Raw genomic sequence first — 57671 nt, 5'->3', positions numbered from 1 at the left:
GCTGCTGGCAGACATCATTGCTGCGTTGCCATAAGTTCGGCAGGCTGACCACCGGACGCACCCGTTCAAGCCTGATGGGTGGGCGACGCACGCCAGCGCAGTGGCTGGCTTTGGCGGCCGACGATTTCTGGTACCCCAGTATGAGGAGGCCGCCAAAGACTGCCGCTGCGCCGGTCAAACCCACGAAACCGAGATGCAAAGCCATTCACCAACGTATCATTAAAAGCCATCATGACAAGCCCAAACACCCCAACCACCTGGCCGCATGACCTGCAGCACAGCGCCCGCATCGCCTTGGCCTGCCTGGACCTCACCAGCCTCAATGACATTGACACCGAGGCCGACGTTGCCAAACTTTGCCACCGCGCCCAAAGCCCGTTCGGCCCAGTAGCGGCGGTGTGCGTCTGGCCGCGCCTGGCCGCCTTTGCCCGCGCGCAACTGCCCGCCCACATTGGCGTGGCAGCGGTGGCCAATTTTCCGCATGGCAATGCGGACGTGGCAGCAGCCGTGCAAGACACCCTGCAAATCGTGAAGGCCGGCGCGCAAGATGTGGACGTGGTGCTGCCCTACATGGCCTTGATGGCCGGTGACGAAGCGGCGGTAACCCAACTGCTGGTGGCGGTGCGCCAGATGTGCCTCGGCCTGACGCTCAAAGTGATTCTTGAAACTGGTGAACTCAAAACGCCAGAACTCATTGGGCGCGCCAGCCGGCTTGCCCTGGACAGCGGCGCAGACTTCCTGAAAACCAGCACCGGCAAAACTGCCGTGCACGCCACGCCCGATGCTGCCCGCGTCATGCTGGCCACCATTGCCGCCCACCCCACAGCCATAAGTTATGCAGGTTTTAAGGCTTCAGGCGGCATAAAGACTGCGCAAGAAGCTATTGTTTATGAAGCACTCATGCAGCAGTATCTGGGCGATGCCGCCTTGACACCGAAGCGTTTTCGCATTGGCGCCAGCAGCTTGCTGGGCGACATTGAAACCGTGCTGGAGGGTTGCACCGATGCCAGCCCAACGCAGCTTGGCAGTTACTGAGAAAGTACCCATGCTCGCCCAGGAAATCATCCGCATCAAACGCGACGGCCGCACGCTGGAGCGCACCCACATCGACAGCTTTGTCAAAGGCCTGGTCGACGGCTCGTGGAGCGAAGGCCAGGCTGCGGCACTGGCCATGGCCATGTTTTTGAACGGCATGAGCCGCGATGAAACCGTGGCGCTGACGCAAGCCATGACGCACTCTGGTTTGGTCATGGACTGGTCCGGTGCCAATCTGACCGGGCCGATTCTGGACAAACATTCCACCGGCGGCGTCGGCGACAAGGTGAGCCTGATGCTGACCCCTATCGTGGCGGCCTGCGGTGGCATCGTTCCCATGATTTCGGGCCGCGGCCTGGGCCACACCGGCGGCACGCTCGACAAGCTGGGCAGCATCCCCGGCTACAACGTCACGCCTGATGTGGCCATGCTGCACCGCGCCCTGCAAACGGCGGGTTGCGCCATCATTGGCCAAACCGCAGAGCTGGCCCCGGCCGACCGCCGCCTCTACGCCATTCGCGACGTCACCGCCACGGTCGAATCCGTGCCACTCATCACCGCCAGCATCCTGTCCAAAAAACTCGCTGCCGGGTTGCAAGGCCTGGTGATGGACGTGAAAGTGGGCAACGGCGCGTTTGCCGATTCACCGGACATGGCGACCACGCTGGCCGAGTCGCTGGTGCAAGTGGCCAACGGTGCTGGCCTGCCCACGCGCGCCTGGCTCACCGACATGAACCAGGTGCTGGGCAGCACCGCTGGCAACGCGCTGGAAGTGATCGAGGCGGTTGACTTTTTGAAAAACAAGCACCTCGATGTACGCCTGAAAGAAGTCACCCTGCGCCTGAGCGCCGAGCTGCTGCTGATGGGTGGCCTGGCCACAACGGAAACCGACGCACTGCAAAAAGTAGAACAAGTTTTGACCAGTGGACGAGGGCTAGCACAGTTTGCCCGCATGGTGACGGCACTGGGTGGCCCGGCGGATTTTGTCGATCGACCCGGCCACTACTTGCCACAAGCCCCGGTGCAGCTCACCGTGCCAGCGCCGCGCAGCGGCTGGGTCAGCGGCATGGCCACGCGTGACATTGGCCTGGCGGTGGTGGCGCTTGGCGGTGGCAGGCGCCAAGCCAGCGACGCGGTCGATGCACGCGTGGGCTTCACGCAATTCGTCCAAATTGGCCAGGCCGTGCAGGCGGGCGATGTGCTGGCCGTGGTGCATGCGGCTGACGCTGCCAGAGCCGAGCGCGCCCGGCTCACGCTGCTGGCGAGCATTCAGCTCAGCGAGCAGCCAGTGGCACCAGCACCTGTGCTGCTGCGGCGCATCGCGCAAAATTTATAACAAATCAGGCTGTAGCCCTTATAAATAAAGCGCAAGTAGCCATTTAATACATAGCAATTAGTGCATGAACTTGCCATCGCGTCCGATGATGGTCAAGTCGGTAAAGGTGGAACCCTGGTGGTTTTTGGCGCTGTAATTCACCACGAAACCGCCCAGGTTCACGTCGCGCATGCTCTCCAGACCGGCAATCAGCGCGTCACGCGTCAGGGCTTTGCCGGCCCGGCGCAGGCCTTCGGTGAGTACGCGCGCGGTCAAGTAACCCTCCAGACTAGAGAAATCAAAGTCTTTCTGACCCGCTGCCAGCATGTGCTGCTGGTACTCGCGCACCACTGCCACCTTGGCGGCGTATGGGAACGGCACCACCTGCGAAATCACCACCCCCTGGCCCACTTCGCCCAGCTCTTGCGCCAGCGCCGCTGAGCCGACAAAGCTCACGTTAAAAAACTGCCCGCCATAGCCTTTGCCACGCGCCAGCTTGATGAAGGCGGCACAGCTTTTGTAGGCACTGATTTGCACCACGGCTTCGGGCTCGGCCTTCAGGATGCTGGCCAAGGCCTGCGCCGTGTCCACGCTGTTGCGCTCCACCGTGCCGATGGCGACGGGCTTGAGCTGACGTTTGGTCAGCGCACGCTCCACACCCTCCAGACCGGCTTTGCCGTAGGAGTCGTTTTGGTAGAACACGGCGATTTTTTTGATGCCTAACGTGGTCAGGTGCTGCACGATGCGCTCGGTTTCATCAAAATAACTGGCTCGCACATGAAACACCTGCCGGTTAAACGGCTCACGCAGCGCCTGCGCACCGGTGAACATGCCCACCAGCGGCACCTGTTGCTCGGTCACGATCGGCAAGGCGGCCAACCCGGTGGGGGTGCCCACGGCACCGGCCAGGGCAAACACCTTGTCCTCTTGAATCAGCGCCTTGACTGCGGCCGCGGCTTTGTCGGGCTCATAACCATCGTCACGAGTGACCAGCTTGAGGCTGCGCCCGTTGATGCCGCCCAGCGCGTTCACCGCAGAAAAATAGGTCAACATGCCCACCTGCATGCGCTGCCCGAGTTGTGCGGCCGGCCCGGTCATGGCGGCAAACTGGCCGATCAGGATTTCTTTGTCGGTCACCCCGGTCTCAGCCATGGCCAGCGGGCTGCAAAAGGCCAGGGCAAGAGCCAGGAGTTTGTGAAGAATGCGCATAGTGTGGTCTGTGGGTTAGTAAAAACAGCAGGCCGCAATGCTACCGCCGCGATGTGGCTAAGGCGGCATCTTGCATCAGGGCGTAACACGATGCCGTTCCTGGCGTGCAGCCAAGGTGCGCGCCGTTTTGGCCGGTGCTGGCGCAACCCTTGGCAGCAGGCCTTGCAAGGCGCTGGGGTTGGCGCGAGCGCCACTGGTGGTGTAGTCGGCCAGCAGGGCCTGGCGCACCGCATCTGCCGGCAGGCTTTGGCTGAGGTAGTCAAACAAGGCGTCCACCAGCAGCTCAGGCGTCAGCCGGTGGGTGGCTTCGGAGCGCGCCCACAGCCAGTCTGCAAACGCCCAAAAACGCCAGAACGGTGAATCCGATGGCGCGACCAGGGTGCGCCCAACACTCTGCACAGCCTTGTCGGATGCTGTGTGCAACAGCAATGCCAGCGTTTGCGCAAATCGGCCCGAATTCGCCAGCACATCCCAGTAACGGGCAAACCTGGCAAAGCGTTGCAGGGTGGCGGCATCGACCACGCCGGTTTGCTGCACGGTGTAGGGTGGCTGCGTGTCATACACCATGCCATGCGTCTGGGTGTGGCGGGTGATTGGCGTGCCGCGCAGGCGCTTCAAAATGCCGAGCTGAATCTCATGCGGGCCAACGCCCAACAGGCGGTCAAAGCCCTCGGCAAAACTATGCAGGGTTTCGCCGGGCAGGCCAAAGATCAAATCGGCGTGGATGTGCGCGTGGGTGTGGGCCAGCAGCCAGCGCAGGTTGGCCTCGGTGGCGGCGTTGTCTTGGCGCCGCGAGATGGTGTGCTGCACCACCTCGTTAAAACTCTGCACGCCCACTTCAAGCTGCAACACACCCGGCGGAAATTGCGCCAGCAGCAGCTTCAGACGGTCTGGCAAGTGGTCTGGGATGACTTCAAAGTGCAAGAAAAGCTGCTCATTGGCGTGCGCACCGGGCGCTGGCAAGCGGTCCAGAAAAAACTGCAGGATGCGCACCGAATGCTCGACCTTCAGGTTGAAGGTGCGGTCGACAAACTTGAAGGTGCGCGCGCCACGCTGGTACAAGCCGTCCAGCGCCGTCAGCACGCGGCCCAATTCAAAGCCCCAGGCGGTTTTGTCAAGCGAGCTCAGGCAAAACTCGCACTTGAACGGGCAACCGCGCGACGCCTCCACGTAGAGCAGGCGGTGCGCCAGATCGGCATCGCTGTACTCGGCATACGGCAGCGCCAGGTGCTCAAGCGCGGGCTGCTCGCCAGGGATGATTTTCATGAGCGGCTGGGGGCCGTCCAGCAGCGCACGACACAGCTTGGCAAAACTCACATCGCCCCAACCAGTGATGACATGGTCGGCCAGCGCGGTGATGGGCTGCTGGTCGACCTCGTGGCTGACCTCCGGCCCACCCAGCACGATCTTGACCGCTGGCCGCGCCGCTTTGAGCAGGCGCAGCACCTCACAGGTTTGTGTCACGTTCCAGATGTACACACCAAAACCGACGATCTGCACGGCACCGCCCGCGTCGCCCAGCAGGTCCGCCACCACGTCAGCCGGCGCGCGGTTGATGGTGTATTCGCGCAGCACGGTCTGTGCACGCAAGCCCGCGCCACCATGCAAGTCCAGGTTGGCCAGCAGACAACGCAGGCCAAGCGAGGCGTGGATGTAACGGGCGTTCAGCGTGGCCAGGACAATGCGGGGGGCGGAACAATATTTATCAGTCATTTAGGCCTCTAGCCCTTGTAATTCATTCGCATATAGCTATAACGTTAGTAGTAATTTCGTGACAAATTCAAGTCTGGCGTGCCACTGACCGATTGTGCAACCACATCAGCGTCATGGGTCAGAGCGCCACGGTGGCAATCTCCATCCACACCACACCGGGTTGTTTCTCAAAGGTGATGCGCTGGCCGTCCAGCCGATAAATGAGTTGGCAGTGGTGGCGCGGGTTGGACAACACGGCTGCGTTCAAAACCGCATAGTTGGCGCCCGGCGCATGGCGCACCGATGCCGTCACCAGCGCGGAATCACAAGCCACCTCATGCAGCTTGCGCTCGAACACCTGGCCCCGTCACCGCCCGTCTCGCAGCCACCAACGCAACCCACTGCCTCACGTCTTGAGCAGATCAACAATCGATGAATCGCAATTTATTCATAAAAATTGCTAAATATTGTCTTAGTTGGCAATAGTCTGTCTTTAAAGACGAATTAACAGACAAAAACGCAATCATTCACCCCACCTTCAGGCCTACGATAGCCCTCACTGTCCGTTATTGCTTCTTGAGGAATTTTTGCCATGTTGTCCAACCCCGCCACCAAGTACCGCGCTTTCCCCACCATTGACTTGCCGAACCGCCAATGGCCCTCGCGCAGCATCACCCATGCGCCGATCTGGATGAGCTCTGACTTGCGTGATGGCAACCAGTCGCTGTTTGAACCGATGAACGTGGAGCGCAAGATGCGCATGTTTCGCACGTTGTGCCAGGTGGGGTTCAAAGAGATTGAGGTGGCTTTCCCCAGCGCCTCGCAAACCGACTTTGACTTTGTGCGCAACTTGATCGAAGGTGGCCACATTCCTGATGATGTGACCATTGAGGTGCTGACCCAGTCGCGCGAGCACCTGATCCGCCGCACCATCGAGTCCCTCAAGGGCGCACGCCGCGCCATCGTGCACGTCTACAACGCCACCTCACCGGCGTTTCGGGACATTGTGTTTGGCATGAGCAAGGATGAAATCAAGGAGTTGGCGGTGTCTTCGGTGCGGCTCATCAAAACACTGTGTGCGCAACACCCCGAGACCGAATGGGTCTTGCAGTACAGCCCTGAGGTGTTCACCAGCACCGAGCTGGACTTTGCCTGCGAGGTGTGCGACGCCGTCACCGCCGAGTGGGGGGCCACGCCCACCAACAAGGTCATCTTGAACCTGCCCGCCACCATTGAAGTGGCCACGCCCAATGTGTACGCCGACCAGATTGAGTGGATGCACACCCACCTGGCGCGGCGCAATAGTGTGCTCATCAGCGTGCACCCACACAACGACCGGGGCTCAGCGGTAGCTGCTGCCGAACTGGGCCTGATGGCCGGCGCGGACCGGGTCGAAGGCTGCCTGTTTGGCAACGGCGAGCGCACCGGCAATGTCGACATCGTCACGCTGGCTTTGAACATGTACACCCAGGGCGTGGCGCCGGGGCTGGATTTTTCTGACATCAACGCTGTGGCTCGCACCGTGGAGCATTGCAACCAGTTGCCGATCCACCCACGCCACCCGTATGTGGGTGATTTGGTATTCACCGCTTTCAGCGGCTCGCATCAGGATGCCATCAAAAAAGGCCTGGCGGTGCAGCAGCCCAACACGTTATGGAACGTGCCTTACATGCCGATTGACCCGGCCGACCTGGGCCGCAGCTATGACTCGGTGATCCGCGTCAACAGCCAGAGCGGCAAAGGTGGCGTAGCGTATTTGATGGAAGCCGAATTTGGCGTGGTCATGCCCCGGCGCTTGCAGGTGGAGTTCTCGGGCGAGGTGCAAACCTACACCGACACCCATGGCGGCGAGATGAGCGCGCAAGACATCTGGAACCTGTTTGAGTGCACGTATCTGGAGCCCGCCGTGGCGTCGATTCGTTATGTGGAGCACCAATTGTTTGACCACGCCACGCCGGGCAGCAAGACCCATGTGCAGGGTATTCGCATCGGTGTGGAGGTGAACGGGCAGCCCATGATGATCACAGGCGCGGGCAATGGCCCCATCGATGCGGCTGTGCATGCGTTGACAACCGTCGGCATCCAGGTGCAGGTGCGCAGTTATGAAGAGCGCTCCACCCGCGCCAGCACCAACGGGGGTGATGCCCAGGCTTGCGCCTTTTTGGAGCTGGTGTCTGCCGCAGGCAGCCCGGAGCGCTTTGGCGTGGGCATGGACACCAACATCGTCACCGCGTCGGTGAAGGCGCTCCTCAGCGGCGTGAACCGGTTGGGGCTGGCTGATGTGCTTGAGTTGGAGGGTGAAGCGGCTTGACACGGCCGCTGTCACGCCAGTTGCAGTTGAGTTAGTGGCATTTTAGGCCTCTAGCCCTTGTAAAACCTGCGCAAGCAGCTGCAATAAATATAGCGTCTAACCCTTTCACTCCGGTTCCTGCATCTCGCCATCGATGTACAACCAGCGCCCCGCTTCACGCACAAAGCGGCTGATTTCATGCAGGCGCACGCCTTTGCCGCTGTCACGGTAGCGGGCCACAAACTCCACCACACCCGCGTCGCCCGTGGCCTGGGCGTGGCGCACTTCCAGGCCCAACCATTTAACGGGTGACAGCTCCAGCTCACCCGGCGAGGTGGACGGGTGCCAGGTGGCCAGCAGGTAGTCAATCAGCCCCAACACGTAGGCGCTGTAGCGCGAGCGCATCAGTGCCTCGGGCGTGGGGGCGGGTGTGCCTTGTGCGTAGCCAGCATGCCACGGGCCGCAGCAGTCGCCATAGGGTTGACCGCTGTCGCAGGGGCAGGCGGCGTGGGCGGCAAGGGTGGTCTTTTTCATGCGCGCAATGGTAACGGCGCACAGACGCCAGCCGGCACGTAAACTGGTTGCCTCACCATGGACAATGCCACCCAGCCCACACCCAAGCCGCCGCCCGTGCCTCAGCCCGGCTCGGCATTGCTGGCGTGGCAGCGCCTCACCTGGCTGCAACGCTGGCTGCCCGGGCTGGCCACCTTGCGCAACTACCAAAGCGCATGGTTTTTGCATGACCTGGTCGCCGGCCTGGTGCTCACCGCCATTCTGGTACCGGTGGGCATGGGGTACGCCGAGGCCTCCGGGCTGCCCGCCATTCACGGGCTGTACGCCACCATCGTCCCGCTGCTGGCCTACGCGCTGTTTGGCCCCAGCCGCATCTTGGTGCTGGGGCCGGATTCAACTCTGGCGGCGGTGATTGCGGTGTTGATCTTGCCCATGGCCGCAGGCAGCGTTGAGCGTGCAGTTGTATTGGCGGGCATGCTGGCGCTGTTGTCGGGCGCCTGCTCGCTGCTGATCGGGCTGGCCCGTTTGGGCCTGGTGGCTGACTTGTTGTCCAAGCCGATCCGCATCGGGTTTTTGAACGCCATTGCCCTCACGGTGCTGATCGGCCAATTGCCCAAGGTGTTCGGCTTTTCGGTCAAGGCCGACGGCCTGCTGGAACAAACAACGCGGCTGGTGCAAGGCATTGCCGCAGGCAAGACGAACCAGATGGCACTGCTGATAGGCGGAGCCAGCCTGACGCTGATTTTGCTCATGGCCCACTGGCGGCCGCGTTGGCCCGGCATCTTGCTGGCGGTGGTGCTGGCCACCGCCGTGTCTGCCGGATTCAACCTGGCCGACACGTTTCAGGTGGTGGTGCTGGGCAACCTGCCGCAGGGCTTGCCACAGTGGCACATTCCGCTGGTGTCCTGGCGCGACATGCTGCAGCTGCTGCCGGGCGCGTTGATCATCTCCTTGCTGTCGTTTGCCGACACCAGCGTGCTGTCACGCGCACTGGCGCAGCGCGGGGGCTATCAGGTGAACCAGAATCAGGAAATGGTGGCATTGGGTATAGCCAACATGGCCGCCGGGGTGTTTCAGGGCTTTTCGGTTAGCGCCAGCGCGTCGCGCACGCCGGTGGCGGAATCGGCCGGGGCTAAAACTCAGCTCACCGGTGTGGTGGGGGCGCTGGCCATTGTGATGCTGCTGTTGCTTGCGCCGGGGCTGCTGCAAAGCCTACCCAGCGCGGTACTGGGGGCGGTGGTGATGGCAGCTTGCCTGTCATTTGCCGACGTGGCGGGCATGCGCGAGTTGTACCGCATCAGCAAGGCGGAGTTTGCGCTGTCACTGACCAGCTTTTTTGGCGTGGCGCTGATCGGCGTGATTGAGGGTATTGTCATCACCCTGGTGCTGGCCATGCTGTTGCTGCTGTGGAATGCCTGGCACCCGTATTTTGCGGTGCTGGCGCGGGTTGGCCGCACCAAGGGCTACCACGACATCACCCGCCACCCGGAGGGCCGCCAAGTGCCCGGCCTGGTGCTGTTTCGTTGGGACGCCCAGCTGTTTTTTGCCAATGGTGAACTTTTTCGTACACAAGCCAAACGCGCCATTGCCACCGCGCCCACCCCCACACACCGCCTGGTGGTGGTGGCCAATGCCATCACCCATGTCGACATCACCGCGGCTGATGCGCTGGTGAGCCTGTACCAGGAGCTCAAGCAACAAGGCATTGAGCTGTGGTTTGCCGGCCTCAAGGGCCAGGTCAAAGACCGGCTACGTGGCTACGGCACGCTCGACATCATTGGCCACGACATCTTTTCGCCCACCGTGGGCAGCGCCGTCAACCTGTACCGCGACACCCATGCGGTGAACTGGAAAGACTGGGATGAGGTGTGACGGCATCACCGCCGTGCACAGACAATGGCAGCCATTGGCCGGGCGTATGGGCCCGTTTTTAATCTGACAAAGGAACACCATGAAGGGTAATTTTGCGGCCATTGTGCTGGTGTGCGTAGGCACATTTTTTCTGCTGACCAACCTGGGGCTGATCAATGTCAGCCTGGCAGCACTGCTCAGAACCTGGTGGCCGCTGATTTTGATTGCGGTGGGTTTGTCGCTGTTTTTCACCAATAAAAAGTAGCACGCAACCCGCAGCTGCCGGCCATCCGTCCCATTTGAGACCGGCTTATCATCAGCCTACACACCTCAGGGACGAGACAAATTCAATGGCAACGCTGATACCCGCATTGAGCGCCTGCACCGCACGCATGACCAGCGGTGAGCGCCGCCTGGCCCAGCGGCTGCAAGACAAGCTCGACGACGATTACCTGCTGTGGTACGACGTGCCGGTAGGCCCCAGGCAGGCGCACCCGGACTTCATCGTGATGCACCCGCGCCGCGGCCTGCTGGTGCTGGAAGTCAAAGACTGGAAGCTCGCCACCATCGGGCAGGCTGACAAACACACCTGGACCATCCTGCCCGACGGCACGCCTAAAACCGTGATCAACCCGCTCGAACAGGCCCGCCAGTATGCGCACCAGGTAGTTGATGCCCTGAAACGCGACCCGCAGCTGACGCAGCCCGACGGCCCGCACCAAGGGCAAATTGCGTTCCCGTGGAGCTACGGCGTGGTCTTTACCAACATCACGCGCCAGCAATTCAAGGCCGCCGAGCTGCACCACGCCATCGAGCCGCACCGCGTGTTGTGCAAAGACGAGATGCTGGAAACGGTGGACGCCGAAGACCTGCAAAGTCGCCTGTGGGACATGTTCCCCTACATGATGCGCGGTGTGATGACGCTGCCCATGCTGGAGCGGGTACGCTGGATTTTGTTTCCCGAGGTGCGCGTGCCCACCCAGGAGCCGCTGTTTGATGACACCGACACCCTGGCCGACCTGCCCAGCATGATGCGCGTGATGGACCTGCAGCAGGAGCAATTGGCACGGTCTTTGGGCGACGGCCACCGCGTGATTCACGGCGTGGCGGGCTCGGGCAAAACCATGATTCTGGGTTACCGCGCGGAGTATTTGGCAAAGGCCAGCACGGCCAGCAGCAAACCCATCCTGATCCTGTGTTTTAACGAACCGCTGGGCGTGAAGCTGCACAGCGTGATGGCCGCCAAGGGCTTGGACGAGAAAGTGCATGTGCGGCACTTTCACAAATGGTGTCATGAGCAAATTCGGGCGTTTGGCCAGACCTTGCCTGCGCAAAGCGCTCACTTTTTTGATGACCTTGTCGATGCTGTGATCCGCGGTGTGGCGCGTAGCCAAATCCCCGGCGGCCAGTACCAGGCCGTGCTGATTGACGAAGGCCACGACTTTGCGCCCGAATGGCTCAAGCTGGTGGTGCAAATGGTAGACCCCGCCAGCAACAGCCTACTGGTGCTGTATGACGATGCACAAAGCATTTACAAGCGCAGCCGGCTCAAGTTCACGCTCAAGAGCGTTGGCATCAAAGCGGTGGGCAAAGGTTACTCAACCATCCTGCGCATCAACTACCGCAACACCCGGCAAATCCTGCAGGTGGCCAGCCTGGTGGCCGCCGATTTACTCAAGCCCGATGAAGCCAGCGATGACGACGACGCCATTCCAAGCCTGCACCCCATCAGCTGCGGCCGTGATGGCGAAGCACCGCTGATCATCCGCATGCCCACCTTGCGCGACGAGGCTTATGCCATTGCCGACCACTTGAGCACTGCCCACAACGAGGGTCACGCTTGGGGCGACTTGGCCGTGCTGTGTGCTGACTGGAAAACCCGCGACCTGTGCGCCCAAGTGCTACGCCAGCGTGGCCTGCCGCTGGAAAACCGCGTCAGTCCCGGCGACTTTGACCCAACCAGCGACAAGATCAAGGTGATGACCATGCACGCCAGCAAAGGCCTGGAGTTCCCTGTGGTAGCCCTGCCCGGTGTGGGGCACATGCCGGCCGCCGGTGAGGACGAGGCGGAAGCGGCTCGTGTGTTTTATGTGGCGGCGACACGGGCGACGCACCGGTTGGTGATTGGGGTGGGGGGAGACGGCGGATTTAGCCGGCGATTTGGGTGACAGCGTGTTGATGCCACCCGACCTTGCGCCTACTACGACCAAACTTTCGGCCACTTACGACCCTGTGGCTTGCCCGAAATTAACCCTGCGTCTCAGCCATTTCTGTGACCAACAGTCAATGGATTTGGAATGCCCTCAATAGGACACTCCTCCGTTCCCACCATGGGGCGCGTCATGACCTCTACCGCTTGCTGAGTTCCTTCCGGGTCGTTGACCCAGTTGCTGTAGAAGCTGAACGGGCAGGCTGCTGCGCCTTTGTCGCCTTCGCCTGAGTTGATCATTCCCGTATATCCGCGATGCAACAACTTGAAAAGATGGTTTTCGGATTGCCCGTTTTTTCGGAAATCTCGTATCAGGCTGGTGGAGAGCGCGGCGTATTGCACGCCATGGCCTTCTTCGCCGCACTCGCCCAGCGTGCGGCCATCAAACCCGATGATGGCGCTGTGTCCAAAGTAGCTGTACACCCCATCCCAGCCCGCGGCGTTTGCCACCGCAACATAAGAGTTGTTTGCCCAAGCCATGGCCTTCGCCATCATCACTTGTTGGTCCTTTGCCGGGTACATGTAGCCCTGGCAACGAACAATAAGTTCGGCACCCTTCATGGCGCAGTCACGCCAAATTTCAGGGTAGTTGCCATCATCACAAATGATCAAGCTGATTTTGATGCCTTTAGGGCCGTCGCTCACATAGGTGCAGTTGCCTGGGTACCAGCCTTCGATCGGCACCCACGGCATGATCTTGCGGTACTTTTGAACGATCTCACCCTGGTCATTCATCAGGATCAAGGTGTTGTAAGGCGCCTTGTTCGGGTGTTCTTCATGCTGTTCACCCGTCAGTGAGAAAACGCCCCAAACCTTAGCCTTGCGGCAGGCCTCCGCAAAAATTTCAGTCTCTACCCCTGGTACCGTTGACGCCGTGGCATACATCTCCTTGGCGTCATACATGATGCCGTGGGTGCTGTATTCTGGAAAGATCACCAGATCCATGCCCGGCAAACCGGATTTCATGCCGACGATCATGTCGGCAATCTTGCGCGCGTTGTCCAGAACCTCGGCTGTCGTGTGCAGACGCGGCATCGTGTAATTGACCACGGCCACACCGACCGTGTCTTTGCTGCTTGAAATGTCACCGTGCATCATGATGTAAGTACCTCAAAAATTAATGGCTGATCATCCAGGGCCGCTTGCTTGGAAACGCCTTATTTCCATTGGGCGCGGTCACTGTGGCCTTGCGACCAGCAGTCGAACAACATCCGCAACCTGGTGGATGGCGCAAGCGGGCGTATTCACTTGAGCGCTGAGGCTCATGCCGGGCGCGTTCATTGGTGGCCATGGCATGGCGTGTGCCACTGTCCATGAGTGCCAGCCGCGGTGCTGTGGCGAACACCCGTGCTGAAGCCGCTCCGCAGTCAGGACAGGCAACTGGCTCGTTTCGCTCAGCCAAGCTGCGAAAGGCATCAAAGCCTCCGCAGCTGGCACAGGCATAGTCATAAGTGGGCATGACAGAGGTCCCGAATCAGGTCAGGTCAGGTGACAGTGGCATGACCACTGAGCCGTCCAGGTACTTGATGGGTCCGGCCGCACAGGGGTTGATGTCGAAGTCAAAAATCTGCGTAGGAAGCCATAGCGTGGCACACGAATTGGGAACATCCACCACACCACTGATGTGGCCCTGTACCGGGGCAGTGCCCAGAATCGAATAAGCCTGCGCTCCTGAATAGCCGAATTTTTTCAGGTATTCAATGGCGTTCAGGCAAGCCTGACGGTAGGCCACATTGACATCAAGGTAGTACTGTTTGCCGCTTTCATCGACACTGATGCCTTCGAAAATCAGGTAATCGTTATAAGTAGGCGTGATCGGGCTCGGTTTAAAAATTGGATTCTTGATGCCGTATTTGGCCATGCCGCCTTTCAGCAGCGTGACTTTCATGTGTACCCATCCAGCCATCTCGATGGCACCGCAAAAGGTGATTTCACCGTCGCCTTGGCTGAAGTGCAGGTCGCCAACAGACAGGCCTGCGCCGTCCACATACACGGGGAAGTACACCTTGGCACCTCGCGACAAATCCTTGATGTCGCAATTGCCACCATGTTCACGAGGAGGCACTGTGCGAGCACCCTCTGCGGCCGCTTTGGCCTTGGCCTCACCTTTTAATCTGCCCATGTGGGCGGTGTCTGCAAACGGAGGGTTCGCAAGACCGGCGGTGGGGTCGGTATCAATCAGGGCCTGCTCACGGGCATTCCACATCTCAAGCATTTTGGGGTCAGGCAAGCAGCCAATCAAACCTGGATGGATCAATCCAGCGTAATTGACTCCGGGCACATGGCGTGAACTGGTGAACATGCCTTTAATGTCCCAAATCGATTTCTGTGCCTCGGGAAAGTGCTCAGTGAGAAAGCCCCCACCGTTCTTTTTCGAGAAGAAGCCGTTAAATCCCCATAAGCTGTCTTGTTTGGCGCCAATGTCCAACAAATCAACCACCAACAGGTCGCCAGGCTCTGCGCCCCTTACGCCCACGGGGCCCGACAAGTAGTGCACCGTACTCAGGTCGATGTCACGCACATCATCGGCTGAATCGTTGTTTTTGATGAACCCGCCGGTCCAGTCGAAGGTCTCTAGGATGAAATCATCACCCGGATTCACCCAAACAGCCATCGGTATATCAGGATGCCAGCGGTTGTGGATATTTTCGTTCTCAAGCGGTGACTTGCTCAGGTCAACGGAAATCAGTGTTTCGGCCATTTCGTTCTCCTTCAGGGTTGAAAATAGATAAAGATGAAAGCTAAACAGACAGGTAGGACTTGATGTGTTGCTGGTCGGTATCAACGCGTGCGGTTTCATGCACAAACCGGCCGCCCTCGATCACAAACAGCCGGTCTGCCACATCCATGGCAAACGACAGGACTTGCTCAGACACGATGATGGTGATCTGGCGCATCTTGCGTATCTCGTTGAGCGCTTTGGCGATGTCTTTGATGATGGATGGCTGGATACCTTCGGTAGGCTCATCCAGCAACAACACCTTGGGGTCAGTCGCCAGGGCGCGTGCGATGGCTAACTGTTGCTGCTGACCGCCAGACAGGTTGCCACCTTTGCGCCGCCGCATGTCCCACAACACCGGAAACAGGGCGTATATTTCCTCGGGCACGACTTTTTCTTTGGCATTTTCCAGGCCCGTCTGGATGTTTTCCTCCACGCTCAGGGTTGGAAAAATCATGCGGCCCTGTGGCACATAGGCGATGCCCTTGGCCACCCTGCGAAAGCTCTCGTCATGGGAGACATCCTGTCCCGCCACACTGATGCTGCCACCCTTGATTGGCAAGATTCCCATCAGGCTCTTGAATAGAGTTGTCTTGCCCATGCCATTGCGCCCCATGATGGCTACTGTTTCATTGACACGTCCTTCAAAAGAGACACCATGCAGGGCTTCGCTCTGCCCGTAAGCCACTGATAAATTCTGAACTTGCAGCATTGAATATTCCTTTCGCGATGAATGAACGAGGGTCAATGCCCAAGATAGACTTCAATGACCTTGGGGTCGGCTTGCACTTTGTCCATGGGGCCCTCGGCAAGAATCTTTCCCTGGTGCATAACGGTGACCTTGTGGGCAATCTTCTTGACAAACTCCATGTCGTGTTCGATCACGATCACGGCGCGGTTCTTGCAAATACGCTGAAGCAGCTCAGCCGTCAGGTCTCGCTCCCGCGAGCTCATACCGGCAATTGGTTCATCAAGCATGAGAAGTTCTGGATCTTGCATCAGCAACATGCCTATTTCCAGCCACTGCTTTTGCCCATGCGAGAGCAAACCCGCCTCGGTCTCCAACCGGTCAGCAAGTCCAATGTCAGCAGCTACGGCCTCCACACGGGAACGAATGTCATCCGTGCACTTGAAGGCCAGCGCGCCCCAGACTGAACGACCAGCGGGGTAGGAGACCTCCAGGTTCTTGAAAACCGAAAGGTTTTCGTAAATGGACGGTGTTTGAAACTTGCGGCCGATTCCCAGGCGAACCCGCATGTGTTCCGGAATTTGGAGGATCTCCTCATTCTTGAACTTGATGCTGCCGCCGCTGGCCCGCGTCTTTCCGCAAATGAGGTCAAGCAGCGTTGTTTTCCCGGCACCGTTCGGACCAATGATCACGCGTAATTCGTTTTTATCGATGTACAGGTTCAGCGCATCGATTGCCTTAAACCCGTCAAACGATACGGTCAGATCTTCGACAGCGAGGGCAAAGTCGGTGTTACTCATGGGTATCTCCTTTGGTCTTCAAACGCTCTGGCTGCGAATGCCATCAGGCATTGCCTTGCCGTCGGGCGATTTTTCAGTTGGATCTGCTGGACGCAGGGAAGGCATGGCCACGGTCACGGGCCTCACAACTGCCGCTGCGCGCAAAGCCTCCCGGCGTGCTTTCCACCATGGCACGATGTGGCTCTCCCAGAGACCAGCCAAGCCCATGGGAAATGCCATGGTCACGCCGATGAACAGGGCCGCCATCAGAAACAGCCAGGCCTCTGGGAAACTCTCTGAGAAGAAGGTCTTGCCAGCATTGACCAACAGCGTGCCGTAAACCGCACCCACCAGGCTCATGCGTCCGCCCACCGCAGCAAAGATCACCATTTCAATCGAGGGAACGATGCCAACGAAACTGGGGGACATGAAGCCCACCTGCAGGGTAAACAGTGCCCCACCAATCCCCGACAGAGCTGCTGCGAGACAGAAGGTGAAAATTCGAAAATCTGCCACGTCGTATCCAGAAAAGCGCACCCGGTCTTCTTTGTCACGCATGGCAAGCAACAGCGTGCCAAGCTTGCTGGTCTGTATCCAGCGGCACAGCACGATGGCAGCCACCAGCAAACCCACGCACACGTAGTACAAAATGTATTTGGCGCTGTCGGTTCTGGTGTCCCAACCCATAAGTGTTTTGAGGTCGGTCATGCCATTGACACCGCCGGTGTAACCCTGCTGACCGACGATGAGCACGGTGAGAATGAGCGCCACTGCCTGCGTAATGATGGCAAAATAGACACCACCGACGCGTCGCTTGAACATTGCAAAACTCACAATCCAGGCCAACAGGGTGGGCACAACGATCACAGCGGCCAGTGCGAATGGAAAGCTCTTGAAAGGCACCCACAAGGTTGGCAACTCAGTGATTTGGTTCCAATCCATAAAGTCTGGTATGCCAGGTGTGGATTGGATCTTGGTGCTCACGGGATCAGATGCCTCTAGCTTGAGAAACATCGCCATGGCATAGCCACCCAAACCAAAAAACACCCCTTGTCCCAAGCTAAGTACACCCCCGTAACCCCACACCATGACCAGGCCAATCGCAACAAAGGAATAGGTGAGGTATTTGCCAATCAGGTTGAGCCGAAAGATGTCGAGCGTGAGCGGCAACACCACCACGAGCAACACCGTCAACACCACCAGACTAGCGAGCTGGTAGCGCTGAATCCAGGCTTTTAAGAGGTTCATAACGATCTTCTCCAGAAAATTTTGGGCTTGCGGGATCGCACAATTAGCGGCGTACTTTGCTGGCGAACAAACCCTGCGGCCTCGCCATCAATATCAATACGACCAGTGACAGGGTCAGCATCTTGGCCATCGACCCGGCCATGAAGAATTCAGTGATGGATTGGGTTTGGGCGATTCCAAATGCCGAAACCACCGTGCCCAACAAACTGGCTGCGCCACCAAAGGTGACCACCAAAAAGGCGTCGACGATGTAAAGTGACCCTGAGGTGGGACCAGTTGAGCCGATGGTGGTGAATGCGGCACCAGCCACGCCTGCGATGCCGCATCCAATCGCAAAGGTCAAGCGATCAGTCTTACTGGTGTCGATGCCAATGGCATTGGCCATGACACGGTTGCTCACTGTGGCCCGAACCCGCAAGCCCCACCGGCTTTTGTGGAGGGCAATCAGCACGCCGCAGGTAACGACGGCGGTGAGTCCGAGCACAAACATACCGTTAATTGGTATATCGAGGCCTTCGGAAGGTGCCCAAGAACCCAGCAACCAGTCTGGTAGTGTTGGGCTGACCTCTTTGGGGCCGATGAATGTGCGAAAGCTCTGCTGCATGGCCAGGCTCACACCCCAAGTTGCCAGCAGTGTGTCCAACGGTCGCTTGTACAAGTGGCGTATCAGCGACCACTCAATGAGCCAGCCCGCGGCAAAGGCAAAGGCAAAAGCAGCCAGGATGGCCAGCGGAAAATAATAGGCGGTAGCGCCTGGACTGATAGAAGACGCTAGCGTAGAACCTAGATAGACCGTGTAGGCGCCGATCGTCATGAATTCACCGTGTGCCATATTGATCACACCCATTTGGCCAAAGATAATGGCCAGTCCAAGACCCATGAGCAGCAGTACGGCAAACAGGCTAAGGCCAGCAAAGCCTTGCATCAGGCCGATGTTGAGTAATTCATTGAAGCTCATTGTGCTGACTCCTGCCAGTAAAAAATGGAATTTGCACTGCAACCGGTCCTGAACTGAACCTGGAGCCGGTTGCTCGGACTAGGGCTTACTGATAACCCTTGGGGAACGGATCCGGCTTAATCAATTCAGGAGACTCTGCCACCACCTTAAAGGAGGCATCAGGCATACCCATGGCGATTCGCGACTTACTCCACAAGTGGTGGTTTGGATCAAGCTTTACATACCCTTCGGGTGCAGTCTTGAGCTCGATGCCTGGCGACGCAGCGACGACTTTGTCGACGTCAAAGCTCTTGGCTTTCTCGACTGCAGCCTTCCAGAGCCAGGGACCTAAGTAACCCGCCTGAGTCACATCGCCGATCACAGAGTCTTTGCCATACTTGGCTTTGAACGCTGCGACAAATTTCTTGTTGTTGTCGTTGTCGAGCGACTGGAAATACTTCATAGACGAGTAGAAGCCTGCAAAGTTCTCTCCGCCCACACCTGTCATTTCATCTTCAGTTACCGACAACGTCACCAGAAGCTGCTTGTCACCGGTGATGCCGGCTGCTTTAAGCGCTTTATAGAAAGCCACGTTGGAGCCACCCACCACGGCCGCATAGATGCAGTCTGGCTTTTGCAGCTTGATCTTGTTCATGAGTGAACCGAAATTGGTACTGCCCAGCGGGTAATACTCTTCGCCAACGACTTTGCCCTTCTGGAAATTCTCAATGTGCTTACGCGCAATCTTCATCGAGGTGCGTGGCCAGATGTAGTCAGAGCCAATCAAAAAGAAGGTCTTGGCCTTCTTCTCGGTCTTTGCCCATTCCAGGCTGTACAAAATCTGCTGGGTGGCTTCCTGGCCGGTATAAATGACGTTTTTGGATTGCTCCAGACCTTCATAGAAGGTAGGGTAGTACAGCAGTCCGTTTTCTTTCTCGAACACTGGCAGCACCGCTTTGCGCGAGGCTGAGGTCCAGCAGCCGAAAACGGCGGCACAGTGGTCGTTGATCAACAGTTTCTTGGACTTTTCAGCGAATGTGGGCCAGTCGGAGGCGCCATCTTCTTTGATCACCTTGATCTTGCGGCCGAGGACACCCCCCATGGCATTGATTTGATCAATCGCCAGTTGCTCGGCTTGAATCGAGCCTGTTTCGGAAATCGCCATGGTCCCGGTCGCAGAGTGCAACTGACCCACAGTGACCTCCGTGTCGGTCACCGCGAGCTTGGTGGTGTTTACGGCGGCAGTGGGCTGACCAAAACTCCACGCTGGAATCCCAGCCACAGACGCGGCACCCAACATTTGCAGCACCCGGCGGCGACTGGCATCTGGGGATTCGGGGGTAGCGGCATTCAGCTCTGAAAGTTGCTTCATGGAAAACTCCTAAGAGGGTTAAGGAAATGAAATCAGCGAAACACCGATTTGTCGCTACTTTAGGGAAATCCCTTAGTTGCGCATATACGTTAAATAACGTACGCGACTGCACCAATTTGGTTTGATCGGCGAGAACAGTTCTTGCTTGGTTCATTCACATGAGACCCGCAAATAGCTCCACGCCTGCTGCCCAAAAGATTTTTGGCTTTCGTCGCGAATACAACTCATGGGTGGCCGACGAGACCATGGAGGACTACGCGTTGCGCTATACGCCGCGCAGTTTTCGCAAGTGGAGTGAATGGCGGGTGGCCAACACCGCCTTTGGCTCACTCTCTTTTTTGGCACTGGAGGCCATCGGTGGCGCCATCGCCGTCAACTACGGTTTTTCGAATGCCATGTGGGCCATCCTGGTGGTGGGCCTGATCATCTTTTTCACCGGCCTGCCTATCGCCTACTACGCAGCTCGCTATGGGCTGGACATGGACCTGCTCACCCGCGGCGCCGGCTTTGGTTACCTCGGCTCCACGATCACGTCATTGATCTACGCGGTGTTCACCTTTATCTTTTTTGCGCTGGAAGCAACGATCATGGCGTTGGCAGTGCAACTTGCCACGGACTGGCCGTTGGCGTGGTGTTGTGTGCTTTCAGCTGTGGTGATCATTCCGCTGGTCATACACGGCATCACATTGATTTCGCGGCTGCAGGCCTGGACCCAACCGCTGTGGCTATTCCTGCTGCTGCTTCCGTTTGTCTGGATTTCGCTCTCGCAGCCGCAGCTGTACCGAGACTTTGCTGGCCTCACTGGTTTGCGCTCGGGTAGCAATGGATTTCAGCCACTGATGTTCGGTGCCGCAGCAACGGTAATTTTTTCACTGGTCGTGCAGATTGGCGAACAAGTCGATTTTTTACGATTCCTGCCCGAGCGCACGCGGCAGAACCGCGTGCGTTGGTGGTTAGCCGTACTGGTGACTGGACCGGGCTGGATCGTCATGGGCATGCTGAAGATGGCAGGCGGTGCATTTTTAGCCTTTGCCGCCATGCAGTTCGAGGTCGCACCCGAACGCACCACGGAGCCGACCCAAATGTATTTGGCCGGGTTTACTCAAGCCGTTGGACATCCGGGGTTGGCACTGGCGATGACCGTGGTGTTTGTCATCATTTCCCAGATAAAAATCAATGTCACCAACGCATATGCTGGCTCCCTGGCCTGGTCGAACTTCTTTGCCCGTATTACACGCAGCCATCCGGGCCGTGTAGTCTGGCTCGTATTCAATGTGGCGATTGCTACGCTGCTGATGCTGCTTGGGGTGTTTGCCGGCATTGAGAAAGTGCTGGCTGTGTACAGCAACGTGGCCATCGCTTGGGTCGGCGCCTTGGTGGCCGACTTGGTCATCAACAAGCCACTAGGCCTTAGCCCCAAGGGTATCGAGTTCAGGCGGGCACACCTCTATGATTTCAACCCGGTTGGCATGGGATCCATGTTGGTGGCTGCCCTAGTAGCAAGCCTGGCATACGCAGGGTTAATGGGTGAAACTGCCGCCGCATTTTCCCCCTTTATCGCGCTTGGTCTGGCGATGGCGCTGGCACCGCTACTGGCTTGGGCCACCCATGGCCGCTACTACCTTGCACGCACGCCGGTCGGCAACTGGCTACCGGGTCAGTTGGTGCGGTGCGCAGTCTGCGAAAACCAGTTCGAGTCAGAAGACATGGCGAGTTGCCCGGCCTACCGCGCACCCATCTGCTCGCTGTGCTGTTCCCTCGAATCACGCTGTCACGACCGTTGTAAAACCAACTCCCGGGCCTCCGCCCAGTTAAGAGACTGGCTTGCTACTTTGCTACCGCCACAAGTAGCCGTGCGAGTCAACTTCCGTGTTGGGCAGTACCTGACTGTCTTGTTGTCCATCAGCGCCGTCATGGCGTTCTTCTTCGGCGTGGTTTATGTCCAGGAAAGCCTAAAGACTCCTGGGGAGTTGCTGTACACGCCCTTCCTCAAGATCTATGCTTTGCTGGTGCTGCTGGCTGCAGTGTGCTCTTGGTGGGTCGTACTGACCACCGACAGCCGACGTATGGCACAAGACGAATCAGAACGTCAGACCCAGTTATTGATGCTGGAAATAGATGCGCACCGTCGTACAGACGTTGAGCTGCAGGCAGCCCGCGACCGCGCCGAAGCAGCCAGCCTGGCCAAGACTCGCTATGTGGCAGGTATGTCACATGAACTGCGCACGCCACTCACAAGCATCCTGGGCTATGCACATATTCTGCTGAAAAGCCCGGATATTTCCATCTGGATCCGCGAAAAAATCGCCACCATGCAACGAAGCGGCCAGCACATGCATGCACTGATCGACGGCTCATTGGACTTGGCACGCATCGAAGCAGGCCGATTGAAACTCGACCCAGTTCCCCTACCGCTAGGTCAATTGCTGGAGGATGTGGACCGCATGGTGCGGCCGCAGGCTGAGGCCAAGGGTCTGCGTTTCACCGTGCAGGAAGAAGGAAATGTGCCGGCCTGGATACGCGCCGATGCCAAGCGACTGCGCCAGATATTGATCAACCTACTGAGCAATGCCGTTCGATTCACCAGCGAGGGTGAGGTGCTGTTAAAGCTCGATTTTCGCAAACTGGTTGCGCGCATTGATGTGGTGGACACCGGCATTGGCATTGCGTCACAAGACCAAAAGCGGATTTTTCTTCCATTTGAGCGCGGAAGCGCTGGGCGCCGGGCCGCTGAAACCGGTACCGGACTGGGTCTGACCATCACCCACCTCTTGACAGACATGATGGGAGGCGAACTCACCTTAAAAAGTCGTACAGGACACGGCAGCACATTTTCTCTGCGCTTGTATCTGCCAGGAATTGCGCCTGACCCCCGCTACCCGTTGCCCGCGGCCTTGCAGATGAGGTCAGTCACTGGCTACCTCGGAGAACGCAAGACACTGCTGGTGGTGGACGACCAACCGCTGCACCGGCAGTTGCTAGCCGGAATACTGATGCCATTGGGTTTTGTCGTGCGGGAAGCTGCGAGCGGTCAAGAATGTATGGAAATATTGGCACACAAACCACCTGACCTACTGCTTCTTGACATCACCATGGACGACCTGGACGGTTGGGAAACAGCGCGCTTGGTGCGCCAGAAATTTACTTCATCCAATCTGCCCGTGGTGTTTGTCTCAGCCAATCTTTTCGACAATCAACCCGAGCGGCTGGCCGAACTGAATTGTCAGGCCTTTGTCGGCAAGCCAGTGATGGAGTCCGAGCTGTTAGACGCTCTGCAAAAGTCACTTTCGATTGAATGGGTTCGTGACCTTGCTCCCATCGCCCCACCAGTTAGCATTGTTCGCGATCGGGTATCTGGCCCGCCTCTGCCCGCCGACTTGCGTGAAGAATTGCAGCGGCTGGCACGCCAAGGACAGGTGGCTGCTTTGCGCCAGCGACTTTGGCAGGCCCAGAACAATGAACCAGCCCACGCGGCCACATTGGCATTGCTGCTAGCGTGTGCTGATCGGTTCGATTTCCAAACCCTGATTGAATACATCAGAGATACCGCAGAGTTAAGTGATGACAACGCCGACCAATAAAACCACGCAGGGCACAAATGCGCCTGCTCAGCCCGTGATACTGGTCGTTGACGATGCGCTCGACACGTTGCGCATGATTTGCGATGCGTTGGTTAACGAAGGTTATGTGGTGCTTGCGGCACGCGACACACTGGAGGCACTTGATCGCTTTGAAGTCACCGTGCCAGATGGTGTCCTGCTCGATGCGGTCATGCCTGGCAGAGATGGCTTTTCGCTGTGCGAACAAATAAAGGCCACGCCGGCTTGGTCCCACGTGCCTGTGTTGTTCATGACCGGACTCTCTGAAACTGACCAAATACTGCGCGGCTTCGCCTGTGGTGGCGTTGACTACGTGGTGAAGCCACTGCGCATTCCAGAAGTCATGGCGCGCTTAGCCACACATGTGCGCAATGCCCGCGTTGCGCGATTGGTCCGCGAAGCCGTTGATGTCGCAGGTATGGGCATTGTTTTGCTTGATTCTCAAGGCCGCATGGCGTGGCGATCGCCTCAGGCGACCACCTGGTTGGAAGATGCCTTCGGTTCCGACAACTTGATGCTGGCGCAAACTTCCCAGTGGCTTGGTGTCGCCCTGTCTGAGGGTGTTTGCTCCACCACATTGAACAATGGCGGGCGCCTGCTGGCTCGTCACATGGGCCCAAGTAGCCTAGGGGAATCCATGTTGTTACTGACCATGACCACGCAAGACCAAAACACAACGCAGCGTCTGAGGGACATCGCCCTGACCCCGCGCGAGACGGAAGTGTTGTCATGGCTTGCCAAAGGCAAGACGAACCGGGACATTGCCGACATTCTTGGAATGAGCCACAGGACAGTAAACAAACACCTTGAACACGTTTTTGAGAAGTTGGGCGTCGAAACCCGGTCTGCCGCTGCAGCCATTGCAGGCCGACTTCTGCCACAGCCGTAAGTGGTCAACCAGAGCGGGGGTAGCCTGATCCAAATCCCCAGACGCGCCGCCCGCCATCTACACCACCAGCCGCGAGTGCCCAATGCCGCCACCCTTCTCGACCCTGATCTGCGCCGAAATGCGTTCTTTCAGCGCCTCTACGTGGCTGATGATGCCGATCATCTTGCCGCTGGCGTTGAGGGAATCCAGTGCGGTGAGTGCGATCTCCAGCGTGTCGCCGTCGAGCGAGCCAAAACCTTCGTCCAGAAACAGCGAGTCAATCGACGTCTTGTTGCTCACCAGGTCTGACAGCGCCAAAGCCAGCGCCAGGCTGACCAGAAAACCTTCGCCGCCTGAGAGGGTGCGTGTATCACGCGTGGCGTCGCCCTGCCACGCGTCCACGATGTCCAGCTCCAGCTCGCCCGTGGGTTTGCGGCGCAGCAGGTAGCGGCCGTGCAGGCGCGCCAAGTGACGGTTGGCCAGCTGCAGCAAATGGTCCAGCGTGAGGCCTTGGGCAAATTTGCGGAACTTGTCGCCTTTGGCCGAGCCGATCAAGCCGTCCAAGCGTTGCCAAAAGTCAGACTCTGCGGCATGCACGCCGATTTTTTCAAACAGCGCTTGCTGGTTGAGCCGGTGCTGCGTGTCGCTTTCCAGCAGCGCGCGCTGGGCACCGATTTGTTCACTGAGCGCGCTGCGCTGTGCTTCAAGCGCCGCCAGTTGCACCTCTATTTCTTCGGGCGTTTGCAGCGTGAGCGCCTGTGCCTGTAACTGCGCTTGTTTGTCGCTTGCCGCCTGCAGCAAAGCATTGGCCCGCTGTACGGCAGCGTGCAGGGACTCTTTCAGCAAGGTCAGGCGCTGGCGTTCGGGCTCGGGCAAGAGCGCGATTGCGAATGCGGATGCATCGGCAAAAGGGCTCGTCTGCAGGGCGGCGTACCAGGCGTTGCCGGCGGTTGCCAAGGCCATACTTTGCTGCGCTAGCGCCGCCTGGGCTTGGGCGTGGCGGCCGTTCAGTGCGGCAATGGCCTGGGTCAGGCGGTCTATTTCATCGGTGCAAGTGGTGAGCGCTGCGGGTAGGTCTGCTGCGGCAAGTGTTAGTGGCGCGGGCCATGCCACGGCTGGTGTCGCGACTTGCAAATTGAGGCGTGCATCAGCTTGCACATCGGCACTGGCTTGTATGTCGGCCCAGCGTTGTGCCCACAAGTTTGCTGCGGTTTGCGTCGTGTCGCGCTGGGTCTGCTGGCGGGTGATGGTTTGGGCCAGATCTTGCAATTGGGTTTGGGTGTGTTGCCAGTGTTGCCATTCACCGTCTCGCTCCTTTAACCACGGCTTGGGGTCAGCCGGCAGGGCATAACCCGCTGCAGCCAGCGTGGTTTGCAGGCTAGCCTCCAGGGTGTCCAGGTCTTGTTGGCGCGTTTGAAGGGTTTGCAGCACATCGGTCTGGCGCGCTGCAGCGTCTTGGGCGGCCTGCTGCAACAGCGCCAACTGGCCCAGCGCAGCTTGCAGCGCTTGGGCGCTTTGGTGGGCGCTGGCCTGGGCCCGTTGAAGTGCTTTTTCACCTGCCTCTGCCGCTTGCAGGGCACCGCCAAGTTGAGCCAACACCTGCTCAGCGGCGTGATGCCCTGCCGCCAGGGTTTCGTCAGTTTGCCAGTCGTCAGCGCTCAAAGCTGGATTGGCACGTACTTGGGCTGTAGCCGCGGCCCACTCGGTTTGCCATTGGCTGATTTGCCGGGCGACTTTGTCTTGGCTGTTCAGCCGCTCGGTTTGCTGGGTTTGGCTGGCCGTCAATGCGGCAGCGGCGGTCTGGCCCTGCGCCACGAGTGCATCGAGCGCATCTTGCTTCTGCTTCAGTGCTGCGGCAGTGGCCGACACGTCAAGCGCCTGGTAGGCCGCAATGGCCGGGTGCTCCACCGCGCCGCACAGCGGGCAGGCCTCGCTCGGCTTCAGGGCCAGGCGGTGCGCGTCCAGGCTTTGGATGCGGCGCTCCTGGTCGAGCAGCTTTTGCTTGTCTGCCACTTGCTCTTTCAACTTGCTGTGCTGGTCGCGCAGCGCCGCCACCGTGGCTGTTTGATCAGTAACAGTGACCGCGTTTTGCCGCAGCGCAGCTGTCAATGTGGCTTGCTGGGCAGCCATGTCGTGGCGTTGTTGCGTCAATAACCCCAGTTGCTGCCAGCGGTTGACGTGGCCTTGCTCGGCCTGCCACTGCGTGCGCAAGTCTGCAGGTGTATGCCCCGCAAGCCGTTGGTCTTGTTCAGCCTGCGCCGACTGCAGCGCCGCCTCTGATGCGACTTTTTCCTGCACTGCAGCATCCACCACCGCGCTCTGGGCCAAAAGTTGGCGGCTGCCCTCGGCTTGTTCGTTTTGCAACACCTGCAAAGCCAATTGCTGGCTGGCAAGGGTTTGCTGCAATTTGTCGCGTTGCTCAAACTGTTGGCGCCAGCCACCCAGGCGTTCGCCCAAGGTGGCGTGTTGCGGGTGTGCAGCGCAAAAGTCAGCGTGCTGTTGCTGCTCTTGCTCGGTCAGCGTGAGCTGAGCCTGCACGTTCTCCGCAATCTGGCGGGCCAGGGTTTGGGCCAGGTGGTGGTGCTGGTGGTGCGCAGTGGTCTCGCGTTGGCGCTCACGGTGCAGCGTTTCCAGCACGGCTTCGCTGTCTTTACAAGCGGTTTTTGCCTGTTGCCAAGTGTGGTTCAGCGGCTGGAGCATTTGCGCGGGCTCGCTGTCGGCCAAGCGTTGCAGCGCGGGCGCGGCGACTTCCAGCGCAGCCGTTGCATCGCTGCATGCGGCCTCGGTGGCGTGCAGTTCTTGCGCGCTTTGCGCCAGGTTGCGCTGCCACTGGCCTTGCGCGGAAGTGGTTTGATGGGCCGTTTGCACAGCCGTCAATTCAGCCCCCCAGCGCGTCACGTCGCCTTGCATGGCGTCGCGCTTTTCATCGGTCAGCAGATCCACGCCGTCGGCACGGGCTTTGAGTTGGTCCAGTTGCTGCTTAACGTCGCGCGCCTGCTCAAACACACGGCGGGAAATGTCGCCGTAGATTTCGGTGCCGGTCAGCTCCTCCAGCAACTCGGCGCGGTCGTTGGCACTGGCATTCAGAAAGGCCGCAAAGCCGCCTTGGGCCAGCAGCATCGACTTGGTGAAGCGGGGAAAGTCCAGGCCGGTGATTTCGGCAATGCGTTTGAGTTTGTCATTGCTTTGGCTGCTCAGAATCGTGCCGTCTCCTGCGGCCAGCTCCACCTTGGGGGCCTGCAGCGCGCCGTCCACCTTGTCGCGGGCGCGTCGCTGGCTCCAGAAAGCGCGGTACACCGCCCCTTTCACCTCAAATGCCACCTCGGCCAGGCATTCGGTGGTGTGGCGCGTCATGATGTCGTTGACTGAAGCGCTGATGCTTTTGAGTCGCGGGGTCTCGTGGTACAGCGCCAGGCAAATGGCATCAAGCAGGGTGGATTTGCCAGCACCGGTGGGGCCGGTAATGGCAAACAAGCAGTTGTCGGAAAAGGGGGCTTGGGTGAAGTCAATCTTCCACTCACCTTTGAGCGAGTTGAGGTTTTTCAGGCGCAGGCTCAGGATTTTCATGCGGAGGTCTCGGTCAGGCTGGCCACCACGGCGCGGTAGCGCTGGCCCAGCGCCAGTTGCACATCAGACGTTAAGTCTTCTTGCGCCAATCTGCGCTCAAACACGTCATCAGGGCTGAGTTCGTCCAGGGTTTCACTCAGTTCGCCGGTCAGGCTGGCCGCTGCTGTGCCACGCTGGCGGCGCACGCGCAATACCTCTACGGGAAAGCCTTGCGTCAGCGTTTCGATGCGCGCAGGCAGGTCGGACAAATAATCGTCCTCAGCCACGGTCACTTCAAGCCACACCGATTGTTCAGCGGAGCCTTCTGTAGCCGCCGCGCGGATGGCATCGGCCAGTTCCAGCAAGTTGCCGCTGACGGAAATCAGTGGCTGAAAACGCGGCACAGCCAAGGGCGTGATGGCGCAGAGCCCGCCCGCGCCCAGGTCCACCAACAACACTTCTTTTTGCTGCCGCGCTTCATCAAACCCCAGCGCAATGGGCGAGCCACAGTAACGAATGTGGTCCAGCCCACCCACTTTTTGCGGCTTGTGGATGTGCCCCAGCGCGATGTAGTCCACCACTGGAAAGGCAGCCGTGGGAAAGGCATCGAGCGAGCCCACATAAATCTCGCGCACCGACTCGTTGCTGCTGGCGCCCACGGTGGTCAGGTGCCCGGTGGCGATCAGCGGCACGCTGCGGCCCAGCGTGTTCAGTAGTTCAGCCTGGCGTGCGCGGCCGGCATCAGACACCGATTGGTAATGGGCAGCAATGGCGGTTTGCATGGCCAGCTGTTTGTCTTGCGCGCTTTGCCCGGCCTGGCTTTGCAGCACGTCACGCGGGCGAATGAAAGGCACCGCGCACACAATGCAACCCGCCTCACCCTGGCCGCCGCGCACAGGCAGCACAACGATCTGGTCAGCAGCCCCCTCGGCCGCAGCCACCACGGTAGTGCTCAGGCAGGCCAGCAGGGCGCGGCTCTCGCCCAGCGTGGCAACCGAATCGTGGTTACCGCCGAGCAGCAGCAGCGCCACCCCCGCGCCGTGCAGCCGCACCACCAGTTGGCTGTACAACTCACGCGCATAACTGGGCGGCGCGCCGGTGTCAAAAATGTCGCCAGCAATCAGCACCGCGTCCACCGCGTGGGCGTCCACCTGAATCAGCAGCCAGTCGATCAAGGCCTGGTGCTCGGCCTGACGGCTCTTGCCCATGAAATGCTGGCCCAGATGCCAGTCGGAGGTGTGGAGGATGCGCATGGTGGGTGGGTCAGGTGTGGGAGCGTCGGGAGGCGACTATTTTGATGCGGAAAACACCAAGCAAAGTTGACTTGCGTTTGGCGCCCATAATGAATCACAAACAATCTCAGGGACGGGATGACAACCATGACAAGCTTGATACTGGCGCCGAGCGCCTTTGTGGCGCGCAAGACGCCGTTCAACGTGTGCAAACGCACATGCGAATACAACCCCAACCAAGAAGGCGTAGACATGAGTGAATTAGCACCCAACGCATTGCACGCCGAACTGCGCGCGCTGATTGCCAGCAGCCGCCAGCGCCTGGCCGGTGCGGTGAATGCCGAGCTGACGCGCCTGTATTGCGCGGTCGGGCAGCGACTGCGTTCCGAGGTGTTGGGTGATATGCGTGCCGAATACGGTGTCAAGCTGCTGGATCAATTGGGCCAACAGTTGTCCAAGGAGTTTGGTCGGGGTTTTGAGTCCCGCAACCTGCGCCGCATGGTCAAGTTTGCTGAAGCTTTCCCTGACGCCGCAATTGTGTCGACACTGTCGGCAAAATTGAGCTGGAGCCACATGGTGGCCATCGTGGCACTCAAAAACTCGCAGGCCCGCCAGTTTTATGCCCAGCACGCCGCGCAAGACGCATGGAGCGTGCGCGAGTTAAATCACCAAATCGAACGCAAAGCCTTTGAGCGCACTGAGCTTGCAGCGCTGCAGGCTCCCACACCCCAAACCACACCCGCCCTGGTCTTCAAAGACCCGTACTTCTTGGACTTTTTGGGCCTGCACCAAGGCCATGACGAAGCCGATTTGGAGGCCGCCATCCTGCGCCAGCTTGAAGCCTTCATTCTGGAGCTGGGCCGTGGCTTTGCGTTTGTGGAACGCCAAAAGCGCATGGTCATCGATGGCGACGACTTTTATCTGGATTTGCTTTTCTACCACCGCCGCCTGCGCCGTCTGGTAGCCATTGAACTCAAGCTGGGCCGTTTCAAAGCCGCACATAAAGGCCAGATGGAGCTGTACCTGAAATGGCTGGACAAGTACGAGCGCCAGCCGGGTGAGGAAGCGCCCATCGGCCTCATCCTGTGCGCCGAATCCAGCCGCGAACAAGTGGAGCTGCTGCAAATGCACAAAGACGGCATCACCGTGGCCGAATACTGGACCGAACTGCCACCCAAAGCGGAGCTGGAGCAAAAGCTGCATGCCGCTTTGCTTGAGGCGCGCGAACGGTTGGCAAGGCGTGGGGTGTTGTTCGGGCGCTTGGGTGATGAGTGATGACATGAGGGTTAGCAAAGGCCAGCCGTTCCCCGTGGTGGCGCTGCCCGGAGTGGTACACATGCCCGCCAAGGGCGAAGACGAGCAGGAGGCCGCGCGGGTGTTTTATGTGGCGGCGACGCGGGCTACGCAGGGGTTGGTGGGCATGGGACACCTCCGCAACTTAAGACAAGCAGGGGAATGCGGTCCGAGCAACTGCTCGTAAATTTAAACATCAAATTGGAAAAGTAAATGGCAAAGCCAGACTTTAGAGGTGCACGTGGCTCCTCTGCAGGCGACGATTTTCACGAATGGTGGGCGCTACGGCACGCCCTGCCGCTTCTAACTGGTATGAATGACCTCGTGGCATTGACCGTCGAGGGTTTACTTGCAATCGACGAAACGGGTGCACCTGCAGATGCTTGGTTGGGGGTAGATTGCGCGCAGTACTTCGGCGGGTCCCAGCTCTCTAAAGCGACAAAGGTAGTGGTCGAACAGCTGAAGTATTCATCCGCGAATCCCGACTCGCCGTGGACCCTAGCCCGCTTACAGGCCACTACTAACGCCAAAAAGAGCAACTCCGTTATTGCTCGTTTGGCTAGCGCTTATGTGGAATTGGCAGACAAGCGACCAGATTTAGTCGCATCCAACAGCATTTCAATTCGGTTGGTCAGCAATCAGCCCATTGCTTCAGAGGTTGCCGACGCTATGGCTGATTCAAAGGGACAAAAATACAGCGCGCTAAAAAGGGCAGCCAAACTTAACCCAGCACAGTTTTCGTCGTTTCTTCTGGCAGTTGATTTCTCAATGTGTGGAGCCGAATCGAGATTCGCACATGAAGAAGCCTGTGTTGCCGGGATTGCCAACGTTGTTGCAAACGGCGCGCTAAGTTTGGCTTCAGAGCTCAAGGCACGGGTACACAAACTCATGCTTCCAGAAGGCCGCGGCAGCGTAATTTCTAAAGAGACCATACTGAGTTGGTTGGGTGTCGCTCATCCAGATGCTCTTTTTCCATGCCCTCCGCAGATTCGACACATTGAAGCGGCAGTACCACGCCAAGCAGCCGTCGACGTGTTGGATGAGATGATCTCGGGTAGTCAGAAGCTGTGCCTGCACGGGCCGGGGGGAAGTGGAAAAACCACCACTATTCAGCAGATTCAACAGGGGTTGCCGAAAGGATCAACCATGGTGATCTTTGATTGCTATGGCGCAGGACGATATCAGGAGCCTGATGCATACAGACATAGAGCAAAAGATGCATACCTTCAAATAATCAACGAACTTGCAAGCAAGCTTCAAACTCCACTTTTTATCAATCGAACTGGTACTGATGATTTCATTCGTGAATTCAAACAGCGTTTAGAACTTGCTGCCGCGACGGTCGCTTCCCAAGACACCAATGCCTTTCTTGTCATTGCAATTGACGCTGCAGATAACTCGGTTGAAGGTGCCCGCCAATGCACTCCATCAGAGGTTTCGTTTGTACACGAGTTCATAAAAATTGGTAACTTACCAGCAAACGTTCGGATACTGGTAACAGCGCGCTCTAGCCGACTAATCGACCTTGCACTGCCAGAAAGCTTCATCCAGAAAGACATTTCGGCCTTCATGTTAGATGAGACTACGCAGTTTTCGTTGGCTAGGTTTAGCGCCGCCACCGACCAGTGGATTCAAGATTTTCATCACTTCTCGCATGGCATACCGCGTGTGCAGGATTACGCATTCCAATATGCCGAAACGCAGCCAGAGAACGCACTTAGCTTCCTTCTGCCCAACGGAAAAGGTTTGGATGATATTTTCAGAGACCGTCTCCGTGAGGCGTTACTTCGTGATGGGAGCCCGAAGTTATTAGGCAATCTGTGCGCAGCTTTAATTGGGCTACCCAGACCAATTCCGGTCCATGATTTGGCATGTGTAATCAATATTAAAAAGGAGCGGCTCATTGACATTTGTGGGGAAATGTCACCGGGGATGCGGGTAGCAGATGATGCCGTAGCCTTTGCAGATGAAGACTTTGAAAGCTTTGTTCGGGACGAAGGACGCGAACAACTGCATTCGACTATCTTAAAGATAGCAAAGCATTTCAAAGCAGAGCATGAAGTGAATCCATACGCGGCTACCCATCTGGCAGGTGCACTATTCGCTGCGGATCGCGGTACCGAGATAGTGGAAATAATTGGAAGTGGGGTTGAGCCAGTAGCAATTGCCGATATGGTTCTTCGTCGTGAGGCTCATCATTCGCGTCTACGGATCGCAATGAAGGTCTGCCGTGCGTCGGGTGATGCAGCGAATGCTCTGCTGATACTGCTAATTGGCGCTGAAGCATTGAAAATTGACAAGGCCGTTCAGGAAACGTTGACAGATCACCCAGATCTTGCCGCAACTTTCGCGCGTCAGACTGTGGATCGAACCATCTTGTATGAATCATCACAACAAGTGCACCATGGCCCTGCGCTCATGCATCTTTTGGCTGTCGACTCGCGCAAGGGCGACGGTATATCGGTCCGCGAAAAGCGAAGGCAGTTGCGCGAATGGCACCTGCGTCGAACAGAAGATTCTCGTGAGCAATCAAATCAAGGGTTGCATCCACACGCCTGGGATATTGAAGGTCGCGATATAGCCGCAGTTGCTGAAGGCATTTTGCGCACAGCCGGGCCAACTGCGGCAATTCAATTTACTCTCAGTTGGACCCCGCGCTCAGTTGGCTTCGAGGTCGCATTTGTTCTTAGTCGCCAACTCATAGCTCGTGGAGACACTTCGTTGCTCGAGCGATGCGTAGCTGATTCTGCAATGCCCAAGTCTTGGCAGTGCTTGCTATTGGTACCACTGGTATTGTCAGGGCGGGTAGTCGACATCGACGCGCTTGCTCTTTCACTCTCGAGTCGAGCTGTCACGGTTGCCATTGGATCTGAAAGTACAGTCTACTCAGCGTTCGATAAGCCTGGTCGGTCACTTGCTGAACTGGTTTTGACCGGCTGCGAGATCGTCGTCGCCCGGTCAAAGAACGTTGCCCCAATTGTCCGGATCCTGGAGCGGTTTCTGAAGGATGAGCTTCGGGATCCGAGCCGTTCATACCACTTGGAGAGGCCTCAGGGTGACTTAGCCCTTCGTGCTTTCGCGCTCTGCGAATGTCTAAATGGGCGTATCGCAACAGTTGATTCGTATTTGATAGTGACCGAGGTGGATACCAGCCTCACAGGAAAGGAGAAGAATAAAGCTGCAAATTTGGTACGCGAAAACCACGATAAATCAACTGCATTGATCAAAGATCGTCTTGCCATTTACAACGCAAGAGCGCGGGCCTTGCTTGGATTGTTTCCTGCCACTGAGCTGACATCTAACCTAGTACCTCTCATCTCTAGATTTGTGGGAGAGAGCTGGCGCAGCCGGTCTTATGAACATTCGGGTATGGCTATCCAGGTTGCATATTCCATGTCTGCACTCAGGTGCCTTACTGAGGCCGCACCAGTGGACGCAATGCTGCTTGTGAAGACGGTCTTTAAAAATTGGGATGCGCCGTTTAGTCGGAACTTTGAGGCTCTAATGACAGAGCTCGCTCTTAGTCACGCGCTGCATGACCCAATCATTGAAAAAATCAATTCCTGGGCATCTGCCGCTGCGGTTGCCAAAACCGCTTCAAGTGAAAAGATCAGCTTTTTGATGGGACTTGCGCGTGTTCTAGGATCTATCAGCTCAGATGACGGGCAGGCAATATTCAATATCGCATTAAAAGTCGCAGATGAGGTCGATGGCGATGCCATGCACGAAATCGCTGTACTAGAACCACTTGCTAAGAGGGGCTTATCAGCGATGGACGAAGTGCTCCGGCGCAAGCTGGCGACACGGGTTCACTTTGTTGTTGATGAGGTTCATCAGCGGCTTCTCGGTTACGACCACTTTCCGTGGGCGTCGGTCGCACGAACCCTGTCAGCATTGAGCACGCCACTTGCACTGGCCGCTGTAGGTTGTTGGGATGATGAGGCCGTGGTGGATCAGAACACTCTTCTACCCGTGGTTATTAAAGCGGCACTTCTGTCGGGCGACATCACTGCAGCGCAAGCCATGGCGCTTACCTATCTTGACGATACGTGCGAGGCCTTAACACTGGAGCTAATATCTTCCCACGCACAGGCAGTCATTCGCACATCCTTATCTGAGGAGATCGCTAGAAGCGAACTGTTGCGGTTTGCGTTGGATGGGAGACCATCCTCTGTTGCAGCGGTTGAATCATTGCTTAATGGCGGTAACAAAGGACCGTGGGCATCGCGATTGGTTGAAGTCAGCGATTTCACTTCTGCCTTTGGCAAAGAACCAGCGGTACCGGATTCATCATCATGGAAAGAGGCCGCCGCGCAACGTGCAATTGCATTCGAAGGCCTTCTCGCTTTTACAGAGTGCGCCTCACTCGCAGATTCAGCAGCGATAGACGCATTCATCGGCGCCACAAAGCGGAAGGCAGATTCCCTTGGAGTCCAATTCAGCACATCAACTCTACTTAGTGCAATGGCACGCCAAGTGATGCGTGCAGACCGACTGGCATTTCTCAAGGCATTGTGTAATCTCAAATCTGAAGAAGTATCAACATATGACTGGCGTGCCGCAGTATTAGGCAATTTGAAGTCATGGTTGCCCACCTCACTTGCGATACAGGAATGGTTCCGTACGGACTTCAAGATGCTAGTAGTCTCAGAGTTCCACGTGTTTGGTCGGTACTTGTCCGAAGATGGATCAGATTTAGAGTGGATTTTGCAGACCTTGGCGCTTTCGGATGCTGAGGTTACCGAGCTACTTCTCGCTGGCATTGAAAATAACTCTGATTCCCTTAGCCCCCAAGGAATCTACTCCTTCATTGGCTATGCTGCCAAATTTGTGAAGCCTACAGAAGCTGCACAGGTTCTTGACCGTTTCACGTCGCGGTTACAAGGGCGCTTTCTGGATACGACAGAAGTGCGCTCAGAGCGCGTCGACGATGAACCAGTAGACACGCCTGAGGCTGTCGCACGATTGCTATACGGTTTTCTTGGTGATATCGATCTCCGAATGCGTTGGCGCGCGGCGCATAGCATTCGCTGCTTGGCACGACTTCAGGATTCAGACACCCTTGGCCACGTCGTCAATCGGTACGACAAGCATACAGAGCCGCATTTCAAAGACCCGGAAGCCCCGTTCTATTGGTGTGCCGCTCGAATGTGGTTGATCCTGACGTTGGAACGAATCAGTTCGGAAACACCCGATCAAGTTGTGCCACACGCAAAGTGGTTGCTTGGTGTTGCGACCGACGATGCATTTCCTCACTTGCTTCTGCGAATGTCTGCGAAGAACGCACTAAACAATATTGCATGTATTGAGCCTGGTCGGTTGACTAAGGCTGAGCTAGAGCAGGTGCAAGACATTGGCCAGTCCATATTTGCCAGAGTTGCCGAGCCAAATCAGAAAGTGGCGCGGGCTAGAGATCAACACGAGGGAAAACACAAGTTCCGCTTTGATCCCATGGACACTATTCCCAATTGGTTCACACGCGGAGTGGAGGTTTTCTCGGGCCTCTCAATGAAAACGTTTCAGCATGAAGCGGCGCGTTGGATAGTTGACATGTGGCATGTCCAAACCGACGCCGAAGGATCGGTTGGTGAGCCACGACAGGATCGGTTTCGTAATAGCAACTACAGCCTTTCGGACAATCGACACGGGTCGCTGCCGACGGTTGAGCGATATCGTAGTCACTTGGAGTGGCATGCAATGTGGTGCGCTGCTGGTTCTTTGATGAAGCAATACCCACTGATCGCATGTAACGATGACACTTGGGGAACCCTAGAGGGTTGGTTGGACCGAAATAGTATTGAAAAGCCTGAGCAGTGGCTTTCAGATATTCGCCAATGCAAACCTCTGAAGAGGCAATTGTGGGCTCCGCCCCTTGATTGGCTGAATGAGCCATCAGAGGGTTTTGACGACAAAGATTTTTTAGAAGTCCTCAACTTTTCTTCAGATGCTTCAATTGCAGTCGATGTGCGTTTCAGCATTCACACCCAAAAGACTAATTTCACGGCCAGACTGTCATCTGCGCTCGTTTCCCCAGTAACTGCCAGCGCGCTAGCACGAGCGCTTCAGACAGCGGATGATTCATGGGATTACCACATTCCAAATGCTGGTCATGATTTGGAGATACACGCGACCCAATTCCGTTTGAAGGGCTGGCTTGATGCATTGGAGGGCGACCTACGTTTGGACGAATGCGACACCTCTAGAAACGATATCCGCCGAATTGAATGTGCGCCGGCCAAGTCCGTTTTTCCGGGGCTGAGACAAATTGTTTCCAGCCTATCGCAGCCAATTTGGCTGAACGATGAGAAGCGAGAGCTTTTCTCCTATCAGACGTGGGGCGACACTCCTAGCGATAAGCGGGAAAGGCATCAGTACTATTCTTCGGATTTACGGTCTGACGGATGGCAGTTATCCATGGATCGGGTATCCATGGCTAGCTTTCTCGTTCAATCCGATATGGACTTGATTGTGCAAATAGAGATAGAGCATGAAAAATCAAAAGACGACACCTATAGATATGACGAGAACACCGAAGAGAAAACGCGGTTCACGAAAATCCTTGTCCTCCGACAATGCGGACGTATTGAATCAGCCGATCAACATCTTGGCTCTTGGATCACATCTGACAGATGAGCTGGGTTTTTCCGAGCTAAACGACACATTGGGGCGCTGGATGGCGCACTATCTGGCAGAGCTAATCGACAAGGCATCCAATGCGCCGGAAGGCCCTATCAGGGACGCAGCTCAAGCCAAGGTTGCTACTGAAATTTTGGCGATCTGGGCGCATCGTTCTGCTTTGCCAGGTAACTCTTATCCTTTGGCGCGATACAAAGACATCATCGCGGGCATGCAGCTCTTGGCTCCTGGGGGATCGCCTTGGGAACGGCCTGCCAGCGGGTCTCGAACAGCCCAGGCTGGCGAGGCTTACGAGCAGCTTCGACAATTGTCAATTGCATGTCTTTTTGCGGATCATTTTGCCGAAATTCCGAATGTTGATCCGGTGGTGGTTGAACATCTGGATCCAGAGGAAGGAAAACTCTTCGAGTTTTTCAATAGTTGGGCTACGTCGGTCAATTCGCAACGCCACACCCTCTACGACCAAGGTGTGGTTTTAAGCGAATCGTCGTCTTCTACTAAAGCGCCCACGCCAAACGAATTGCTAGAAGCGACTGTTGATCTCGCTATAGCCTGCTTGCAGAAGTTAAAAATGGATTTGGGCCGAGCAGGTGTGGGCCAATGACACTGGCACTACCGCGCCGTGGAATCGTTTGTGGATTCCGGCATGGCGACGCAGCGGATTGGCAGCGCAGAAAACCACGAACTGAACCAATTGGCCTACATCAAGGCGCTGCGCACGCAGTTGCAACTGACCGATGTGTATGGCGTGAGCGACACCGTGACCACTAAGGCGGGCGACACCGTGCCGCTGTTTCAGGCGCTGTTGTCGCTGGAGCTGATGAACGTGTTCTTTCAGCGGGATTTTCTGGAAACCTACGTCAACCATTTGCGCAGCACGGGCAACTGGGCGATGGCGCTGGGCATGCTGGCCTTCAACGGCTTGCGGGATGGCAGCCAAAATCGGTTCCCTCTCACCTGGTCCAGCCGTGATGACAAGATCGCCAACATGGTGGGCTGGACGGTGGCGCCAGAGCACCCGCAAGGCAACCCACGCCATGCGGCGGCGATTGTTGACTTCTGGACCAGTGACTGGAGCAAGCTGGCCACCCAATTGCGGGCTGGCGCCACGGGCTTGAAGCCTGACCTGTTTGAGCGGCCAATTCTGAAAATGGGCCAAACGCTGCTGCAGTTGCCCTGGGTGGTGGGCTTGCAAAACAACAGCACGGCAGCCATCAACAACCTGCGGCGTTTGGGTCAGCGGCGCGGCGAGTTTCGCGCCGAGACCCAGCGCATAGAAACCCAGCTGGGTGCCATGCTGGAGCAGCGGGGTTTCAGAGTGGCGTTGAACTGGCACCCGCCGGTGGGGCTAGACGGCAACGCCGGTGAGGTGGACGTGATCTGCGCGCGTGATGGCACGGTGCTGGTGCTGGAGGTGAAGTCCACCTACCTGCGCCGCAGCCAGCAAGACGCCTGGCAGCACGAGACCACCACGCTGCGCAAGGCGGGCCAGCAAATTCGCCGCAAGGTGGCTGCCGTGCAACTGGCGTTAACCAATGAAGCCGAGTTGGCGCAACGCCTTGGGCTGGAGGTGGGTGCGCCAGCCCCCGCTATTTACGGCTGGATTGTGGACACCAGCATCGAGTGCGACCACCAGCGGTTTGGCGGTTTCCTGAAAATTTCGGTCGAAGAGTTGCTGATTGCGCTTCGCGATGACCGGCATTTGCTGCATGACCCGAGCGGCATGTTTACGCAGGCTGTGCCTGCTGCCCATGCAGAACCACAGGGCCTTTACCCGCAGGGGTTTAGCGCTGGGCGTTTGATTGAGGTGGTGGAGACGCGGGCGGTGTGGGACGGTGTTTGAGGCTTGATTTAATACGTTTTTAATAGCTGCATGCGCATATTCCACAAAGTCTACAACCCGTTTTATGCATAAATATATTCACCCGCTGCGCCAGCACCGCCAGCATAAACACCGTGTCAATCGCCGCCACATAACGGGACAGCGCCACGTCCGCCTGTAGACAACTTCCTTAATCGCTCCTTCCAGCGTACGATGAAAAGCATTATTCACCATACTTTATGGCACTCAACATGACCCACATCAGCGCAAACGACCTAAAGACCAAGGGCATCTCTGCCATTGAGTTCGCGCTCAGCACTGCGCCCGAAGCCATTGTTTCAGTGCGGGGAAAAGACAGGTTTGTGGTGATGGACATGGCGCATTACCACTATCTGCGCGAATGCGAGTTAGATGCTGCATTGGCGCAGAGCCGTGCCGACTTGGCCGCAGGCCGTATGGTGCAAGAGTCGCCCGAAGCCCACTTGGCGCGACTGGATGCGATGAACGCAGCGTGAGCGCAGCACCCGTGCCTTTTAGCCTGCTCTTTACGGAGCAATACAACCGCCGGGCCGCCAGGTTTTTGAAGCAGCATCCGCAATTGCGCGGCACCTACCTCAAGACACTGCAATTGCTGGAGGCCAACCCCGCTCACCCGTCACTTCGCCTGCGCGCCTTGCACGGCAAGTTGGAGGGGCTGCACTCGTTGTCCATCAACCTGTCGTATCGCATCACGCTGGAATTGCTCATTCAAGACCAGCAGATCATCCCGGTGAATGTGGGTGACCATGACGCGGTTTATTGAATGCTGGTTCTGCAACGTTTTTATAGCTGTTTACGCATATTCCACGAGGGCTACCGGCCCTTTTTGCATTCAAATGTTGACAGAATCCGCCTCTGCCTCAGGCCACAGCTGCGGGAACAGAAAGCGTAGCGCATGCTGCGGCAACCCAAAGCGCACTTTGCCTTGCGGCGAATCCGACTTGAGCAGGCCGCGTTTGACCAGCGCCCCCAGCGCGTCGGTGGCACCCCGGTCACTCATGCCCAGCATCGACTTGAAATCGCCACGCGTCATGTCTTCACCACTCAAAAACAGGTAGTGCAGCACGCGCAGCGACTCCTGGCGCACGCCCTGCTTGACCACGCTGGACTCAAACACCAGGCAGGCCTCGATGCGCGCTTTCATGGTTGCAAAGTCCAGCATGCTGCCCATGAAACTGACTTGGTCCAGGCAGGTGTCCAGCACGTAGTCCACCCAGGCGATCAAGGCCTGTTCACTCAGGTTGCCACGCCCATCCAGATCGCCCCGGCGCAGGCTGTCGGCATTGGCCAGCAGGGCGTAGTAGCGTTCGGTGCTGCGGGCAAAACCACGCAACGGCGACCATAGGCCACCGGTGTAGCCCAGGGCACTGAGCAGGGTGTGGGTGTGCAGGCGCATGACGCGACCGTTGCCGTCCACAAACGGATGCACCCAACCCAGGCGCTGGTGCGCGCAGGCCATGGCCACCAGCGCCGCCTCGCCACGCCGCACGCCACCATAAAAGCTGGCCCAACGTTGCAAAAAGTCAGGCACGCTGGCATGGGCTGGCGCCACATGTTGGCCCACCTGCACATCCTGCTGTCGCAAGGCGCCGGGCACGATGGGCGCTTGTTCGGGGGTCAACAGGTCTGCTGCGGGGAGGCGGCCAAACAGTTCACGGTGCAAGTCCTGCACCGCTTCAGGCGAATACAGCGCAGCGGCACCATCTGGCCCTTTGTGGCGTTGCTCCAGCGCTTGCTCGGCCTCGATATGGGCCACCGCCAGGCGCTGTTTGGCTGCCAGCACGGCATCCTGGGAAAAATCCTGGCGCAAGGCCTGATCGATCTCATGCGGGCGGGTGTGCTGGCCTTCGATTCGGTTGGTGTAATACGAATTCATGTTGCGCAGCAGACCACGCAACTCCGGCGGCACGCGGGTGCCAGCAAGCAGGGTGGCCACGCGGGACAGGTCATGCGCTTTGGCCAGCAGCGGCTCCAAACGCGCATCGGACGGGATCAGGGGCTCAAACTGGTGGGGTTCGGTGTACATGCTTGCATTTTTGCCAAGTTTTGCAGCTTTGTAAACTGTTGTTTTATTTGGCTTTAGTTTTATTTTTGCCAACCTATTTGCCAAGTTTAATGTTTAACTTTTAGAGTTGGTGCACTCACATCCGGGCGCGACCTGGGCAACAGCAAAATCTGTGCGTTGCACATGTTTAGCAAATAGGATTCACTCGCTTTTTGATAGCTTCTTACGCAAGTATCACCTGGGCTAGACGGCTATTTGACACACAACTCATACCCCGTACTGCGCCCGCCGCCCTCCAGCCTGCGCAGCACGCCACGCGCCAGCAGGTCATTGATGTCGCGCAGTGCGGTGTCCGCAGAGCATTTGCCCAGCGCGGCCCATTTGGCATTGGTGAGCTTGCCTTCAAAGCCGTCCAGCACGCGTTTCAACACCTTGGTTTGCCGCTCGGTCATGGGCGTGCCGGCCCAGCGTTGCCAGAACTGCGCCTTGTCCAGCACGCCCGCCAATGTGGCGTCGGCGCCTTGCACGGAGCGCAGCAGGCAGCCCAAAAACCAATTGAGCCAGGGTGTCACATCCAGTGATCCTTTTTGGGTGGCCTCCAGTTGGTCGTAATAGTCCTTGCGTTCGCGCTGTATCTGGGCGCTGAAGCTGTAAAAGCGTTGACTGGTGCCTTCGGCGCGGGCCAGCGCCATGTCGCCCACGGCGCGGCTGATGCGGCCATTGCCGTCGTCAAACGGGTGCAACGTCACCAGCCACAGGTGGGCCAGCCCGGCCTTGATCAAGGCATCGCCCACCGGGGCGGCATTGAACCACTGCAGAAAGGCATCGGTTTGTGCTGGCAAGGTGTCGGCAGGCGGTGCGGTGAAGTGCACCTTCTCTCTGCCAACCGCACCTGACACCACTTCCATGGGGCCACCGGCATCCGTGCGCCATGCCGCCACGGTGATGCGCATGCGGCCGCTGTAGCCGGTGGGGAAAAGCGCGGCGTGCCAGCCGAACAGGCGCGCGGCACTCAGGGCCTGGTCGAAGTTGCGGGTGGCATCCAGCACCACGTCCACCACGCCATCCACATGCCGGTCGCTTGGTGCCAGGGCACCTATGTCCAGCCCCAACTTGCGCGCAATGGACGAGCGCACGGCGTCCAGACTGAGCCGCTCGCCTTCGATCTCGCTGGTGGTGATGACTTCTTGCGTCAGCACCTGCAAGGTGGCTTGCTCGCGCTGGCCCATGCCCAGCGCGGCCATGCGCCCCATGAGTTGACCTTGCGCGCGGTGCACTTGGGCCAGAGGTGCGGCCAGCGCAGTTGCGTCAAAGGTGAAGTGCGGCCAGTCTGGCAGTTGCCAGACGTAGCGCGGGTTGCGAGGTGGGCGGGATGGCTGCATGCGGTGATTATGCGACTTATTCACCGCACAATTTAAGGCGAATAATGGCGGCATTCACTGCAAACGCTTTGGGCTGTGGCGGTTGCTCTACCTGTGCCAGCGGCCAATTTAATACCTATTTTTTGCGCACACACCGAAACGTCAAGTTCACCCTGCGCCGCCCCAGCAGCGCATGCGCGCCCTCAGCCAATGCGCTCACGCCATGAAAAGCCAAGCGTGACGGGCCGCCCCAAACCACCACGTCGCCATGCACCAGCCGCCAGCGCTGGGGCCGGTCTTTGCGGCTGGGGCTGCCGAACAGAAACACGGCAGGCAAGCCCAACGACAGCGACACGATGGGCGCGCGCAGGTCGAGTTCGTCTTTGTCCTGGTGCAGCGAAAGTTTGGCGCCGGGCACGTATTGGTTGATCAGGCAGGCGTCGGGCTCAAAGTGGGGGTAACCGGCTTGCGCAGCGGCACGCTGGGCCAGGTCCAAAAAGCAGGCGGGCATGGCGGGCCAGGGCTGGCCTGTGAGCGGGTCAAGTGCGGCGTAGCGGTAGCCGCTGGCGCTTGACACCCAGCCCAGTGGGCCGCAGTTGCTCATGGCCACCGACATGGTGTAGCCGCCGGGGGTTTGCATGTGGCGCAAGGGAGCTTGTTGCAGAACGGACTCAACCGCTTGCAGCAGCGCGGCGTCACCATCGCGCGCAAAGCCGTGCAGCAGCATCGCGCCAGGGGCGATGGGCGTTTGCGCAGCGTCAGGGGGCAGGTCATCAAAGAGGTCCATAGGGTTTGCTTGTGCTATGTTTTAAATAGCTTCTTACGCTTATTTTATAAGGGCTACAGGCCTATTTGTCATATAAATTTGCCACAGGCCAACCGCCTCGAATTGCTCTTGTATTTATAGCTCAATACGCTTTATTTTCGTGGGTCACAAGCCATAATGACCATTACAAAAAATGCCCATGTCCATGACCCACGCCGTCTCACTGTTGCGCGCCGCCCGCCTGGCGCGCGCCGTCAAACCCTTTCGCGCCCGAGGTGGGCCGGCCGAGCGCTGCCCCGGTTGCCGGGTGATGTTCAGCCACTGCATGTGCGCCTTGCGTCCAAATGTGCCCACCCAGGCCGGCATGTGCCTGCTGATGGCCGACATCGAGCCACTCAAACCCAGCAACACTGGCTGGCTGATTGCCGACGTGGTGGCCGACACCTTTGCCTTTGGCTGGGCCCGCACCGCGGTCGACCCGGCCTTGCTGACCCTGCTGGCCGACCCGCAGTGGCAGCCCTACGTGGTGTTTCCGGGCGAGTTTGTCACGCCTGAGCGGGTGGTGACCCAGCTGCTGCCCGACGTGGCGGTTGAAGGACAGGCGCCCAAGCGCCCGTTGTTTGTGCTGCTGGACGCCACTTGGGCCGAGGCGGGCAAGATGTTTCGCAAAAGTCCCTACCTGAACCACTTGCCGGTGCTGAGCCTGCACCCGGAGCAGATTTCCAATTACCGCCTGCGGCGCTCCAGCCGTGGGGACCATTTTTGCACCTCTGAGGTGGGCGCTTTGTGCCTGGCGCTGGCCGGTGAGCCGCACGCGGCCGAGGTGCTGACCACGTACCTGGACGTGTTTACCCACCATTACCTGCAGGCCAAGAACCAGCAACCGCTGAATCTGGACGACGCCGCGCACATGCGCTTGCAGGATCTGCTGACTTGAAGTGTGCCGGGCGCGACAATCACCCCCTGACACATCAGGCGCAGATGCCTTTCACACCCCACACCAAGATCTCAATATGACCCAAGACCTCACCCCACAAGACGACACAAACAAGTCAACCCTGTGCGAGCCATGCTCTGGCATTCAGCGCAACTGGCGCCGTGCTCCCGGCCACGCCGAGCTGGTGCAAGGCGTGAACCGCAAGGTGGAGCGTCGCCACGGGGAGGTCACCATCACCCGGTACGTGTGTGACCATTGCGGCACCGTTTGGGATTACGAGAACGACAAGACCAACCTGCACGCGGGTTGGTCGGTGGTCACGCGATAAACCCCCACCACATTGCGTTAATGAGCACCCGCCAAGCCCTCGACACCCGCGCCATCACCCTGATGCTGGTGCTGTGCGCCGTTTGGGGCATGCAGCAAGTGGTGCTGAAGGCCACCGCCGCCGACATTTCGCCGATCATGCAAATTGCGCTGCGCTCAGGTGTGGCGGCCTTGCTGGTGGGGCTAGTGATGTGGTGGCGCAATGAGCCCATGAGCTTGGGTGACGGCACGCTGCGCCCCGGCATGCTGGTGGGCCTGCTGTTCGGGCTGGAGTTTTTGCTGGTGGCAGAGGGCCTGCGCCACACCACGGCCTCCCACATGGTGGTGTTTTTGTACACCGCACCCATTTTTGCCGCACTCGGTCTGCACTGGAGGCTGCCCGCTGAGCGGCTGGGCGCGCTGCAGTGGCTGGGCATTGCGCTGGCGTTTGGTGGCATCGCGCTGACATTTTTAGGGCGCAGCACGCCGGCCAACACGCTGACCGGCAACGTGTTGTGGGGCGATTTTTTGGGGCTGTTGGGTGGCGTGGCCTGGGCTGCCACCACGGTGGTGGTGCGCAGCTCAAGCCTGTCAAACGCACCAGCCACACAAACGCTGCTGTACCAGTTGATTGGCGCTTTTGTGCTGATGCTGGCCGGCGCGTTTGCCACGGGCCAGGCCCGTTTTAACCCCACGCCAGCGGTCTGGGCCAGCCTGGCGTTTCACTCGTTGGTGGTGTCGTTTGCCAGCTTTTTGGTGTGGTTCTGGCTGTTGCGCAAGTACCTGGCATCGCGATTGGGGGTGTTTTCTTTTCTAACACCGCTGTTTGGCATGGTGTTTGGCGCCTGGCTGCTGAGTGAACCCATTGAGACAAGCTTTTTGCTGGGCGCCGTGCCGGTGATGATCGGCATCGTACTGGTGAGCGGTGGCGCCTGGGTGCAGCAATGGGCAGGCCGCTTCAGAACCGCCAAGACATAACCTAAATGTAGATCGCCTCTATTTTTGTTGTCCGCCTGACAAAAGCCCATTTCCAGTCAACAAAGTGCAAAATGCCTGGCTCATGGCCGTCTTTGACGAGCCCGTCATGGGTCAACGATCTCGCCCGGCGAATCTTCTAAGACATCAGGGCGCACCGACGCGCCTGGTCTTTAACCACAAAGAATTCCATGCTCTCGAATCTTGTTCAATGGCGCTCGCTCAAGTCCAGGGTGCTCGTTTTTACTCTGGGCATCTTTCTGGTCAGCCTCTGGTCGCTCTCCTTTTACGCCAGTCGCATGTTGCAGGGAGACCTGCAAACCATGCTGAGTCAACAGCAGTTTTCAAATGTTACTCAATTGGCGACCCTGATTGACCACGAGCTTGAAGACCGGTTGCAGTCGTTGGAAATCATTGCCGCAAGCTTCAGTCCGACGGTGCTGCAAAACACAGCGCTGTTGCAGACCACACTGAATAAGCAAGTCATTGCTTTGCGCCTTTTTAACGGCGGTATTTTCGTCACAGATGCCCAAGGCACGGCGATCGCCGATGCACCGCAAGCGGCGGGACGCATCGGCAGCAATTACATGGACCGAAGCTCCATCGCCTTGCCGCTCAAGGACGGACACTCGATGATCGGCAAACCGGCATGGGGCAAGAAGCTGCTGGCACCAATTTTCAGCATCTCAACGCCCATTCGCGACCACCAAGGCAAGGTCACCGGCGTGCTGGTGGGCACCGTCAACCTGGAGTTGCCCAACTTTTTGACGCCCATTCTGAACCGACCCTACGGCAAGACGGGCGGTTACCTATTGGTGGCACCGCAACACCAGTTGATCGTGTCCGCCACCGATGAAAGCCGCACCATGCAGCCGACACCGGCGACCGGCCTCAATCCGATGCTTGACCAGTACATGCAGGGCGTTGAGGGTTATGGCGCCTCGCTCGACGCGGCTGGCATAGCTGAGTTGACCGCGGCCAAAGGCATCCCTGCTGCAGGCTGGTTTCTGGCCGTGAAGTTTCCCCTGACTGAAGCGTTTGCACCGATTCACGCCATGCAGCTGCGCATGCTTTTCGCCACCCTGTTGCTGACTTTTCTGACGGGTGTGCTGACCTGGTGGGTGCTCAAGCGCCAACTGGCACCGATGCAACAAGCGGCCAAAACCATTGCCCTGCAGTCGCACACCAACCAGCCTTTGCAACCCTTGCCGGTTCAACACCGCGATGAAATCGGTGACCTTATCCAGGGATTTAACTGTCTGTTGGCCATTGTGGGCTTGCGGGAAACCGCCTTGTTTGAAAGCGAGCAGCGTTTTCGCATGCTCATCGAGCACAACAACGCGGTCATTCTCCAGATCGACCCGGCCAGTGGCCAGATTCTGGATGCCAACGACTCGGCAAGTGTTTTTTATGGCTGGACCCGGGCGCAGTTATGTGACATGAACATCCAGGACTTCAACACCCTGAACCCGAATCAGGTTGCCCACCAATTGGCAGAGGCTGCGCACGGCAAGCGCAACTGTTTCGTATCAATGCATCGCCTTGCGACTGGCGAATCCCGGTCCGTCGAAGTGCATTTCACCTCCATCGCCTCAGGCCCCAAAACCGTTCTGATCGCAATCATTCACAACATCACGGAGAGAGAGCGGGCTAACGAAAAACTGCGCGTGAGCGACCTGGCCCTCAAGGCTGTGTCGCAAGGCGTACTGATCTCTGACGCTGATGGTCTCATCGTCTCTGTGAATGACGCTTTCATGGCCATCACGGGCTTTGATGAAGCAGAAATCATGGGTCACACGTGTCTTTTTGTTCAGGGACCATTGACCGATCCAGAGACCGTCGCCGCCATTCGCTCGGCTCGGGACACCCTCACGAACTTCGCTGGCGAGGTGCTCAACTACCGCAAGGACGGCAGCATGTTCTGGAACGAGTTGACGATCTCGCCCTTGCTGGATGCGCAAGGGAAATTGACACATTGCATCGGTGTCACGCGCGACATCACCGCGCGCAAGTTGATTGAAGATGAGAAAAAGAGACTCAACCAGCGCCTGCGCGACCAGCAGTTTTACACCCGCTCCCTGATCGAATCCAACATTGACGCGATCATCACCACCGACCCGGCGGGCATCATCACCGACGTCAACAGGCAGATGGAGTTACTGACGGATTGCACGCGCGACGAGTTAATTGGTGCACCGTTCAAGAAGCACTTTACTGACCCGGAGCGTGCTGAGGCTGCCATCAACTTGGTGCTGGGTGAAAGAACGGTGACCAACCATGAACTCACCGCACGCACACGGAATGGACTGGAAACCGTGGTGTCCTTTAATGCAAGCACCTTCTACGACCGGGACAGGACCCTGCAAGGGGTATTTGCCGCGGCGCGTGATGTGACCGAGCGCAAGCGCCTGGACCGGGTGCTACAGGAGAAGAATATTGAGCTTGAAACTGCACGACTAGTGGCGGACAAAGCCAACTTTGCCAAGTCGGATTTCCTCTCTAGCATGAGCCATGAACTGCGCAGTCCGCTCCACGCCATCCTTGGATTTGCCCAGCTGATGGATTCGGAAACGCCGCCGCCCACCAAAAGACAACAAGAAAACATTGCCCAGATTTTGCGGGCTGGCTGGCACTTACTCAAGCTGATCAACGAGATTCTGGACTTGACCAAAATTGAGTCGCGCCAGATTGCGTTGTCAAAAGAGCCAGTAGCCTTGGCCGCCGTCCTGAGCGAATGCCAAAGCATGTTTGAGCTCCAGGCGCGCCAGCGGGCCATCACGCTGCGCTTTCCCCCGGCTGATCTTGCGTATTTTGTGATGGCCGATCAAACCCGGCTCAAGCAGGTGTTCATCAACTTGCTGACCAACGCCATCAAATACAACTCCTTGCAGGGCACGGTCGAAGTGACATGCAAACCGGGTGCCGTGGGTCGCATCCGCGTGAGCATCCGCGATACCGGCATGGGACTGAACCCGGCGCAACTGTCACAGTTGTTTCAGCCTTTCAACCGACTCGGCCAGGATGCCAGTAGCGTCGAGGGAACAGGCATCGGCCTCGTGGTGGCCAAGCAGTTGGTGGAGTTGATGGAGTTGATGGACGGCACCATTGGCGCGGAAAGCCAAGCGGGGGAAGGCAGTGTGTTCTGGTTTGAATTGCTGTCAGTGGCGGCGCCTGCCGCGTCACTCGACGCAGCGTCCTGACCCTGGCCCTCTCCGACGCAACCCTTCATACCGACCGAAAACTGAGCCTCGTGCTGCTGGTCGCGTGGTTCAACTGATAATCCCAGACTGGAACCGCAACACGAACGCTTAATGCCCACACCACCAGCCTCACTTCCGCCGCAGCCTCAGGGCCTGACCAAAGAGACTGATGTGGCACAGGCTGGACGCTGGGGCTCGTCAACCGAGATATCGCGGCGCATTGCAGTTGTGATCGCCGTCTTGCTCGCCACCGGGCTGCTGGCCTTGTCTGACCCCGTTCATAACCAGATCGTCGCCGGTATTGCGCTTGCCGAACCGGTCATTGCCCAGCACCCTGTTCTGGGTGCCCTGGTTTTCATGGGACTGGCGGCGCTCTCAGCCATGCTGGTGTTCTTCTCCGGTTTGCTTCTCGTCCCCATTGGCGTGCAAACTTGGGGCGAGACGGGTTGCTTCCTTCTGTTGTGGAGCGGTTGGTGTCTGGGTGGGCTCGTCACCTACGCCGTTGGGCGGCGCCTGAAACGTCCCGCCGTGCAGCGCATGTTGTCCAGTGGACGGATCGATCGCTACGAAAACCGAATTCCCGGAGGTGGCTCCTTCGTCACTGCCGTCCTGGTGCAGTTGGCGGTTCCCTCGGACGTTTCGGGCTATTTCTTCGGACTTCTTGGCTATCCGCTGCGTGTCTATTTGGGCGCGTTGATGCTCACCGAAATCCCGTACGCGCTGGGTACGGTTTATCTCGGAACTGCCTTTATGCAAAAACAATATGTGCTGCTGCTCTCGGCTGCCGGTGTGGCGCTTGTCGCACTGGGCCTGGCCTGGCTTCGAAGGCGGCACGAACGGGCATCCGCTTCATAGCTGAAGGCAGACTTATTTGGCAGACATTTTCATAAACCCATTGCCGGCAACGTGCAAATCTGCCTCAGCCTCTATCGGAAGTGAACAGTAGGCTATTGCACAGTTTTTATCTGCCGTTTTGCAGCTCAAAAGACCCCAACGGCTGGACTTGTCCGTTCAGCATCACCGCCACCTGGTGAACGCCCGGGTAGTGTTTTCGGGTCGTCATCTCGGCGAGTGACAGTTTCTTGGCAAGCTGAGCGGTCTGTCCGGGCTTCAGTTCCAGGGTTTTGAGCTTGAACACCTTGGCGTTGGACTGGCCATTGGCTTTAACGTAATACACGGCCAGGTCCACCAGCAGGTTTTGCGTGTGCGCCTGGGTGTTGGTCAGCTCAAACGCAATATGCACCGCGCCTCCCATTTCCGGCGTGGCGGGGCTGATCTGGACACCACCGACAGCCACCTGCGCCGTTTTGCCAAAACCCAGCACCTGGAGCGCGCTGCGGTTACCCCGCTTGACGGCGAACCGCAGGGCGTGCCCGACGATCCAGGCGCGGTCGGCGCTGGCGTCTTTCAGCCAGGCTTGGGCCGTACTGGCCAGCACCTCGGGATGGTCCTTGCCGATGTCGTTCAGGTTGTTGGCCACGGAGCGGCGCACGTACAGCTCGGGGTCGTCCTTGAGCAATTCCAGCAGCGCCAGCACCGGGGCCGGGTCGGCCTGAAACTGGCGCAGGCGCGGTGCCCAGGGCAGCCGGGGGCGTGTGCCCTCAGACACCAGCCGCCGCACATGCGGGCTCGGGTCAGTGGCCCAGACCTTGAGTTGACGCAGGGTGGCCTCGGTGTGCTGCTCTAGAAAGGGGCGAATGCTGAACTCGGCGGTGAAGCGTTGCGTCAAGGCATGTTGCGCCCGCATCGACACCTCAAAATGCGCCAGACCGTACTGCGCCACATACATGGTGTGCGGCATGTACAAAAACGCGCCCAGGCTCAGGCGGGGGTCACGGCCATGCGGCTGGTCCAGCGAATCCAGCAGAATAGCCACGGCCTGCGCGTAATCGTCTGGCAAATGTTGACGCAAGGCCTGGGCAATTTTTTTGCCACGCGGCATCAGTTCCAGCACGTCATAACCGTCCAGCGCCTCGCTCACAAAGCGCGCGCTGTTAAACGCCGGATGCACCGCCGTGATCATGGCGGCAATGGCGTGCGGCACGTCGGCGCCGTATTGGTTTTTCAGGGGTTCTGCCATAGGTGTTTGATTAACTATTTTTTTGATAGCTGCTTGCGCCCGTTCCACAAGCTGTCCAGGCTATAAACCACCAAAGCCAGCCAGATCAGGTAAAAGCCGATGGCACGCGCGGGGTCAAAGGCTTCGCCATACAGCCACACGCCCAAAGCCATCTGCAGGCTGGGCGAGATGTATTGCAGAATGCCCAGCGTAGCCATGGGAATGCGGCGTGCGCCAGCGGCAAACAGCAGCAAAGGAATGGCCGTCAGCGGCCCGGCCAGCAACAACCAGCCCATAGTAGGCGCATTGCCCGACCCAAACCCCTGCACCAGCGCACCTTGCCCATGCCAGGCCCACCACACCAGCAGCCCCAAGGCAAAAGGGGCAAGTAGCAGGGTTTCCAGCGTCAGGCCTTCCAATGCGCCCAGCGCAGCCACCTTGCGCAGCAGGCCATAAACGCCAAACGTGGCTGCCAGCACCAGCGCCACCCAAGGCAGCCGCCCAGCCTGCAGCGTGAGCCACACCACGCCAGATGCGGCCACTGCCACCGCCAGCCACTGGACCGGGCGCGGGCGCTCATGCAAAAAGGCAAAACCAAACGCCACATTCACCAGCGGCAAGATGAAGTAGCCCAGACTGGCATCCACCACATGGGCGTTTTGCACCGCCCACACATACACCGACCAGTTGACTGAGAGCAGCAGGGCTGACAAGGCAAACGCCGCCAGCACCTTGGGCTGGCGCGCCACGTCGCGCAGCCAGGCCCAGCGCCTGAGCACGGCCAGCACCCCTATCAAAAACACCAGCGACCACACCATGCGGTGCATCACCACCTCAAACGCATTGACATGGCTGAGCTGTTTGAAAAATGCCGGGAACAAGCCCCAGGCGGTGTAAGCCAGCGCGGCGTAAAGCACACCTGGGTTCATGGTTTGAAAAAGCTCATGGGATGGTTCCTGCACGCGGGCAGCTTAAGGATGAAAGGTAAAAGGCTGTGGGCAGCGAACAAGTAAGGTGCAGAGTCTAGAGGCAAGGCCTTGCCTGCAGCGTGGAATGCCCGGGGCGCGACAATCCGGCTTCAACATCACCGAAACAAAGCCCGAATGAAAGCACCTCCCAGACTGCAATCCCTCATTGAAGAGGGTCTGATTGACACCGTGGTGCGCCAGCTGATGAGCGGCAAAGAGGCCATGGTGTTTGTGGTGCGCTGTGGCGACGACACCCGCTGCGCAAAGATTTACAAAGAGGCCACGCACCGCAGCTTTCGCCAGGCTGTGGACTACACCGAAAACCGCAAGGTCAAGAATTCACGCTCGGCCCGCGCCATGGCCAAAGGCAGTAAGTTTGGCCGGCAAGAGCAAGAGGCCGCTTGGCAAAGCGCCGAGGTCGACGCGCTCTACCGCCTGGCTGCCGCCGGTGTGCGGGTACCCAAACCGTACAACTTTTGCGACGGTGTGCTGCTGATGGAACTGGTGACCGATGCCAACGGCGATGCCGCCCCACGCCTGAACGACGTGGCCTTCACCCCTGAGCAGGCGCTACAACACCACGCCACGCTGATCAAAGAGGTGGTGCGCATGCTTTGCGCCGGGGTGGTGCATGGCGACTTGTCCGAGTTCAACATCCTGCTGGCGCACACGGCCTTGGCAGATGGCGGTGATGGTGTGGACGAACCCGTGATCATTGACCTGCCGCAGGCGGTGGATGCGGCGGGCAACAACCACGCCCAGCGCATGTTGCTGCGTGACGTGGCCAACCTGTGTGACTTCTTTGGACAGTTTGCCCCCGCGCTGCTGGCCACCCAGTTTGGGCCGGAGATGTGGAGCCTTTACCAAGCTGGTTTATTAAGCAATGAGTCGGTGCTGACCGGCCACTTTGAGCGCTCCCAGGCCAGTGTCGACATGCAGGCCGTGCTGCGCGAAATTGACGATGCAAGGGAAGAGGACGCGGCGCGCCGGCTGCGCATGGCAACGGCTGCTACGGGTTAAGTTCGCCGCTGCGGTCGGGCTTGCCTGGGATTCGGATAGCACCAGAATATCCTGCACCGGGCAGCGGGCACGGCCACCCGAGTTGCGGTGAAACCTCGGCATCAAATCGGCTCAGCGTCAACCGGGCTCAGCATCTGGTGGTGCAGGCTCCAGTGCGCCACTGCGGCGATCAGCACAATGGATTCGCCCTCGGCCACATGGTCGTCAACCTCGGCCAGCTTGACACACAGGTCCAGCACTTTGCGGCGCAGCGCGGGGTCGTCAATTTCGCCCATCAATTCCTCCATCACATACTCATCGACCGGGCCGGCATCAGCAAGCGCAACGGGCTTGCTGGTTAAGACGTCCTCGCAAAATGTGTCAATCACCGCGTGCAAGGCATCACGCGTCAGGCCAAGCTGCTGGTGCACCGCAAGTTCATCCAGCAAGGCCAACTCGGCCTGGCCCACGTCGCCATCGGCGACCAGGGTCAAGGCGATGATTCGGGCGGCGGCCTGCGGGCTGTTTTTAGGGTATTTGCGCATGATGCTGGTCCTTGTGTCTAGGGGTATTGCGAAAAAAAGAGGCCTCAAATGCAGTGGTATGGCATGCAGGCCAGAGGCGCGTTGGGGGCGCGGTTTCAATCAAAAATCTCACTCAACCACGACTTTTTGCGACCCTGTGGGTAGCGTCGCCCGTCGTGGTAGTCAGAGTCTTCAAAATCAGGTTGTGACCGATTGCGTGCCACTGGCACGCTAGCCGGTGCTGCCGGGGCAATTGCCACAGCGGCACGGTCTAGCAGCTTGTCAAGTTCACCCCGATCCAGCCAGATGCCTCGGCAGGTGGGGCAATAGTCAATCTCAACGCCTTGGCGGTCAGACATCACCAGGGTCGCATCAGGGCAGGCTGGGCATTTCATGTGTTTCTCCGGTAAGTGAAAGAAAGCCTGACGATAGGATGAAAATCAATTCTAAAAAAGCAGATAATTTCTTATTTAAACTCTCTAAAAACCTGACCATGAGCACGCCTTTCAATTACAAACACCTGTATTACTTTTGGGTTGTGGCCAAAGAAGGCGGCATCTCTCGGGCGGCAGAAAAGCTCGACATGGCGGTGCAAACCGTGAGCGCGCAAGTGCGGGAACTGGAGCGCTCGCTGGGCTTTGCGCTGCTGAAACCTGCCGGGCGTGGGCTGGTGCTCACCGATGCGGGACAAGCCGCCATGCAGCAGGCAGAGCAGATTTTTCAGTTAGGTGAAAACTTGCCAGCACGGGTGCGTGATGCGGCGAGCACACCCGCCATTCGCCTGGCTGTGGGCATTTGTGACGGCTTGCCCAAGCTGGTGGTGCGCCGCCTGTTGCAACCGGTGATCCCTGAGCCGAATTTGCGCTTGTTGTGCCAAGAGGGTGAGTTTGACGATTTGCTGGGCGACCTGGCCTTGCACCGGCTCGACGTGGTGCTGTCAGACCGCCCTGCGCCGCTCAACCCCAACATCAAGCTCTACAGCCATGCACTGGGGTCGTCCGCCATTGCCTGGTATGGCACAGCCGCTGTGGTGGAGGCCGCCCGCAAAAATTTTCCAGAAAGCCTGGCCGATGTGCCCCTGCTGTTGCCCACCGCACACACCGCCGTGCGGGCCCGACTGGACCACTGGTTTGAACAACGCGCGATCCGCCCGCGGGTGGTGGGCGAATTTGAGGACAACGCCTTGCTCATGACCTTTGGCGCCAGCGGTATGGGCGTGTTTCCAGCGGCTGAGTGGGCGCATGAAGACCTGCTTGCCCATTACGCAGTGCAGCGCATTGGCCCATGCGAGGGTGTCACCGAACACTTTTTTGCCATCGGCGCTGAAAAGAAAGTGAGCCACCCTTTGGTGCAGCGCTTGCTACAGCCCGCGCTGTAGTTGCTACTTTATCAATAGCTGCTCACGATTTATACAAAAGGTCTATAGCCATATTTGATTGTTTTTTATGTCGCCACGCTGCCTTTTGGTTTACCCCTTCGGTTCGACCTGGGCGGTGCGCAGGTCCAGCAGCGTGGTCAGGGCCAAGATGCCCACCACAGCCCCCAGCGAAAACAGCAGCGGGATTTTGTACACATCAATCAACACCATCTTGCCGCCAATGAACACCAGAATCATCGCCAACCCGTCGTTGAGCAAATGAAACTTGTTGGCCACGGCAGCCAGCAAAAATGGTGGGAATGGAGTCCACTGCAAAAATCACATCGGTGAGCGCAATCAGGCAGATCACCATGAGCGATGGCGTGGCGGTTCTTTTGCCGTTTTCTACGGTCCAGAATTTCTCGCCATCGCAGTATTTGTTCACCGGCAGCACACGGCGCAGTAGTTTCAGGGCGGGGTTGTCGTTCAGGTCAGGCTCTTTGCCAGCAGCCAGCCACCCACCACAATCATGACGGTGCGCAAGCGTTGAAATTCCTCGTAACCTTCTTGTTTTTACGAAGTTTCTGTCTGTTAAATGCTGCTTTTTTATTGGTGTTTGGTGCGCTAATCTTTGCCCCGTTCTTTCATTTCTACAGGAGATTCACATGAAACGATTACTTGCAATGCTGGCCGTGGTGTTCACACTGGGCCTTTCCACCGTGGCCATGGATGCGGAGGCAGCCAAGCGCATGGGCTCGGGCAAGTCCATGGGCACTCAACGCCAGGCCACTGACAAAGCTCCCGGCGCGCCCACCCAGTCGGCTGCAGCTGCCGGTACACCTGCAGCAGGCGCGGCAGCTGCACCTTCTCGTTCATGGATGGGGCCGGTGGCCGGGCTTGCGGCAGGTCTTGGCTTGGCGGCACTTGCATCCCACCTGGGCTTTGGTGAAGAACTGGCCAGCATGCTGATGTTTGGTTTGATGGCCGCTGCGGTCATGGTGGCCGTTGGCTTCTTCATGCGCAAACGCGCGGCAGCCAAGCTGTCCAACGCGTCAGGGCCAGGGGGCTTGCAATATGCGCATGCAAGCGCCGGCGCGGCGGGCCACACAGGCCAGTCTGAGCAGCAGAGCGCCGCGTACAAAGTAGCCATGCCTGCAGCAGGTCACAGTGCCGTTGGGTCAGGTATTGGTTCAAGCATTGGCGCCGGGGTAGGCAACATCAGCCGCATTCCCGCTGACTTCGACACCGCAGGTTTTGAGCGCAACGCCAAGGTCAACTTCATTCGTCTGCAAGCCGCCAACGATGCGGGCAACCTGGACGACATTCGCCAGTTCACCACGCCTGAGATGTTTGCCGAGTTGAAGCTGGAAATGGCCGAGCGCGGCACCACCACACAAAAGAACGACGTGGTCAGCCTCAACACTCAGGTGATAGAAGTGGACGAAGATGCCGACCGCTACCTGGTCAGCGTGCGCTTCACCGGCGCCATTCGGGATGACAGCGGTGCACCAGACGAGGCGTTTGATGAAATCTGGCACCTGATGAAGTCACGCCAAGGCAACAGCGGCTGGGTGTTGGCCGGTATCCAACAAACGTCGTAAGCCTGCGGGGGCCTGTGTGTGGGTTATTGAGCACACACAGGCATCAAATTAAATAGCACTTGGCGCTTGCTCAACAAGGGCTACAGCCTGATTTTGTATAAATTCTCAGCCGCAATGGCGCGAAACCCGTCAGACACCCGCGCATCGTCTGCCGCCGCCTGCCAGAACGCTGCGGCCAGGGTTTTGGCCTGCTCCCACTCGGGCAGAGTGGCGGCGCTGGGCTGCGGTGGCCGCGCCCAAAAGTCGCGCGCCACCAGCTCAGCCCCGACTGGCGCGTAGAGCATGGGCAACATGTCGTAGGTGGGCGACAACACCCAGTCGTCGTCCTGGATCAGCAGCGAAATGTTGCCGTAATGCCGGTCGGTGTTGGCAATGAGCTGGCCATAGGCCTCCAGCAGACGCAGGGTGCGGGCGTCGGCAGGCTTTAGCAGTTTGCGCGCCGCCATGCGGTTGGCGGTGGCGGCCCAGTTGTCCATTTCACCCACGTATTCGGCGTCATACACCTGCAAAGACACCATGCCAATGCGGCCATTTTGAACGACTGGCCCGCTGGCCGCCGGGGTGCGGTCAAAGCGTTCCGCCTCCAGAAACACCCGGCCTGCGCCAGTAAACATCTGGGTGCGCGCGGCGGAAATGCCTGCCAAATTAAGCGTGTGCAGCGCCAGGTGTTCACACACCAGCAGGTCGCGGCTGCGCTGGTCTACGGCACTGTCGCCCGCAGGCGAAAACTTCACCAGCACTGGCCGCCCGGCGGTGATCGTGCAAAACTTGGGCTGCTCACCGCCCGCCGACGAGCCCGGGTGGGTGCCCTGCATGGCCTGGTCGGCCAAGCGCGGGTAGTCCAGCGCAGAGTCCACCCGCGAGGCACGTTCGGGCAGGGTGTGAAAACGCGCAAACGCGGCCTCGCCCATGATCAGGTTGCCCGGCAAGTCGTCACCAAACAGGGTCAGGGCGCGCAACACGTCGTCGTCGCTCCAGTGGCGCGGGTCGCTGCCCAATTGCAGTTCAGGGTGGGCGTGGGCAAACGTGCGGCCCATGAACCCTTGCGGGCGCATGTCGTCCAGAAACCAAGGCAGGCCGCCGTGTAGCGCACTCACGCCGTCGGCCTCGTCCACCCAAAACGCGCCGCCCTCCAACGGCACCATGCGGGCAAAAGGTGTGGGCTGGCCCAGCGCGTTGACGCGCATCACCAACACCTCGCGGCCCACACCCGGCACGGTACGCGCCAGCACATAACGCTGCGAGCGCGCCGCGCCCACTTTTTGCACTTGCCCCGACTGGATCAGCGGTGACAATGCCCGTGACACCGTGGGCTGGCTCACGCCCAGGCTGGCCTGAAACTCGGCGCTGGACAGCACGCTGCCCTGCCTGCGCAAGGCTTGCAGGGCTTTTTGGGTGAGGTCATTCTGGTTAGACATGAATCATTATATGAATAGATAAAAATCTTGATTATTTGTTTTTATTCAATTACTTATGATATTTTGTGAATAGATAAATACAGACAACTTTTCAGCCATATCCACCCCACGGCGCTGCCCTTTGTTCACCCCACACCAAGGAACCACCATGCCTGACATCGCCCGCTTTTCTGTCACCCGGAAATGGCCCGCCCAGTACCCGGAGCGCCTGCAGCTGTATTCGCTGCCCACGCCAAATGGCGTGAAGGTGTCGATCATGCTGGAGGAATGCGGTCTGCCCTATGAGGCGCATTTGGTCAGTTT

The 57671-nt window shown here is 58.4% G+C and carries 48 protein-coding genes (2 of these 48 running past the window's edge); 25 read left to right on the top strand and 23 right to left on the bottom strand.

Annotated features, from left to right (window positions below):
* The 3 genes from PHQ58_RS08925 to deoA all read left to right on the top strand — a co-directional run.
* Positions 1-34, top strand: partial view of a purine-nucleoside phosphorylase gene (locus tag PHQ58_RS08925; RefSeq protein WP_300110002.1) — the final stretch only. The gene continues 761 nt to the left of window position 1, outside the view; 34 of the gene's 795 nt are visible here — the last part of the coding sequence; its start codon lies off the left edge, out of view; its stop codon occupies positions 32-34.
* Between the two features lie 197 nt (positions 35-231).
* Complete coding sequence (gene deoC / locus PHQ58_RS08920) at positions 232-1035, top strand: deoxyribose-phosphate aldolase (RefSeq protein WP_300109999.1); 804 nt, start codon at positions 232-234, stop codon at positions 1033-1035.
* Positions 1004-2371: a thymidine phosphorylase gene (gene deoA, locus PHQ58_RS08915; RefSeq protein ID WP_300109996.1), complete on the top strand. Its 1368-nt coding sequence runs from the start codon at positions 1004-1006 to the stop codon at positions 2369-2371. The genes deoC and deoA overlap by 32 nt, the downstream gene beginning before the upstream one ends.
* A gap of 57 nt (positions 2372-2428) precedes the next feature.
* Here the strand turns inward: deoA and PHQ58_RS08910 are convergent, their stop codons facing one another.
* The 3 genes from PHQ58_RS08910 to PHQ58_RS08900 all read right to left on the bottom strand — a co-directional run bounded on the left by PHQ58_RS08910 (position 2429) and on the right by PHQ58_RS08900 (position 5609).
* Positions 2429-3559, bottom strand: coding sequence for an ABC transporter substrate-binding protein (locus tag PHQ58_RS08910; protein WP_300109994.1), 1131 nt, complete (start codon positions 3557-3559; stop codon positions 2429-2431).
* A gap of 75 nt (positions 3560-3634) precedes the next feature.
* Positions 3635-5272 (bottom strand): B12-binding domain-containing radical SAM protein, encoded by a 1638-nt coding sequence (locus PHQ58_RS08905; RefSeq protein ID WP_300109992.1) that lies wholly within the window; start codon positions 5270-5272, stop codon positions 3635-3637.
* A gap of 118 nt (positions 5273-5390) precedes the next feature.
* Positions 5391-5609, bottom strand: coding sequence for a hypothetical protein (locus PHQ58_RS08900; RefSeq protein ID WP_300109990.1), 219 nt, complete (start codon positions 5607-5609; stop codon positions 5391-5393).
* A gap of 234 nt (positions 5610-5843) precedes the next feature.
* Between PHQ58_RS08900 and leuA the strand changes: the two genes are divergently transcribed.
* Positions 5844-7562 (top strand): 2-isopropylmalate synthase, encoded by a 1719-nt coding sequence (leuA, locus tag PHQ58_RS08895; RefSeq protein WP_300109988.1) that lies wholly within the window; start codon positions 5844-5846, stop codon positions 7560-7562.
* A 105-nt stretch (positions 7563-7667) separates the two neighbouring features.
* Here leuA and PHQ58_RS08890 read toward each other — a convergent pair whose 3' ends face one another.
* Positions 7668-8075: a YchJ family metal-binding protein gene (locus tag PHQ58_RS08890; RefSeq protein WP_300109986.1), complete on the bottom strand. Its 408-nt coding sequence runs from the start codon at positions 8073-8075 to the stop codon at positions 7668-7670.
* A 57-nt stretch (positions 8076-8132) separates the two neighbouring features.
* On the opposite strand from PHQ58_RS08890, the gene PHQ58_RS08885 reads away from it, so the two are divergent.
* The 3 genes from PHQ58_RS08885 to PHQ58_RS08875 all read left to right on the top strand — a co-directional run bounded on the left by PHQ58_RS08885 (position 8133) and on the right by PHQ58_RS08875 (position 12073).
* A complete protein-coding gene (locus PHQ58_RS08885; protein ID WP_300109984.1) occupies positions 8133-9926 on the top strand; it encodes a SulP family inorganic anion transporter in 1794 nt (597 codons plus the stop codon).
* A 79-nt stretch (positions 9927-10005) separates the two neighbouring features.
* The gene (locus PHQ58_RS08880) at positions 10006-10170 is read left to right on the top strand and encodes a DUF5668 domain-containing protein (RefSeq protein WP_300109982.1); all 165 of its coding nucleotides are present in this window, start codon (positions 10006-10008) and stop codon (positions 10168-10170) included.
* Between the two features lie 85 nt (positions 10171-10255).
* A complete protein-coding gene (locus PHQ58_RS08875) occupies positions 10256-12073 on the top strand; it encodes a 3'-5' exonuclease (RefSeq protein ID WP_300109980.1) in 1818 nt (605 codons plus the stop codon).
* A 92-nt stretch (positions 12074-12165) separates the two neighbouring features.
* On the opposite strand, the gene PHQ58_RS08870 is transcribed toward PHQ58_RS08875, so the two are convergent.
* The 8 genes from PHQ58_RS08870 to urtA all read right to left on the bottom strand — a co-directional run bounded on the left by PHQ58_RS08870 (position 12166) and on the right by urtA (position 19857).
* Complete coding sequence (locus PHQ58_RS08870) at positions 12166-13212, bottom strand: aliphatic amidase (RefSeq protein ID WP_300109978.1); 1047 nt, start codon at positions 13210-13212, stop codon at positions 12166-12168.
* Positions 13213-13231: 19 nt separating this feature from the next.
* The gene (locus PHQ58_RS08865; RefSeq protein WP_300109976.1) at positions 13232-13573 is read right to left on the bottom strand and encodes a zinc ribbon domain-containing protein; all 342 of its coding nucleotides are present in this window, start codon (positions 13571-13573) and stop codon (positions 13232-13234) included.
* 15 nt (positions 13574-13588) lie between these two features.
* Positions 13589-14815 (bottom strand): formamidase, encoded by a 1227-nt coding sequence (fmdA, locus tag PHQ58_RS08860; RefSeq protein ID WP_300109975.1) that lies wholly within the window; start codon positions 14813-14815, stop codon positions 13589-13591.
* Between the two features lie 40 nt (positions 14816-14855).
* Complete coding sequence (gene urtE / locus PHQ58_RS08855) at positions 14856-15545, bottom strand: urea ABC transporter ATP-binding subunit UrtE (RefSeq protein WP_300109974.1); 690 nt, start codon at positions 15543-15545, stop codon at positions 14856-14858.
* A 32-nt stretch (positions 15546-15577) separates the two neighbouring features.
* Entirely contained in the window at positions 15578-16321 is a 744-nt protein-coding gene (gene urtD / locus PHQ58_RS08850) for an urea ABC transporter ATP-binding protein UrtD (protein WP_300109972.1), read from the bottom strand.
* A gap of 18 nt (positions 16322-16339) precedes the next feature.
* The gene (gene urtC / locus PHQ58_RS08845; RefSeq protein WP_300109970.1) at positions 16340-17548 is read right to left on the bottom strand and encodes an urea ABC transporter permease subunit UrtC; all 1209 of its coding nucleotides are present in this window, start codon (positions 17546-17548) and stop codon (positions 16340-16342) included.
* A gap of 43 nt (positions 17549-17591) precedes the next feature.
* Positions 17592-18506 (bottom strand): urea ABC transporter permease subunit UrtB, encoded by a 915-nt coding sequence (gene urtB / locus PHQ58_RS08840; protein WP_300109968.1) that lies wholly within the window; start codon positions 18504-18506, stop codon positions 17592-17594.
* An 85-nt stretch (positions 18507-18591) separates the two neighbouring features.
* Positions 18592-19857, bottom strand: a complete 1266-nt coding sequence (urtA, locus tag PHQ58_RS08835; RefSeq protein WP_300109966.1) for an urea ABC transporter substrate-binding protein — start codon at positions 19855-19857, stop codon at positions 18592-18594.
* Positions 19858-20015: 158 nt separating this feature from the next.
* On the opposite strand from urtA, the gene PHQ58_RS08830 reads away from it, so the two are divergent.
* Positions 20016-23438 (top strand): ATP-binding protein, encoded by a 3423-nt coding sequence (locus PHQ58_RS08830; RefSeq protein ID WP_300109964.1) that lies wholly within the window; start codon positions 20016-20018, stop codon positions 23436-23438.
* A complete protein-coding gene (locus PHQ58_RS08825; RefSeq protein WP_300109962.1) occupies positions 23419-24345 on the top strand; it encodes a DNA-binding response regulator in 927 nt (308 codons plus the stop codon). Before PHQ58_RS08830 ends, PHQ58_RS08825 begins: the two co-directional genes overlap by 20 nt.
* Before the next feature lie 57 nt (positions 24346-24402).
* Here the strand turns inward: PHQ58_RS08825 and PHQ58_RS08820 are convergent, their stop codons facing one another.
* Positions 24403-27891, bottom strand: coding sequence for an AAA family ATPase (locus PHQ58_RS08820; protein WP_300109961.1), 3489 nt, complete (start codon positions 27889-27891; stop codon positions 24403-24405).
* The gene (gene sbcD, locus PHQ58_RS08815; RefSeq protein WP_300109959.1) at positions 27888-29123 is read right to left on the bottom strand and encodes an exonuclease subunit SbcD; all 1236 of its coding nucleotides are present in this window, start codon (positions 29121-29123) and stop codon (positions 27888-27890) included. The genes PHQ58_RS08820 and sbcD overlap by 4 nt, the downstream gene beginning before the upstream one ends.
* Positions 29124-29354: 231 nt before the next feature.
* On the opposite strand from sbcD, the gene PHQ58_RS08810 reads away from it, so the two are divergent.
* The 7 genes from PHQ58_RS08810 (at position 29355) to PHQ58_RS08780 (ending at position 39655) form a co-directional block, all read left to right on the top strand.
* Positions 29355-30377 carry a PDDEXK nuclease domain-containing protein gene (locus PHQ58_RS08810; RefSeq protein ID WP_300110093.1) on the top strand — a complete coding sequence of 341 codons (1023 nt, stop codon included), beginning with the start codon at positions 29355-29357 and terminating at the stop codon, positions 30375-30377.
* Between the two features lie 4 nt (positions 30378-30381).
* Complete coding sequence (locus tag PHQ58_RS08805; RefSeq protein ID WP_300109957.1) at positions 30382-30582, top strand: hypothetical protein; 201 nt, start codon at positions 30382-30384, stop codon at positions 30580-30582.
* 26 nt (positions 30583-30608) lie between these two features.
* Positions 30609-37028: a hypothetical protein gene (locus tag PHQ58_RS08800; RefSeq protein WP_300109955.1), complete on the top strand. Its 6420-nt coding sequence runs from the start codon at positions 30609-30611 to the stop codon at positions 37026-37028.
* Complete coding sequence (locus PHQ58_RS08795; RefSeq protein WP_300109953.1) at positions 36979-37635, top strand: hypothetical protein; 657 nt, start codon at positions 36979-36981, stop codon at positions 37633-37635. The genes PHQ58_RS08800 and PHQ58_RS08795 overlap by 50 nt, the downstream gene beginning before the upstream one ends.
* 18 nt (positions 37636-37653) lie before the next feature.
* A complete protein-coding gene (locus PHQ58_RS08790; RefSeq protein WP_300109951.1) occupies positions 37654-38874 on the top strand; it encodes a hypothetical protein in 1221 nt (406 codons plus the stop codon).
* A 230-nt stretch (positions 38875-39104) separates the two neighbouring features.
* The gene (locus PHQ58_RS08785) at positions 39105-39368 is read left to right on the top strand and encodes a hypothetical protein (protein ID WP_300109949.1); all 264 of its coding nucleotides are present in this window, start codon (positions 39105-39107) and stop codon (positions 39366-39368) included.
* Positions 39365-39655: a hypothetical protein gene (locus tag PHQ58_RS08780; RefSeq protein ID WP_300109947.1), complete on the top strand. Its 291-nt coding sequence runs from the start codon at positions 39365-39367 to the stop codon at positions 39653-39655. The genes PHQ58_RS08785 and PHQ58_RS08780 overlap by 4 nt, the downstream gene beginning before the upstream one ends.
* A gap of 69 nt (positions 39656-39724) precedes the next feature.
* On the opposite strand, the gene PHQ58_RS08775 is transcribed toward PHQ58_RS08780, so the two are convergent.
* From PHQ58_RS08775 to alkB, 3 genes are all read right to left on the bottom strand, one after another.
* Positions 39725-40918: a Fic family protein gene (locus PHQ58_RS08775; protein ID WP_300109945.1), complete on the bottom strand. Its 1194-nt coding sequence runs from the start codon at positions 40916-40918 to the stop codon at positions 39725-39727.
* Between the two features lie 230 nt (positions 40919-41148).
* Positions 41149-42279: a Fic family protein gene (locus PHQ58_RS08770; protein WP_300109944.1), complete on the bottom strand. Its 1131-nt coding sequence runs from the start codon at positions 42277-42279 to the stop codon at positions 41149-41151.
* Positions 42280-42394: 115 nt separating this feature from the next.
* Entirely contained in the window at positions 42395-43045 is a 651-nt protein-coding gene (alkB, locus tag PHQ58_RS08765) for a DNA oxidative demethylase AlkB (protein ID WP_300109941.1), read from the bottom strand.
* 184 nt (positions 43046-43229) lie between these two features.
* Between alkB and PHQ58_RS08760 the strand changes: the two genes are divergently transcribed.
* From PHQ58_RS08760 to PHQ58_RS08740, 5 genes are all read left to right on the top strand, one after another.
* Positions 43230-43961 carry a tRNA-uridine aminocarboxypropyltransferase gene (locus PHQ58_RS08760; RefSeq protein WP_300110091.1) on the top strand — a complete coding sequence of 244 codons (732 nt, stop codon included), beginning with the start codon at positions 43230-43232 and terminating at the stop codon, positions 43959-43961.
* 76 nt (positions 43962-44037) lie between these two features.
* Positions 44038-44289: a hypothetical protein gene (locus tag PHQ58_RS08755; protein ID WP_300109938.1), complete on the top strand. Its 252-nt coding sequence runs from the start codon at positions 44038-44040 to the stop codon at positions 44287-44289.
* Between the two features lie 20 nt (positions 44290-44309).
* Complete coding sequence (locus tag PHQ58_RS08750; RefSeq protein WP_300109936.1) at positions 44310-45245, top strand: DMT family transporter; 936 nt, start codon at positions 44310-44312, stop codon at positions 45243-45245.
* A gap of 188 nt (positions 45246-45433) precedes the next feature.
* Positions 45434-48442 carry a PAS domain S-box protein gene (locus PHQ58_RS08745; protein ID WP_300109934.1) on the top strand — a complete coding sequence of 1003 codons (3009 nt, stop codon included), beginning with the start codon at positions 45434-45436 and terminating at the stop codon, positions 48440-48442.
* Positions 48443-48613: 171 nt separating this feature from the next.
* Entirely contained in the window at positions 48614-49297 is a 684-nt protein-coding gene (locus PHQ58_RS08740) for a VTT domain-containing protein (protein ID WP_300109931.1), read from the top strand.
* A 106-nt stretch (positions 49298-49403) separates the two neighbouring features.
* Here the strand turns inward: PHQ58_RS08740 and PHQ58_RS08735 are convergent, their stop codons facing one another.
* Positions 49404-50522, bottom strand: coding sequence for a DNA alkylation repair protein (locus PHQ58_RS08735; protein WP_300109928.1), 1119 nt, complete (start codon positions 50520-50522; stop codon positions 49404-49406).
* A gap of 14 nt (positions 50523-50536) precedes the next feature.
* Positions 50537-51430 carry an EamA family transporter RarD gene (gene rarD / locus PHQ58_RS08730; RefSeq protein WP_300109925.1) on the bottom strand — a complete coding sequence of 298 codons (894 nt, stop codon included), beginning with the start codon at positions 51428-51430 and terminating at the stop codon, positions 50537-50539.
* 174 nt (positions 51431-51604) lie between these two features.
* Between rarD and PHQ58_RS08725 the strand changes: the two genes are divergently transcribed.
* Positions 51605-52489: a PA4780 family RIO1-like protein kinase gene (locus tag PHQ58_RS08725; RefSeq protein ID WP_300109922.1), complete on the top strand. Its 885-nt coding sequence runs from the start codon at positions 51605-51607 to the stop codon at positions 52487-52489.
* A 101-nt stretch (positions 52490-52590) separates the two neighbouring features.
* Here PHQ58_RS08725 and PHQ58_RS08720 read toward each other — a convergent pair whose 3' ends face one another.
* Positions 52591-53013 carry a TerB family tellurite resistance protein gene (locus PHQ58_RS08720; RefSeq protein ID WP_300109919.1) on the bottom strand — a complete coding sequence of 141 codons (423 nt, stop codon included), beginning with the start codon at positions 53011-53013 and terminating at the stop codon, positions 52591-52593.
* A 95-nt stretch (positions 53014-53108) separates the two neighbouring features.
* Positions 53109-53387 carry a zf-TFIIB domain-containing protein gene (locus PHQ58_RS08715; protein WP_300109916.1) on the bottom strand — a complete coding sequence of 93 codons (279 nt, stop codon included), beginning with the start codon at positions 53385-53387 and terminating at the stop codon, positions 53109-53111.
* A 98-nt stretch (positions 53388-53485) separates the two neighbouring features.
* On the opposite strand from PHQ58_RS08715, the gene PHQ58_RS08710 reads away from it, so the two are divergent.
* The gene (locus tag PHQ58_RS08710) at positions 53486-54370 is read left to right on the top strand and encodes a LysR family transcriptional regulator (RefSeq protein WP_300109913.1); all 885 of its coding nucleotides are present in this window, start codon (positions 53486-53488) and stop codon (positions 54368-54370) included.
* 90 nt (positions 54371-54460) lie between these two features.
* On the opposite strand, the gene PHQ58_RS08705 is transcribed toward PHQ58_RS08710, so the two are convergent.
* Complete coding sequence (locus tag PHQ58_RS08705; RefSeq protein ID WP_300109910.1) at positions 54461-54658, bottom strand: hypothetical protein; 198 nt, start codon at positions 54656-54658, stop codon at positions 54461-54463.
* A gap of 356 nt (positions 54659-55014) precedes the next feature.
* Here PHQ58_RS08705 and PHQ58_RS08700 point away from each other — a divergent pair, with 356 nt between their 5' ends.
* Entirely contained in the window at positions 55015-55950 is a 936-nt protein-coding gene (locus PHQ58_RS08700; protein ID WP_300109907.1) for a TIM44-like domain-containing protein, read from the top strand.
* A gap of 80 nt (positions 55951-56030) precedes the next feature.
* On the opposite strand, the gene yjjJ is transcribed toward PHQ58_RS08700, so the two are convergent.
* On the bottom strand, positions 56031-57368 hold the full coding sequence (yjjJ, locus tag PHQ58_RS08695; protein ID WP_300109905.1) for a type II toxin-antitoxin system HipA family toxin YjjJ: 1338 nt from the start codon (positions 57366-57368) through the stop codon (positions 56031-56033).
* A 148-nt stretch (positions 57369-57516) separates the two neighbouring features.
* Between yjjJ and PHQ58_RS08690 the strand changes: the two genes are divergently transcribed.
* A protein-coding gene (locus tag PHQ58_RS08690; protein WP_300109902.1) for a glutathione S-transferase N-terminal domain-containing protein crosses the window boundary here: on the top strand, positions 57517-57671 show its 5' portion. Its footprint extends 550 nt past the window's final position; only the first 155 of its 705 coding nucleotides appear in the window; the start codon lies at positions 57517-57519; the stop codon falls past the right edge of the window.

The sequence above is a fragment of the Rhodoferax sp. genome (assembly GCF_028688795.1).
In the GTDB taxonomy this organism is placed as follows: Bacteria; Pseudomonadota; Gammaproteobacteria; order Burkholderiales; family Burkholderiaceae_C; genus Rhodoferax.
Note: the sequence above shows the minus strand (reverse complement) of the source record. Positions and strands in the feature narration are given on the sequence as shown.

What these genes read in the sequence shown, in the direction of transcription:
- deoC (WP_300109999.1), top strand. Translation starts at nt 232, where the DNA reads ATGACAAGCCCAAACACCCCAACCACCTGGCCGCATGACCTGCAGCAC.
- deoA (WP_300109996.1), top strand. Translation starts at nt 1,004, where the DNA reads ATGCCAGCCCAACGCAGCTTGGCAGTTACTGAGAAAGTACCCATGCTC.
- PHQ58_RS08910 (WP_300109994.1), bottom strand. Translation starts at nt 3,559, where the DNA reads ATGCGCATTCTTCACAAACTCCTGGCTCTTGCCCTGGCCTTTTGCAGC.
- PHQ58_RS08905 (WP_300109992.1), bottom strand. Translation starts at nt 5,272, where the DNA reads ATGACTGATAAATATTGTTCCGCCCCCCGCATTGTCCTGGCCACGCTG.
- leuA (WP_300109988.1), top strand. Translation starts at nt 5,844, where the DNA reads ATGTTGTCCAACCCCGCCACCAAGTACCGCGCTTTCCCCACCATTGAC.
- PHQ58_RS08890 (WP_300109986.1), bottom strand. Translation starts at nt 8,075, where the DNA reads ATGAAAAAGACCACCCTTGCCGCCCACGCCGCCTGCCCCTGCGACAGC.
- PHQ58_RS08885 (WP_300109984.1), top strand. Translation starts at nt 8,133, where the DNA reads ATGGACAATGCCACCCAGCCCACACCCAAGCCGCCGCCCGTGCCTCAG.
- PHQ58_RS08880 (WP_300109982.1), top strand. Translation starts at nt 10,006, where the DNA reads ATGAAGGGTAATTTTGCGGCCATTGTGCTGGTGTGCGTAGGCACATTT.
- PHQ58_RS08875 (WP_300109980.1), top strand. Translation starts at nt 10,256, where the DNA reads ATGGCAACGCTGATACCCGCATTGAGCGCCTGCACCGCACGCATGACC.
- PHQ58_RS08870 (WP_300109978.1), bottom strand. Translation starts at nt 13,212, where the DNA reads ATGATGCACGGTGACATTTCAAGCAGCAAAGACACGGTCGGTGTGGCC.
- PHQ58_RS08865 (WP_300109976.1), bottom strand. Translation starts at nt 13,573, where the DNA reads ATGCCCACTTATGACTATGCCTGTGCCAGCTGCGGAGGCTTTGATGCC.
- fmdA (WP_300109975.1), bottom strand. Translation starts at nt 14,815, where the DNA reads ATGGCCGAAACACTGATTTCCGTTGACCTGAGCAAGTCACCGCTTGAG.
- urtE (WP_300109974.1), bottom strand. Translation starts at nt 15,545, where the DNA reads ATGCTGCAAGTTCAGAATTTATCAGTGGCTTACGGGCAGAGCGAAGCC.
- urtD (WP_300109972.1), bottom strand. Translation starts at nt 16,321, where the DNA reads ATGAGTAACACCGACTTTGCCCTCGCTGTCGAAGATCTGACCGTATCG.
- urtC (WP_300109970.1), bottom strand. Translation starts at nt 17,548, where the DNA reads ATGAACCTCTTAAAAGCCTGGATTCAGCGCTACCAGCTCGCTAGTCTG.
- urtB (WP_300109968.1), bottom strand. Translation starts at nt 18,506, where the DNA reads ATGAGCTTCAATGAATTACTCAACATCGGCCTGATGCAAGGCTTTGCT.
- urtA (WP_300109966.1), bottom strand. Translation starts at nt 19,857, where the DNA reads ATGAAGCAACTTTCAGAGCTGAATGCCGCTACCCCCGAATCCCCAGAT.
- PHQ58_RS08830 (WP_300109964.1), top strand. Translation starts at nt 20,016, where the DNA reads ATGAGACCCGCAAATAGCTCCACGCCTGCTGCCCAAAAGATTTTTGGC.
- PHQ58_RS08825 (WP_300109962.1), top strand. Translation starts at nt 23,419, where the DNA reads ATGACAACGCCGACCAATAAAACCACGCAGGGCACAAATGCGCCTGCT.
- PHQ58_RS08820 (WP_300109961.1), bottom strand. Translation starts at nt 27,891, where the DNA reads ATGAAAATCCTGAGCCTGCGCCTGAAAAACCTCAACTCGCTCAAAGGT.
- sbcD (WP_300109959.1), bottom strand. Translation starts at nt 29,123, where the DNA reads ATGCGCATCCTCCACACCTCCGACTGGCATCTGGGCCAGCATTTCATG.
- PHQ58_RS08810 (WP_300110093.1), top strand. Translation starts at nt 29,355, where the DNA reads ATGAGTGAATTAGCACCCAACGCATTGCACGCCGAACTGCGCGCGCTG.
- PHQ58_RS08805 (WP_300109957.1), top strand. Translation starts at nt 30,382, where the DNA reads ATGAGGGTTAGCAAAGGCCAGCCGTTCCCCGTGGTGGCGCTGCCCGGA.
- PHQ58_RS08800 (WP_300109955.1), top strand. Translation starts at nt 30,609, where the DNA reads ATGGCAAAGCCAGACTTTAGAGGTGCACGTGGCTCCTCTGCAGGCGAC.
- PHQ58_RS08785 (WP_300109949.1), top strand. Translation starts at nt 39,105, where the DNA reads ATGACCCACATCAGCGCAAACGACCTAAAGACCAAGGGCATCTCTGCC.
- PHQ58_RS08775 (WP_300109945.1), bottom strand. Translation starts at nt 40,918, where the DNA reads ATGTACACCGAACCCCACCAGTTTGAGCCCCTGATCCCGTCCGATGCG.
- PHQ58_RS08770 (WP_300109944.1), bottom strand. Translation starts at nt 42,279, where the DNA reads ATGCAGCCATCCCGCCCACCTCGCAACCCGCGCTACGTCTGGCAACTG.
- alkB (WP_300109941.1), bottom strand. Translation starts at nt 43,045, where the DNA reads ATGGACCTCTTTGATGACCTGCCCCCTGACGCTGCGCAAACGCCCATC.
- PHQ58_RS08760 (WP_300110091.1), top strand. Translation starts at nt 43,230, where the DNA reads ATGACCCACGCCGTCTCACTGTTGCGCGCCGCCCGCCTGGCGCGCGCC.
- PHQ58_RS08755 (WP_300109938.1), top strand. Translation starts at nt 44,038, where the DNA reads ATGACCCAAGACCTCACCCCACAAGACGACACAAACAAGTCAACCCTG.
- PHQ58_RS08750 (WP_300109936.1), top strand. Translation starts at nt 44,310, where the DNA reads ATGAGCACCCGCCAAGCCCTCGACACCCGCGCCATCACCCTGATGCTG.
- PHQ58_RS08745 (WP_300109934.1), top strand. Translation starts at nt 45,434, where the DNA reads ATGCTCTCGAATCTTGTTCAATGGCGCTCGCTCAAGTCCAGGGTGCTC.
- PHQ58_RS08735 (WP_300109928.1), bottom strand. Translation starts at nt 50,522, where the DNA reads ATGGCAGAACCCCTGAAAAACCAATACGGCGCCGACGTGCCGCACGCC.
- rarD (WP_300109925.1), bottom strand. Translation starts at nt 51,430, where the DNA reads ATGAACCCAGGTGTGCTTTACGCCGCGCTGGCTTACACCGCCTGGGGC.
- PHQ58_RS08725 (WP_300109922.1), top strand. Translation starts at nt 51,605, where the DNA reads ATGAAAGCACCTCCCAGACTGCAATCCCTCATTGAAGAGGGTCTGATT.
- PHQ58_RS08720 (WP_300109919.1), bottom strand. Translation starts at nt 53,013, where the DNA reads ATGCGCAAATACCCTAAAAACAGCCCGCAGGCCGCCGCCCGAATCATC.
- PHQ58_RS08715 (WP_300109916.1), bottom strand. Translation starts at nt 53,387, where the DNA reads ATGAAATGCCCAGCCTGCCCTGATGCGACCCTGGTGATGTCTGACCGC.
- PHQ58_RS08710 (WP_300109913.1), top strand. Translation starts at nt 53,486, where the DNA reads ATGAGCACGCCTTTCAATTACAAACACCTGTATTACTTTTGGGTTGTG.
- PHQ58_RS08700 (WP_300109907.1), top strand. Translation starts at nt 55,015, where the DNA reads ATGAAACGATTACTTGCAATGCTGGCCGTGGTGTTCACACTGGGCCTT.
- yjjJ (WP_300109905.1), bottom strand. Translation starts at nt 57,368, where the DNA reads ATGTCTAACCAGAATGACCTCACCCAAAAAGCCCTGCAAGCCTTGCGC.